The organism is Pseudomonas sp. HD6515 (genome assembly GCF_024971855.1).
Taxonomy (GTDB): domain Bacteria; phylum Pseudomonadota; class Gammaproteobacteria; order Pseudomonadales; family Pseudomonadaceae; genus Aquipseudomonas; species Aquipseudomonas alloputida.
In genome coordinates, this window is sequence record NZ_CP079827.1 from 2,594,942 (window position 1) to 2,651,358 (window position 56,417).

At 62.1% G+C, this 56,417-nt stretch carries 48 protein-coding genes and 2 pseudogenes (2 of these 50 running past the window's edge); 28 read left to right on the plus strand and 22 right to left on the minus strand.

Annotated elements, in window-relative coordinates; all coding sequences use genetic code 11:
• The 4 genes in view from tssF to tssB are tightly spaced (at most 17 nt apart) and all read right to left on the minus strand, a layout consistent with a single transcriptional unit that may run on beyond the window.
• A protein-coding gene (tssF, locus tag KW568_RS11920) for a type VI secretion system baseplate subunit TssF (protein ID WP_004574574.1) crosses the window boundary here: on the minus strand, positions 1–1,604 show its 5' portion. It extends 163 nt beyond the left edge of the window; only the first 1,604 of its 1,767 coding nucleotides appear in the window; the start codon lies at positions 1,602–1,604; its stop codon lies off the left edge, out of view.
• A gap of 3 nt (positions 1,605–1,607) precedes the next feature.
• Complete coding sequence (tssE, locus tag KW568_RS11925) at positions 1,608–2,018, minus strand: type VI secretion system baseplate subunit TssE (protein WP_033726395.1); 411 nt, start codon at positions 2,016–2,018, stop codon at positions 1,608–1,610.
• The gene (tssC, locus tag KW568_RS11930; protein ID WP_003254167.1) at positions 2,015–3,505 is read right to left on the minus strand and encodes a type VI secretion system contractile sheath large subunit; all 1,491 of its coding nucleotides are present in this window, start codon (positions 3,503–3,505) and stop codon (positions 2,015–2,017) included. Before tssC ends, tssE begins: the two co-directional genes overlap by 4 nt.
• A 17-nt stretch (positions 3,506–3,522) precedes the next feature.
• Positions 3,523–4,026, minus strand: coding sequence for a type VI secretion system contractile sheath small subunit (tssB, locus tag KW568_RS11935; RefSeq protein ID WP_033725935.1), 504 nt, complete (start codon positions 4,024–4,026; stop codon positions 3,523–3,525).
• A 326-nt stretch (positions 4,027–4,352) separates the two neighbouring features.
• Between tssB and vasI the strand changes: the two genes are divergently transcribed.
• Genes vasI through tssM form a run of 3 tightly spaced genes read left to right on the plus strand, consistent with a single transcriptional unit; the run spans position 4,353 to position 10,068 of the window.
• Positions 4,353–5,003, plus strand: coding sequence for a type VI secretion system-associated protein VasI (gene vasI, locus KW568_RS11940; protein ID WP_004574232.1), 651 nt, complete (start codon positions 4,353–4,355; stop codon positions 5,001–5,003).
• Entirely contained in the window at positions 4,991–6,454 is a 1,464-nt protein-coding gene (tssA, locus tag KW568_RS11945; RefSeq protein WP_014859253.1) for a type VI secretion system protein TssA, read from the plus strand. Before vasI ends, tssA begins: the two co-directional genes overlap by 13 nt.
• The gene (gene tssM, locus KW568_RS11950; RefSeq protein WP_004574231.1) at positions 6,451–10,068 is read left to right on the plus strand and encodes a type VI secretion system membrane subunit TssM; all 3,618 of its coding nucleotides are present in this window, start codon (positions 6,451–6,453) and stop codon (positions 10,066–10,068) included. Before tssA ends, tssM begins: the two co-directional genes overlap by 4 nt.
• A 77-nt stretch (positions 10,069–10,145) precedes the next feature.
• Here tssM and KW568_RS11955 read toward each other — a convergent pair whose 3' ends face one another.
• Positions 10,146–11,999 (minus strand): ABC transporter ATP-binding protein, encoded by a 1,854-nt coding sequence (locus KW568_RS11955; RefSeq protein WP_004574230.1) that lies wholly within the window; start codon positions 11,997–11,999, stop codon positions 10,146–10,148.
• 301 nt (positions 12,000–12,300) lie between these two features.
• Between KW568_RS11955 and KW568_RS11960 the strand changes: the two are divergent.
• The 3 genes and pseudogenes from KW568_RS11960 (at position 12,301) to dapA (ending at position 15,717) form a co-directional block, all read left to right on the plus strand.
• Positions 12,301–13,764 (plus strand): annotated as a pseudogene (locus tag KW568_RS11960) (BcsE family c-di-GMP-binding protein).
• Positions 13,713–14,513, plus strand: a pseudogene (locus KW568_RS11965) (cellulose synthase subunit BcsC-related outer membrane protein); the annotation flags it as partial. The pseudogenes KW568_RS11960 and KW568_RS11965, both read left to right, overlap by 52 nt.
• 337 nt (positions 14,514–14,850) lie before the next feature.
• Positions 14,851–15,717, plus strand: a complete 867-nt coding sequence (dapA, locus tag KW568_RS11970; protein WP_004574227.1) for a 4-hydroxy-tetrahydrodipicolinate synthase — start codon at positions 14,851–14,853, stop codon at positions 15,715–15,717.
• 153 nt (positions 15,718–15,870) lie between these two features.
• On the opposite strand, the gene KW568_RS11975 is transcribed toward dapA, so the two are convergent.
• On the minus strand, positions 15,871–16,329 hold the full coding sequence (locus KW568_RS11975) for a GNAT family N-acetyltransferase (RefSeq protein ID WP_004574226.1): 459 nt from the start codon (positions 16,327–16,329) through the stop codon (positions 15,871–15,873).
• Between the two features lie 72 nt (positions 16,330–16,401).
• Positions 16,402–18,168 (minus strand): NAD(P)H dependent flavin oxidoreductase family protein, encoded by a 1,767-nt coding sequence (locus tag KW568_RS11980; RefSeq protein WP_003254152.1) that lies wholly within the window; start codon positions 18,166–18,168, stop codon positions 16,402–16,404.
• Here KW568_RS11980 and KW568_RS11985 point away from each other — a divergent pair, their 5' ends adjacent.
• Both KW568_RS11985 and KW568_RS11990 read left to right on the plus strand, forming a co-directional pair.
• Positions 18,169–19,665 (plus strand): PLP-dependent aminotransferase family protein, encoded by a 1,497-nt coding sequence (locus KW568_RS11985; RefSeq protein ID WP_259538457.1) that lies wholly within the window; start codon positions 18,169–18,171, stop codon positions 19,663–19,665. It abuts the gene before it with no gap.
• A 270-nt stretch (positions 19,666–19,935) separates the two neighbouring features.
• Complete coding sequence (locus KW568_RS11990) at positions 19,936–21,561, plus strand: methyl-accepting chemotaxis protein (protein ID WP_004574224.1); 1,626 nt, start codon at positions 19,936–19,938, stop codon at positions 21,559–21,561.
• A 322-nt stretch (positions 21,562–21,883) separates the two neighbouring features.
• Here KW568_RS11990 and KW568_RS11995 read toward each other — a convergent pair whose 3' ends face one another.
• Positions 21,884–22,006: a hypothetical protein gene (locus tag KW568_RS11995; RefSeq protein WP_256212490.1), complete on the minus strand. Its 123-nt coding sequence runs from the start codon at positions 22,004–22,006 to the stop codon at positions 21,884–21,886.
• Between the two features lie 295 nt (positions 22,007–22,301).
• Between KW568_RS11995 and mgtA the strand changes: the two genes are divergently transcribed.
• Both mgtA and KW568_RS12005 read left to right on the plus strand, forming a co-directional pair.
• The gene (gene mgtA, locus KW568_RS12000; RefSeq protein ID WP_004574223.1) at positions 22,302–25,016 is read left to right on the plus strand and encodes a magnesium-translocating P-type ATPase; all 2,715 of its coding nucleotides are present in this window, start codon (positions 22,302–22,304) and stop codon (positions 25,014–25,016) included.
• 21 nt (positions 25,017–25,037) lie between these two features.
• Entirely contained in the window at positions 25,038–25,415 is a 378-nt protein-coding gene (locus KW568_RS12005; RefSeq protein WP_003254146.1) for a DUF2493 domain-containing protein, read from the plus strand.
• A 100-nt stretch (positions 25,416–25,515) separates the two neighbouring features.
• Here KW568_RS12005 and KW568_RS12010 read toward each other — a convergent pair whose 3' ends face one another.
• The 4 genes from KW568_RS12010 to KW568_RS12025 form a co-directional block, all read right to left on the minus strand.
• A complete protein-coding gene (locus KW568_RS12010; protein ID WP_003254145.1) occupies positions 25,516–26,742 on the minus strand; it encodes an MFS transporter in 1,227 nt (408 codons plus the stop codon).
• A gap of 292 nt (positions 26,743–27,034) precedes the next feature.
• Entirely contained in the window at positions 27,035–27,910 is an 876-nt protein-coding gene (locus tag KW568_RS12015) for a universal stress protein (protein WP_004574222.1), read from the minus strand.
• Between the two features lie 159 nt (positions 27,911–28,069).
• Entirely contained in the window at positions 28,070–28,372 is a 303-nt protein-coding gene (locus tag KW568_RS12020; protein WP_004574221.1) for an AzlD family protein, read from the minus strand.
• A complete protein-coding gene (locus KW568_RS12025) occupies positions 28,369–29,088 on the minus strand; it encodes an AzlC family ABC transporter permease (RefSeq protein ID WP_004574220.1) in 720 nt (239 codons plus the stop codon). Before KW568_RS12025 ends, KW568_RS12020 begins: the two co-directional genes overlap by 4 nt.
• 119 nt (positions 29,089–29,207) lie before the next feature.
• On the opposite strand from KW568_RS12025, the gene KW568_RS12030 reads away from it, so the two are divergent.
• Complete coding sequence (locus KW568_RS12030) at positions 29,208–29,672, plus strand: Lrp/AsnC family transcriptional regulator (RefSeq protein WP_004574219.1); 465 nt, start codon at positions 29,208–29,210, stop codon at positions 29,670–29,672.
• Positions 29,673–29,765: 93 nt separating this feature from the next.
• Here the strand turns inward: KW568_RS12030 and KW568_RS12035 are convergent, their stop codons facing one another.
• Complete coding sequence (locus tag KW568_RS12035) at positions 29,766–30,707, minus strand: LysR family transcriptional regulator (RefSeq protein WP_003254134.1); 942 nt, start codon at positions 30,705–30,707, stop codon at positions 29,766–29,768.
• Positions 30,708–30,849: 142 nt separating this feature from the next.
• On the opposite strand from KW568_RS12035, the gene KW568_RS12040 reads away from it, so the two are divergent.
• From KW568_RS12040 to KW568_RS12050, 3 genes are all read left to right on the plus strand, one after another.
• Positions 30,850–31,992, plus strand: coding sequence for an iron-containing alcohol dehydrogenase (locus KW568_RS12040; protein WP_004574218.1), 1,143 nt, complete (start codon positions 30,850–30,852; stop codon positions 31,990–31,992).
• Positions 31,993–32,036: 44 nt separating this feature from the next.
• Positions 32,037–33,380: an MFS transporter gene (locus tag KW568_RS12045; protein ID WP_004574217.1), complete on the plus strand. Its 1,344-nt coding sequence runs from the start codon at positions 32,037–32,039 to the stop codon at positions 33,378–33,380.
• Between the two features lie 138 nt (positions 33,381–33,518).
• Positions 33,519–34,304 carry a 2-keto-4-pentenoate hydratase gene (locus KW568_RS12050; protein ID WP_004574216.1) on the plus strand — a complete coding sequence of 262 codons (786 nt, stop codon included), beginning with the start codon at positions 33,519–33,521 and terminating at the stop codon, positions 34,302–34,304.
• On the opposite strand, the gene KW568_RS12055 is transcribed toward KW568_RS12050, so the two are convergent.
• The gene (locus KW568_RS12055; RefSeq protein WP_004574215.1) at positions 34,294–35,112 is read right to left on the minus strand and encodes a helix-turn-helix domain-containing protein; all 819 of its coding nucleotides are present in this window, start codon (positions 35,110–35,112) and stop codon (positions 34,294–34,296) included. The two genes, KW568_RS12050 and KW568_RS12055, sit on opposite strands and share 11 nt — an antisense overlap.
• Positions 35,113–35,218: 106 nt before the next feature.
• Between KW568_RS12055 and KW568_RS12060 the strand changes: the two genes are divergently transcribed.
• The 12 genes from KW568_RS12060 (at position 35,219) to KW568_RS12115 (ending at position 46,516) form a co-directional block, all read left to right on the plus strand.
• Positions 35,219–35,533, plus strand: coding sequence for a hypothetical protein (locus KW568_RS12060; RefSeq protein ID WP_003254127.1), 315 nt, complete (start codon positions 35,219–35,221; stop codon positions 35,531–35,533).
• Positions 35,530–35,955: an MAPEG family protein gene (locus KW568_RS12065; protein ID WP_004574214.1), complete on the plus strand. Its 426-nt coding sequence runs from the start codon at positions 35,530–35,532 to the stop codon at positions 35,953–35,955. Before KW568_RS12060 ends, KW568_RS12065 begins: the two co-directional genes overlap by 4 nt.
• Positions 35,956–36,026: 71 nt before the next feature.
• Entirely contained in the window at positions 36,027–36,260 is a 234-nt protein-coding gene (locus KW568_RS12070) for a hypothetical protein (RefSeq protein ID WP_004574213.1), read from the plus strand.
• A gap of 316 nt (positions 36,261–36,576) precedes the next feature.
• Positions 36,577–37,608, plus strand: coding sequence for a phosphate ABC transporter substrate-binding protein PstS (gene pstS, locus KW568_RS12075; RefSeq protein ID WP_003254123.1), 1,032 nt, complete (start codon positions 36,577–36,579; stop codon positions 37,606–37,608).
• A 70-nt stretch (positions 37,609–37,678) separates the two neighbouring features.
• Positions 37,679–38,647, plus strand: a complete 969-nt coding sequence (pstC, locus tag KW568_RS12080; protein WP_004574212.1) for a phosphate ABC transporter permease subunit PstC — start codon at positions 37,679–37,681, stop codon at positions 38,645–38,647.
• The gene (gene pstA / locus KW568_RS12085) at positions 38,644–39,537 is read left to right on the plus strand and encodes a phosphate ABC transporter permease PstA (protein WP_003254119.1); all 894 of its coding nucleotides are present in this window, start codon (positions 38,644–38,646) and stop codon (positions 39,535–39,537) included. Before pstC ends, pstA begins: the two co-directional genes overlap by 4 nt.
• Positions 39,538–39,587: 50 nt before the next feature.
• Positions 39,588–40,373, plus strand: coding sequence for a phosphate ABC transporter ATP-binding protein PstB (pstB, locus tag KW568_RS12090; protein WP_003254117.1), 786 nt, complete (start codon positions 39,588–39,590; stop codon positions 40,371–40,373).
• Between the two features lie 94 nt (positions 40,374–40,467).
• A complete protein-coding gene (locus tag KW568_RS12095) occupies positions 40,468–41,166 on the plus strand; it encodes a hypothetical protein (RefSeq protein ID WP_004574211.1) in 699 nt (232 codons plus the stop codon).
• Complete coding sequence (locus KW568_RS12100) at positions 41,166–41,765, plus strand: hypothetical protein (protein WP_003254112.1); 600 nt, start codon at positions 41,166–41,168, stop codon at positions 41,763–41,765. The genes KW568_RS12095 and KW568_RS12100 overlap by 1 nt, the downstream gene beginning before the upstream one ends.
• Positions 41,766–42,157: 392 nt before the next feature.
• Positions 42,158–43,345 (plus strand): porin, encoded by a 1,188-nt coding sequence (locus tag KW568_RS12105; RefSeq protein WP_003254111.1) that lies wholly within the window; start codon positions 42,158–42,160, stop codon positions 43,343–43,345.
• Positions 43,346–43,485: 140 nt separating this feature from the next.
• Positions 43,486–44,649, plus strand: coding sequence for a nitric oxide-sensing protein NosP (gene nosP / locus KW568_RS12110; protein WP_003254110.1), 1,164 nt, complete (start codon positions 43,486–43,488; stop codon positions 44,647–44,649).
• Positions 44,618–46,516: a NahK/ErcS family hybrid sensor histidine kinase/response regulator gene (locus KW568_RS12115; protein WP_003254109.1), complete on the plus strand. Its 1,899-nt coding sequence runs from the start codon at positions 44,618–44,620 to the stop codon at positions 46,514–46,516. The genes nosP and KW568_RS12115 overlap by 32 nt, the downstream gene beginning before the upstream one ends.
• Positions 46,517–46,561: 45 nt before the next feature.
• On the opposite strand, the gene KW568_RS12120 is transcribed toward KW568_RS12115, so the two are convergent.
• From KW568_RS12120 to KW568_RS12145, 6 genes are all read right to left on the minus strand, one after another.
• Positions 46,562–47,227, minus strand: a complete 666-nt coding sequence (locus KW568_RS12120; RefSeq protein WP_003254108.1) for a response regulator transcription factor — start codon at positions 47,225–47,227, stop codon at positions 46,562–46,564.
• Positions 47,228–47,281: 54 nt separating this feature from the next.
• The gene (locus KW568_RS12125) at positions 47,282–47,842 is read right to left on the minus strand and encodes a PQQ-dependent catabolism-associated CXXCW motif protein (RefSeq protein ID WP_003254107.1); all 561 of its coding nucleotides are present in this window, start codon (positions 47,840–47,842) and stop codon (positions 47,282–47,284) included.
• A gap of 267 nt (positions 47,843–48,109) precedes the next feature.
• The gene (locus KW568_RS12130) at positions 48,110–48,901 is read right to left on the minus strand and encodes an ABC transporter permease (RefSeq protein ID WP_004574210.1); all 792 of its coding nucleotides are present in this window, start codon (positions 48,899–48,901) and stop codon (positions 48,110–48,112) included.
• A complete protein-coding gene (locus KW568_RS12135) occupies positions 48,898–49,638 on the minus strand; it encodes an ABC transporter ATP-binding protein (RefSeq protein ID WP_003254104.1) in 741 nt (246 codons plus the stop codon). Before KW568_RS12135 ends, KW568_RS12130 begins: the two co-directional genes overlap by 4 nt.
• Positions 49,635–50,624 (minus strand): YVTN family beta-propeller repeat protein, encoded by a 990-nt coding sequence (locus KW568_RS12140; RefSeq protein WP_003254102.1) that lies wholly within the window; start codon positions 50,622–50,624, stop codon positions 49,635–49,637. The genes KW568_RS12135 and KW568_RS12140 overlap by 4 nt, the downstream gene beginning before the upstream one ends.
• A 30-nt stretch (positions 50,625–50,654) precedes the next feature.
• Positions 50,655–51,848, minus strand: a complete 1,194-nt coding sequence (locus KW568_RS12145; protein ID WP_004574207.1) for an ABC transporter substrate-binding protein — start codon at positions 51,846–51,848, stop codon at positions 50,655–50,657.
• A 150-nt stretch (positions 51,849–51,998) separates the two neighbouring features.
• Here KW568_RS12145 and KW568_RS12150 point away from each other — a divergent pair, with 150 nt between their 5' ends.
• Both KW568_RS12150 and KW568_RS12155 read left to right on the plus strand, forming a co-directional pair.
• Entirely contained in the window at positions 51,999–53,276 is a 1,278-nt protein-coding gene (locus tag KW568_RS12150) for a histidine kinase (RefSeq protein WP_004574205.1), read from the plus strand.
• The gene (locus KW568_RS12155) at positions 53,273–53,911 is read left to right on the plus strand and encodes a response regulator transcription factor (protein WP_003254098.1); all 639 of its coding nucleotides are present in this window, start codon (positions 53,273–53,275) and stop codon (positions 53,909–53,911) included. Before KW568_RS12150 ends, KW568_RS12155 begins: the two co-directional genes overlap by 4 nt.
• 360 nt (positions 53,912–54,271) lie before the next feature.
• Here KW568_RS12155 and KW568_RS12160 read toward each other — a convergent pair whose 3' ends face one another.
• The gene (locus tag KW568_RS12160) at positions 54,272–54,931 is read right to left on the minus strand and encodes a pentapeptide repeat-containing protein (protein WP_003254096.1); all 660 of its coding nucleotides are present in this window, start codon (positions 54,929–54,931) and stop codon (positions 54,272–54,274) included.
• A 66-nt stretch (positions 54,932–54,997) separates the two neighbouring features.
• Positions 54,998–56,417, minus strand: the 3' portion of a protein-coding gene (exaA, locus tag KW568_RS12165) for a quinoprotein ethanol dehydrogenase (protein ID WP_259538500.1). The gene runs 476 nt beyond the window's last position; the window shows 1,420 of its 1,896 coding nt (coding positions 477–1,896); its start codon lies off the right edge, out of view — the gene reads right to left on this strand; the stop codon is at positions 54,998–55,000.

Consider the following 56,417-nt stretch of genomic DNA (forward strand, 5'->3'; position numbering starts at 1 on the left):
GCGGTCTGGTCCAGTTTCAGCCGGGTGTGCAGGCCGCGAATGGGTTGCCCCTTGATCAGCCAATCCATGGGCTGCGTATGAATGTCGCGCATACCCTCCAGGCGTTTACGGGTGGTGCGGGCCTGCTGGATGTCGTGCAGGGCCATGAAGTCGTAGGCGCGGATCACCGCTTTCAGCGGCTCTACCGAGAGCAAGGACAGGTAGTTGAGCGACATGTTGGAGATCAATGCCCACTGCAACTGGCCGTCCAGCACCGGGCGACAGGGGCGGGTGGGTGTACAGAGATTGGTGTAGGTGGCCAGAGGCGGCGTAAGTTCGGTCAGAACGTTGATGTCATCGATGCCCAGCGCCAGCGGGAGGTCCCGATTAGTGCAAGTGAGGTCGATGGACGCGGTTTCCAGCTCGCCTATGTAGCTGTTGGCGTCGGCGCGGACGAAGGCGATTCGATGCATGACGCCATTGCCGTGCAGGCACTCTTCCAGCTGGCAGCGGTAATACAGCGCCGTGCGCCCCTGGACGTGCTCGATTTCATGGGCGAATGACTCGAAGGGACGGAAGGTCCGAAGGTGCTCACCGGTGTTCCCGTCAGTCGTCGTTCGGGTGCTGATCACCTGGTCGACACTGAAGATTTCGTAGCCGTACGGCGCTGTGCCCTTGGGCTTCAGTGGAACGATGGCGTCCTTGCCGGACAGGTCGATGGGCTCGGCGCTGTGCTGGAACAGGTTGACCGCAGGTGCGCAGAACAGGTTGAAATCTGCTTTGCCGACACGCAGCGAGTCGGGTAGCTGGCGCGTGAAGTGAAATTCGAGGTTTACCTGCTGGCTGTCATGAGCTGGCCAGATCTTTTCAAGCCCAGTAACGCTGAAAAAGTGGAAGCGTTGGGGGAATGCGAAGTATTCCTGCAGGATCCGGTAGCCATCGAAGACGTTCTGTGGGTAAGGCAGCAAGGCGTCGTTGGGGCTGAACCCTGGGAATGCGATGCTGTTTGCCGGCAGCCGACGAACCACGTCATTGATGGTCACGCTGACATGCTTGAGGTATTGGGAAACCCACAGGTAAAGCGTGCGGGCGGTACGAGTATCGCCGCTGAGGTAAAAGTCGAGGCTGGTACAGCCCAGGCTGTTCAACGGTCGCTCGGCCAGTGATTGAAGGCCGATGCAGATCACAGAACTGTCGGATGTCTGGGTGGCTGCCACCGTGTCGATCTCGAACGGATGAATGTTGACCGCTGTACAGGTGCGGAACTCGCAGGCCACGCCGTCTACCGGTTTCGAGAACAGCCGCGACCCCTTTGGGATGCGCTGTGACTGGCTGAGGGATTGCCTCACCGGGCTGAACTTGATGATCGTCGCGCTGGGCAGCGGCCGCAGGTAGTTCGGCCAGAGCAACTGCAGCATGGGATGGGTCAGCTCTGGCAAGTCGTCTTCCAGCTTCAGCCGTAGCTTGGCGGTCAGGAACGCAAAGGCTTCCATCAGGCGTTCGACATCGGGGTCGCTGGCACCTTTGCCAAGCAACCGCGCGAGTTGTGGGTTGTCCTTGGCAAAGTCGTTCCCCAGTTCGTGCAGGTAACGCAGTTCTTCGCTGAAACGGTCTCTCAGTGACATGGGTCACCTCACGCGCATGTAGCGGTTGTGCCCATCGACCAGCAGCTCGAGTTGCAGCTGCTCTGCGTGGTTGTTGACCTGTACCAGGCAATCCAGCCTGAAATGCAGCTCCAGCGGGGCATGGGTATCGGGCACTGCGTTGAGCGTGCGTACCTGTATGCGCGGCTCGAAGCGCTGGAGTGTGCGGCGGATATCCGCGCTCACCTGCACAAGCAAGTCGCCGTTGCTCACGTCATGCCCGTTGAAGTCGCGCAGGCCCAACTCAGGGCTGCTCTGGGAGCACCCCTGGCGGGCATTCAGTAGCGTTTCGAGGTGGCGCTTGATGGCGGCGAACTTGTGGGAAGCGCTCTCGCGTCGGGAGGCCTCTCGGCGGGTGCACTGGTCCACCATCAGGCGATCAAAAAGACCACTCATTGCGTATCGAGCCGCCCGACCAGGGAAATCTCGAAGTTCGCGCCCATGTACTTGAAGTGCGGACGTACGGCGAGCGAAACCTGGTACCAGCCCGGGTCACCCGCAACATCCGAGACCTCAATACGGGCGGCACGCAGCGGCCGGCGGCTGCGAACGTCGGCAGACGGGTTCTCCTGGTCGGCGACGTACTGCTTGATCCATTTGTTCAGCTCGGACTCAAGGTCACGGCGCTCTTTCCAACTGCCGATCTGCTCGCGCTGCAGCACCTTGATGTAGTGGGCGAGCCGGTTGACGATGAACAGGTAGGGCAACTGGGTACCCAGCTTGTAGTTGGTCTGTGCCTGAAGCCCCTCAGGGGTTTTCGGGAAGTGCTTGGGCTTTTGTACCGAGTTGGCGGAGAAGAACGCGGCGTTGTCGCTGTCTTTGCGCATGGTCAGGGCGATGAAGCCCTCTTCGGCCAGTTCGAATTCCTTGCGGTCGGATATCAGCACCTCGGTAGGAATCTTGGCCTGCAACTGGCCCAGGGATTCGTACAGGTGGACCGGCAAGTCTTCGACAGCACCGCCGGATTGGGGGCCGATGATATTCGGGCACCAGCGGTAGCGGGCGAAGCTGTCGTTGATGCAACTGGCTAACAGAAAAGCAGAATTGCCCCACAGGTAGTTGTCGTGCTGCCCGGCGATGCCTTCGTTGTAGTTGAAGCTCTCGATCGGTTGTTCCTGCGGGTGGTAAGCGGAGCGAAGCATGAAGCGCGGCCCGGTCAGGGCGACGTGGCGGGCGTCTTCGCTTTCACGAAAAGCGCGCCACTTGGCATGCCGAGGGCCGGCGAAGAGGTCTTTTATTTCCTTGAGGTTAGGCAGCTCCTCGAAGCTGTTCAAATTGAAGAATTCGGGGGCAGGTGCAGCAAGAAAAGGGGCATGGGACATGGCGCCAACGGAGGCCATGTAACTTAGCAACTTGATGTCAGGGGAAGAGGGGCCGAAGTTGTAGTTGCCTACCATGGCCGCAACCGGCTCTCCCCCGAATTGGCCATAACCCGCGGTGTAAACATGCTTGTAGATACCGCTGCAGGTAATGTCAGCAGCATTTTCGAAGTCGTCGAGCAGGTCCTCTTTCGTGACATGCAAGACTTCAAGCTTGATGTTCTCCCTGAAGTCCGTGCGGTCGACCAGAAGTTTAAGGCTGCGCCATGATGATTCAAGCTGCTGGAACTCAGGCTGATGCAGAATGGCATCCATCTGATTGCCGAGCATTCGGTCGATCTCGGCAATCATCTGGTCGGCTCGGTGCTTGTTGATCAGTTGATCTGGGTCATTGCTTTTGAGTATTTCGGTGATGAAGGCAGATACGCCCTGCCTGGCAATCTGGTAGCCCTCCTGGGCAGGTACCAGTTTGGTTTCTGCCATGATCTGGTCGAGCAGGGTGGCATTGCTCAATGTGTCGGCCGTTGCGTCTGTGGTGATGGCGGTGCTGCTTGGCTTGGGCATGGGGACGCTCCGTTGTCTCAATCTTGTTCTGGCGCCTCGAGCACCAGGTCCAGTTCTTGGGCGAGCTGCTTACGCGCCTGCTCGTTGTTAAGCAGGTGCTGCAATTGCTTGCGGAAGGCCGGGACGTTACCCAGCGGGCCTTTCAGGGCGACCAGTGCTTCGCGCAGCGCCAGCAGCTTGTTCAGCTCGGGCACCTGGCGCGCGATCCGGTCCGGCCCGAAATCGTTGATGGACCTGAACTGCAGGTGGACGGCCAGCTCGGTATCCGGGGCGGTGCCAAGCCTGGACGGTACCGTTACGTCCAGGCTCACGTTGGCGTCGTTCAACACGCTGTTGAATGTATGTTTATCGATGCGCATGACCTGACGGTCCTCAAGCGCACGGTTGTCATCCAGGCCGAAGTCGCCCAGCACCAGCATCTTGTGCGGCAGCTCCACCTCAGCCTGCTCATCGCTGGTAGCGGGGACATACTTGATATTGACGCGTTCTTTCGGCGCAACGGATCCCGTATTTTTAGACATCGGTACGCAACTCCCTGTTGGGCTGTAGGATGTTCAGGTGCTAGTTGTGTTTATTGTTGTCTCGGTCTTGTAGGAAGATTCCCACATATGATTAATGGGTTGGGTTGTTTGTCCGTTCCCTATGAAAACGATGCACGGAAGCGTGCTCTTTGGTCGAGCTTTAAGATGTAAAGAAATATTTGTTTGTGTGCATTCGGTACTGTGTAATAGGCTTCTGCTGGATTTGTTTTAATTGGTCGCGCGGGTGCATGGGCATTGCTATCTATTTGTAGGAAAGTTCTTTGCGTCATATAGGCCATTTGTACTATTCAGAGAGTAAATTCAGGATGATTAACCGCTGTGCATATGGCGCTGGTCTCTCGTTGCTGTTTTGTCTGCAGCCGGTGCTGGCAGGCTCCACGCGGGACTGTCCCCGGATCGTGTCCAACGTCGAGCGACTGGCCTGTTTCGATCAGGTTGCTGGCACCCCGGCGTACACGCCAAAACGGCAGTGGTCTGCACCGGAGCAGCAGGCCCCCACGGTGTTGCGTGTGATGGCAAATGAAGCTGAACGGGCACCGGATGACCTGACGTTTCGCATCGGGAGCCAGCCTCAGGACGGGGCAGGCGCACCAGCGCTTGTGATTTCGGCGCCCGCCATCGCATCGGGTGATGAACGTGCCTACATGGCAATCAGTTGCATACAGGCCATCTCCCGGCTGCAACTGATTGCCAGCCGTCCGATCGAAGCAAGCTGGGTCAAGGTACGCCTGAGCGGGGAGGGCTGGTCTACCCGTGAGACGCCCTGGCAAGTGATGGAGAACGGCCAAGTGCTCGATGCCGGGCGGGGCCTGCCCGCCATCGAGCAGATCAGGAAGCTGATCGGTGCCCAGCGTATCGAGGTTGTGAGTGATCACGGCGAGGTCGACGGGCTGACCTTCGATGCGCAAGGCCTGGACCCCTTGATCAGCCGGGCGCGAAGCACATGTCGGTGGTAGCGCAGGTATCCAGGGAAGAGGTCACTCGGTTGCTCGCGCCGATTGATCCGGCAGTTCCGGCTGGCCTGTTCGATGTCGAGGACGAAACCTATCAGGCCATTGATCAGGAGATGGTCAAGCTGGGTGGGCTGCAGGAAGCCTCGATCGACTGGGTCTACATCGAAGACGCGTCCCGTCAGTACCTGAGCCAGCAATGCAAGCACTTGCGGATCGTTGCGCACCTGAGTGCCGCATGGTTGCGTAGCGGCTGCTGGGAGCAGTGGGGATGCACCTTGGCGTTGCTGGCCGGCATGCTCGAGTGCTATTGGGAAGCCGCTCATCCCAAGCCGGGACCGAAAGGCTTCCTGGGCAAACGCAAGCTGGTTGCCCTGGTGATCGATCGCTTGGCCGAGGCGCTACCGCGTCTTGATCGTTTTACCTACACCCCGACCCACGCAGCGGCAGCGCAGGCTGCCTTGAAACGCCTGCAACAACAGGAAACGGTGCAGCTGGACACGGCAGCACTGGGCGAACTTGAGCGCCTGCTAGGCAAGTACTCGGAACTTGCCAACGGTGTTGGCGAGGCTGCTGTGCCCAAAGCGCCGGCTGCAACCGAGAAGCCTGCGCCGTTGGCCGATGTCATCGCCACACCCGTGTCACGCATGTCGATGGGCAATGAGCGTGAGACACGGCGGGCCGTGCTGTCCATGGCCGAGCTCATCAACCAGCAGGACCCTTACGACGCTACCGGCTATCAGTTACGGCGTTTCGGTTTGTGGGCGCACATTCAGATTGCTCCCCAGGTCAGGCAGGGCAACCGTACGGAATTGATGGCGGTGCCGCTGGACATCACGCGGGTCTATGAAGAGGCCATTGCCAGTAAGGCGGTTGATCCCGCCTTGCTGCAGCGTATTGAAAAGAGCCTGACGGCTTGCCCCTTCTGGATTCGTGGCAGCTTTCTGGCTGCGACCGTCGCCACACAGCTGGCGATGTGCGAGGTGGCCGAAGCCATCCGTTGTGCCACCGCCCGGTTTGTACAGCGCATGCCGTCGCTGCAGCAGTTGTGCTTCAGCGACGGGCTGGTATTTGTCGACGACCAGTGCCTGGCCTGGCTCAAGGGCACGCAAGGGCCGTCTGGCCAAGGTGCAACCCCCCAGGAGTTCAGCGGCTTGCGCGAGGAGTTGGTCAGCCAGCTGGAAACCGGTGGCGTAGAACCGCTGCTCCTTCGGCTGCAAGGGCTGCAAGCGGGCTTTCGTGCTCCCCGTGAGCGCTGCCACACCACCGTGATTGCAGCTGATCTGCTGGCCGCGCGGGGTGTGTCCTGGCTGGCCCAGGACCTGTGCGCCAACGTTGCCCGAACCATGCAGCAAACCACCGCCAGTGCGTGGGAGCCCGAGGTGTTTCAGCGGCTTCAGCAGTATGCGGCATCCCCAGTGCTGGCAGTTCAAGACAAGGATCAGGAGCCTCGATGAATCAAATATGGACGCAACTCAAACGTTGGGGCTGGCCGTGGGTAACGCGCATTGGCCTGGCGCTGCCGCTGCTGCTAGGGCTTGGCGCCTTGCTGATGCTGGTCGCTATCTGGTGGCTTGGCCCGCAATGGACGTGGCGGGAGCAGCAGCCGCTGGCAAGTGTGGCTCATCGCAGCGTGGCAAGCCTGGTGCTCGTGCTGGTGCCGCTTCTGTGCTGGCTTGGGGTGCTGCGCACGCGCTTTCGCCGCCTGCAAGCGGAGCGCCGGCAGGCACTGGCCGCCGAACAGGATGTCGCGCTACCGTTCGTGCAGGCGCAAGAGCGGGCCTTGAGCCAGGGGCTTGAGCGGTATCTCGACAATGCCGGTGGGCGACGCGCGTTGTACCGGCTGCCTTGGTACCTGGTGTTGGGCGACGAACAGGCCGGTAAAAGCAGCTTCATCGACCGCACCGATCAGCGCTTTACCCTGACGCGTATCGACCAGGCCCAGGCACGGGGCCGACAGGCTGAAGCACTGGCCTATCCGGTAGGCTGGTGGGTCAGCGACGATGCCGTGATCATCGACCCGCCCGGCGTTTTCATCAGTCAAAAACCACCGGTGGGCTCGGCGGCCAACGACCCCACCAATGCCTCCGCGCCGCCCGGCATCCAGGCCCGGTTATGGGAGCACCTGTTGGGCTGGCTGCAGCGTAAGCGAAGCCAGCGGGCGCTCAATGGTGTGTTGCTGGTGGTCGACCTGCCGGCGCTGCTGCATGGCAAGCCCGAGCAGCGCGTCGCGCTGGCCCATGGGTTGCGCACACGCCTGTACGAAGTGAGCAGTCAATTGGGCGCGCGCCTGCCGCTGTACGTGGTACTGACCAAATTCGATCTGCTGGACGGCTTCGACCAGTTCTACAGCCAGCTTCCGGCCGCCAAGCGTGAAAGCCTGTTGGGGTTCACCTTCAAGCTGGATGCGGTTGACGCGTTCGACGCTTGGCTGGATGAGTATGACGAGCACTACGGGCGGCTTCTCACCCAATTGCATGAGCAGGTCATCGATCGGCTGGATGTACTGGGCAAGACAGCACCGTGCGGACGCCTGTTCTCACTGCATGCACAGCTGATCGGGTTGCGCCCCATACTGCAGGCATTCTTGCGCGAAACCCTGGCGAGTGACCGGTTCACCACGCCACCCTTGGTGCGTGGTGTGTACTGGTCGTCAGTGGTACAGCAAGGCGACATGCGCAATGCCTTTGTCCGTGAAGCGGCTCAGCCCTACACGACGAAGCTACCCCTGCGTGAAGGTAAAGCACAGGGGAAGGCGTTGGTCTATTTCATCCAACAAGCATTCAGGCGGGTTATTTACCAGGAAGCCGGGCTGGCGGGCGACAATGTTCGGGTAGCGCGCAGCAAGCGCCACTTGTTGTGGGTGGGCTCTGGTGTGGGCATCCTGGCGTTCAGTATCGCCATTGCCAGCTGGCAGCGTTACGCCGAGATCAATGGCGCCAAGGCTGCCAGTGTGCTCGCCAAAAGCCAGGAGTACGGCGGTCACGAAGTCGATATGCGTCTTGATCCGACCGGGCGCAACCTGCTGGCGCCACTGGACCAGATTCGCGATGCGGTGGCGGTGTTTGGCGACTATCGTGCGGCCTGGCCGGTGGTTGCCGATTTTGGCTTGTATCAAGGGCGCAACATTGGTCCCTTGGTTGATGAGGCGTACCTCAGCTTGTTGTCGAAACGTTTCTTGCCGGCCTTGGCCAGTGGTGTGATCGATGCCATGAACGCTGCACCACCTGGCAGTGAGCAACAAATGGCCGCGCTCAGGGTTTACCGGATGATCGAGGACCGCAATAGCCGCCGGCCAGAATGGGTCGAGGACTGGATGGCCCGTCAGTGGCAACGGGCCTTTCCTGGCCAGGGTCAGTTGCAGCGTGACCTCATGCAGCATCTGAAGTACGCCTTGGCCTATGCCGATACCGATTTGCCGCAGTACCGCCAGCGGGTCAGCGAAGTGCAGCAGGCGTTGCGCAAATTGCCGTTGCCACAGCGGGTCTACGCTGGGCTGAAACAACAATCGTACGAGCAGGTGCACGCCGGGCTGGACCTGCGCCACCAGGTAGGGCCTGCGTTCGATGTGGTGTACCAGCCGTCTTCCGGGTCAAGGCAAGGGGGGGAGGATGTAAGGCTGGCCGGCATGCTCACCGCCAAGGGCTTCAGGGATTACTTCGAGCCGCACAGCCAACGCTTCGCTGAAATGGCGATGGTTGATCAATGGGCATTGGGGGAGCGCAGTCAACTCGACTATTCGGACGTCGACCGCGATGCATTGACCGAGCGGCTGTATAACCTCTACAGCGCCGATTACATTGACAGCTGGCGGCGCGCCCTGAACGCGTTTACGGTGGCTGACTTCCGTGATCTGGACCATGGTGTCGCGATCCTGGAGCAGTTGACCGGCCCCGCAGCACCGTTGCAACGGCTGCTGGATACGGTCAGGGATAACACCTCGCTTGCGTCTCCAGCAGTTGTTGAATCACCGGGTGAGCTGAGTACGCTGCGGGTAGCAACCGGAAAACCCGAGCAACAAGCGTTGGCTATCCAGCGGGCGTTTGCAGGCCTGGGCGCCATGCTGCAGGCGACAGGAGAAAAGCCGAGCTACTACGATGAAACCCTCGGCGCTGTTGCGGCCGTGCTGGACTACGCCAAGGCCGTACAGGAAAGCCCGGACCGCGGCAAGGCCGCATTGCAAGCCGTGCATCAGCGCTTTGCGATGACAGGGCAGGACCCGATCGGCACCCTGCAACGTGTTGCCACAGGTTTACCGGAGCCTATCAGCCACCAGATCAGAAAGCTCGCCGACCAGACTGCCCAGGTGCTGAACGTCGAAGCACTGCGCGAACTGGAGCGACGTTGGGATGCTGACGTGTACAGTTTTTTCCAGCAACGCCTGGCAGGCCGCTACCCCTTTGTGGTGAAGGCACCCGATGCTTCTTTGGATGACTTCGAGGCGTTCTTCGGGCCGAAAGGGCGCCTGCAGCAGTTTAATGATCGGTATCTCAAGGTTTTCCTGAAGGACAACCTTGAGGCTTTGCAGTCCGCTCAGCACGGGCAATCCCTGATTCGTGCCGACGTGATCGAGCAGCTCGAGCTGGCGGAGCGCATCCGCGAAACCTTCTTCGATCAGCGTGGCCAGCTGAGTGTGCAGTTCAGCATCGAGCCCTTGGGGCTCAGTGCGAACCAGCGTACCAGCCTGCTGGACCTGGATGGCCAGTTGATTGCCTACACCCATGGCCCAAGCCATATCACGGGTATTGTCTGGCCCAATACCCTGGGGCAGCAGGTCCGTAGCAATCTCACCTTGCTAAGGCAAAATGGCAACAGCAGCAGCCTGGAGTACCGTGGCCCGTGGTCGATGTTCCGCTTGCTCAGCCGCGGCGCGCTCAATGGCCGGACGGCGACCAGCGTGGACCTGAGCTTCCGGACCGGAGATGGCGTGATGCGCTATCGGCTTAACGCTGAAAAAGCCTTCAATCCTATTACCCAGCAACCGTTCAAAGGCTTCCGCTTGCCCCGAGGCTTATTGCAACAGCCAGCCAATGGGGTGCAGGCGGCGCTATCGGATGAGCAGCGACTATGAACATCGTCAGGGGCGCAATGCATTGACTGGGCAGGCTTTCGAAGCCTGGGTATGCGCTGGCTGCCCCCGGCCTCTGATTACTCCACAGCCTCGGCCACGCCCCGATCCTCACCCAGGAACCCGCCACTCTGGTGCTGCCACAACCGTGCATAGGTACCCTGTTTTGCCAACAGTTCGGCATGGGTGCCTTGCTCGATGATGCGCCCTTCATCCATCACGATCAGCCGGTCCATGGCGGCGATCGTCGACAACCGGTGGGCGATGGCGATAACGGTCTTGCCCTGCATCATCTCATCCAGGCTCTCCTGAATGGCCACTTCCACCTCCGAGTCCAGCGCGCTGGTGGCTTCGTCAAGCAGCAGGATCGGTGCGTTCTTCAGCATCACCCGGGCAATTGCAATGCGCTGGCGTTGGCCGCCAGACAGCTTGATACCGCGTTCACCCACCAGGGTGTCATAACCGCTGTTGCCCTGGCGGTCACTGAGCTGGCTGATGAAACCGTCGGCCTGGGCATTGGCCGCAGCAGCACGGATCTGTGCTTCGGTAGCATCGGGGCGGCCATAGGCAATGTTGTCGCGAATCGAACGGTGCAACAGCGAGGTGTCCTGAGTGACCATGCCGATGGCGCTGCGCAGGCTGTCTTGCGTGACCTTGGCGACGTTCTGCCCGTCGATGCGTATTTCCCCCTTATCCACGTCGTAGAAGCGCAGCAGCAGGTTGATCAAGGTGGATTTACCGGCGCCGGAGCGGCCGACCAAGCCGACTTTTTCGCCTGGACGAATGTGCAGCGTCAGCTCATTGAGCACCTGGCGCTCGCCGTTGTAGTTGAAGCTGACCTTGTCGAAACTCACCGCGCCACCCGTGGTGACCAGCTCTGCAGCACCCGGCGCATCCTGTACCTTGGGGCCGCGGGTGAGGGTGGCCATACCGTCCTGCACGGTGCCGATGTTTTCGAACAGCGAGGTAATTTCCCACATGATCCAGTGCGACATGCCGTTGACGCGCAAGGCCATGGCGGTGATTGCCGCCACGGCCCCGGTGCCGACCTGGCCCTGGTGCCACAGCCACAGTGCATAGCCACCGGCACCAAAGATCAAGCCCACCACCAGCGCCTGGTTGACGATTTCGAACTGGCTCACCAGGCGCATCTGGCGAAAACCGGTCTGCTTGAAGTCTTCCATGGCTGCGCGCGCAAAGTGCGCTTCGCGGTTGGAGTGCGAAAACAGTTTCACCGTGGTGATGTTGGTGTAAGCGTCAGAAACCCGGCCGGTCATCGACGATCGGGCATTGGCCTGCTCCTGCCCGACTTTGCCCAGCCGGGGTACGAAGTACAGCATGGCCAAGCCGAACAGCACGACCCAGGCAATGAAGGGCAGCATCAGTTTCAGGGCAAAGCCGCCGGCCAGGGCAATGATCGCGATGAAATACACGCCAATCCCCGGCAGGATTTCGATAAGGGTGAACAGCACATCGCGCACTGCCAGTGCCGTCTGCATCACCTTGGTTGTGACCCGGCCAGAAAACTCGTCAGAAAAGAACGACAAGCTTTGGCGCAACATCAGGCGGTGAAAGTCCCAACGCAGCCGCAGCGGCAGGTTGATCGCCAGCACCTGGTGCTGAACCATGGTGCGCAGCGCCACCAGCCCGATGCTGACCAGCAGGACGATGCCGATACCCCACAGCACACGGCTCTCCTCGGGGCCAACAGTACCGCCTGCCTGCCAGGACGCGAGCAGGTCGACCACCTGGCCGAGGAACGCGAACAGCCAGGCTTCGTATATCGACACCCCGGCACTGAGCAGTGCCAGCGCCAGAATGTAGCCACGGGCGCCGCGGGTACAAGCCCACATGAAGCGCAACAGGCCAACGGGCGGCGGTGGTACTTCGTCGGGTGGGAAGGGGTCGAGCCGACGTTCAAAGATACGCAGCATGCTTGTCTCCGGAAAACGGTTTTTGCCTGGCCAATGCCCTGCCGGCTTGCCTTTGCCGACTTTGTTTTTAACCCGGAAAAGGTCGGCCTTGGGGTGTTTGTTAACAAACCTTTGCAACTCATTACATTTCAGATTGATTTCATGCTGCCCTGATGCTGTATAATTGACGCGACTTTGTGCTCGGTATCCTTTTCGTCGTTTTTTTGACATGAGTCATAAGGCGTCAGCAGAGGATGTGACACATTCCGCCTTCAAACCGTTTCAATTTACCTTTTGTAGAGCCAGTGTTTTGACTAATGGAATGCAGTTGTTGGCGATTTCCGGCCTGAGCGTCGAGAGCAGCCAGCTTCATCAACAAGGACTGTACTGGTTAGCCTGTGACGCCGCCGAAGGCGCCTCCTTGCTATGCCGCCAGGTGGTCGAAGGCATGCCCGATAATGCCAGGGCAGCCCTGATCGCCGATGCGCAAGCCATGGATGACGTGCTGGGTGCGCTCAACGCAACGCGCGGCCCGGCCGAGCTCGCGTTGTATGAGGCCAACTCGCAAGCCATCCGTTATCTGGTTGAAGACCTGCCTCGTCTTGATGCCCGTGGGCGTGTGCTGGTGCTGCTGGCACCGGCACACGCCTAGGCGGATACCGAAGTCGAGCACTGGTGCAATGCGCTGCGCCCGGCGTTGTTGGCTGAAGCGGCGTTGCTGCTGGTCGTCAGTGGGGGACAGAGCACCGCCTTGGTCGAGCGCCTGCGCGTTTTCAACCAGTGCCTCGACGGCCTGGGGCAGGTGTACCGCGGCAAAGGTGGGGTGCGCTACCTGCAGCATTTCTGGAGCAACCCGCTTGGCAAAGCAGCCACCCGGGACATGGAGCTGACTCGGCTGAGCGCGGGGTTTGCCGTTGCTGCCACGCCTCAGGCACCCAGCGACACCGGTGGCGACGAGTTGCTGTGCCTGGCCCAGCGCCCAGTACTGGAAGGCGCGCCAGCCTTTTCTGAACACTGGCAGGTCTGCGAAAGCTTTGAGGAACTGGGGGGCAAAGCCAGCCGGGCGGTGTCTGCCACGGTGATCTTTGCCATGGACGGTGGGCAGCGTCTGGATAGCCTGGCGCGCCAACTGCACCACCTGCGGCAGTCGCGTGGCAACGCCTTGAAGCTGGTGGTGCGCGAAATGGCGCCGACCCTGCGTTATCAAGACGAACAGTTGCTGCTGGCTTGTGGTGCCAGCCAGATCGTGCCGTTCGGTGCCAGCTTGTCACGCTTCCTGACCATGGTCGAGAGCATCCAGGGTTACGTCTGGCGTCGACACCTGCCAACCGACTTCGATGCCTTGCTGGCACGCCTGCGGCCGCTGGCCATCTGCGGGTTGGTAGCGCCACGGGCGTTCGCCGAGGCTGTGCAAAGCATGTGGCATGGGGTGCGCAACGGCGAAATCGTCCACCAGTTGCTGGTGTTGCGTCCGGCGCCCGGCCTGACCCCGCTGCAGGCTTGCTCGCGTACGGTATTCCGCCGTGATGGCGACATTGCCTGCGTGGTTGGCGAGGTGCTGTTCCTGTTCCTGTTCGCTTGCCGCTCGGAAGGGGTCGAGCAGGCGCTTGACCACATCTTCCAGCTGTCATGGAAAGAGCTGTTCATCAGCCAGGAGGTGCTTGCCGGTGTCGACAGCCTGACCACTCCGGCCTTCCTCGACAGCTACCTACCGCAGCCACCCCGCAGCGACACGGCGGCGCAACTGCCTGCACAGGTGACCTCGGGCAGGTTGGCTGGTCGCTGACCGCCTCGCGCCGGCCGATGAGCAATTCATTGCTGTCGTTCGCCGGCGCACGCGACCGCCCGACGGGCGTGCGCTGGGGCGGGGTCACTGCCAATGGCGCCACGCTCGGCCTGAGCTGGGACCAAGGTGGCGACAACGGGGTGTGGGCCAGCCTGGGGCACCATTGGCTGTACGGCGAAAACGTGGCCGACAACCAGCGGACCCGGGCCATGGCCGGCTTTTACCACCGCGTGGTGGAAAAGGCCGACGAGCGTGTCCGTGTTGGCGTGACGCTGATGCACTGGCGCCATGACAAGGACCTGGGCGGCTACAGCCTGGGGCAGGGCGGTTACTACAGCCCGCAGCGCTACAGTTCGGTGGGCGTGCCGGTCAGTTATGCCTGGCGCAACTACGACTGGTCGCTGCTGCTGGAAGGTTCCGTCAGCTGGTCTCAGGCTCATAGTGGCAGTAGCCGCTTGTACCCGGACGCACACATCAACCGCAAGGTACTGGCGAATTATGGCGTCGATTCCAACATCGATGCGATGACCGAAGCCAGCGACAGCAGCGGGTTGGGCTACCGCCTGCGCGGTCTGTTCGAACGGCGCCTGAGTGACCAGTGGGTACTGGGCGGCGGCTTCGACTGGCAGCACAGCGATGACTATGCGCCTAGCCATGGCATGCTCTACCTGCGCTACCTGTTCGAACCGTGGCGAGGCAACCTGGCCCTGCCGGTGACACCGCTGGAGCCTTACAGCGAGTGGCGGTGACGGCAATCGCTGCGTTGCAAGGGGTGCGCCTGCACGGGGCGATGCGGGCCAAGGGTTGACACCAGGCACGCCGCCCCACCATTATCCAGCCATACCTAAGCAACGGGCTTGCCAGCATGTCCACATCCAACCACGCCATTTCCGCTTCGGGCTTCATCGCTCAGGCAGACGCGTGCGTTGCCGTTGCCAAGAAATCCAAGAAACAGCCGCTCATCTGACCGAGGCGCGCTGTCTCGTCAGGTGGGCTGACGAGACAGAAGGCGCCAGGTATCCCTGCCACCACTTCCACTCTTCGCCCTGCTGACGCTGACTTTCGGTCAACATCAGGAGTTTTTGCATGTCGAATTTCCGTGGTATCTGGATCGCCCTCGTCACGCCAATGCGCGCCAATGAAATCGACTTCCCAGGCCTGGAAAAGCTGGTGAAGAAGCTGCTCGAAGACGGTGTGGCCGGTTTTGTGGTGTGCGGTACCACGGGTGAGGCAGCGGCGTTGTCCAAGGCCGAGCAACTGGCAGTGCTGGATGCCGTGCTGGCCTGGGTGGAGCCTGGCAGGGTGGTGATGGGCCTGTCAGGTTACAACCTGGGTGAGTTGCTGGCCTTCCAGGCTGAAATCCAGCAACGTGACATTGGCGGACTGCTGGTTCCCGCACCTTGCTATATCCGCCCTTCGCAGGCTGGCATCGAAGCCTTCTTCGCCACCGTGGCCGATGCCGCCAGCGTGCCAGTGATCGTCTACGACATTCCCTACCGCACTGGCGTACGCATCGAACGTGAAACCCTGCGCCGTATCGTGCGCCATCCACGCATTGCAGCGGTGAAAGACTGTGGTGGTGACAGCGAGACGACCATGGCCCTGATCGAGGACGGCCACGCCCAGGTGCTGGCCGGTGAAGACCTGCAGATCTTCAATAACCTGTGCCTGGGTGGGGCAGGGGCCATTTCAGCCTCCGCACATGTGCGCGCCGACCTTTACGTACGCATGGTGGAGCAGGTTGACAGCGGTGATTGGGCCGCCGCGCGTGGTACGTTCTACCAGTTGCTGCCCTGGATCAAAGTGGCCTTTGCCGAGCCCAACCCGGCCGTGGTCAAGGCGGCGTTGCAGCTGCAAAGCCTGATTGCAGACGAGCTGCGCGAGCCCATGCAGGCGTGCACAAATACCACCCGAGACAAGCTGCAAAGCGTGCTGTGTTCGCTCGGCGCCTGAAGCGGCAACGGTTGATGGCGGGTTGACAAGCCGCCACACCCTTGGTCGGTTCGGGGTCGGCGGGTGCCTCGCGAGCGGATTTCTGCCAGCTACGCGCTGAGACAGAGTATTGCCAGGGCCGCTTTGCGGCCCTGTCGCGACTCCAGGTTGCTCCTACGCTGGCTGGGTCGGCAGGCGCTTTTCCATCGGCTGATACACCAGCCCGGCAAACTCACCCACGTCGCCTGCCAGGGTGAAGCCGTAGCGTTGGTAGGCGGGTACAGAAGACAGTGATGCCTTTACCGTCACCACCTCAGCGCTGGCATGCTCCAGTGCTGCGTTCATCAGGCGCTTGCCTATACCCTGACGTTGCAGGCCTGGTGCAATGAACAGCATCGCAACGTGGCGGCCTTCCTTGAGCTCGATCAGCCCCGCGATAGCACCTTCGACAAAACACGCCAGCATAAGGTTGCCACCTTGCATACGCTCGGCAAACGCCTGGGGTGCTGACACCTGGGTAAAGGTCTCGATACCTTGCGCCGACAGCGTGGGCGCAACTGCCTGCATGAAGGTATCCATGCACAAGGCGCAGGCCTGGGGGAGGTCGTCAGGGGTGAGCGTGCGTACTTGCATGGTAATCGTCCTTGTCGGGTGTCCTTCTGCTGCCCACTTTAACCTGTTACGGGTTCAAGGGCTGATGCGGTATCAAGCTGCCCTGGCAGCGCCCGGCTTGCGTTCGCCAATCAGGATGTCTTCGAAGAATGCCCCGACAGGTTCGGTAGGGTGGCACAGTTGTATCTCCAGCACCCACACCACCTCGCTCGGGACAATCTCCACCTCGGCCAGCTTGTCCTGGCTATACAACACATGCGGGAAGTCAGCGATGCGATGCCCGGCCAAGTTGCGCTCCAGCTGCCAACCTTTGGCCTGGGCACTGCGCTCGGCGAAGTCATACAGTTCACGTCCGGTCAACCCGCGGCCCCAGGCCTGGCGGGTCTCGTCGAACACTTCATGCAGTGCCTTCACGCAGGCGTGGTGCAGGGCGTGCTGGCCAAACACGAAGGTATCGCCATAGTCACCTTCATAGCCATCCCAAACCGGGCCAACGTCGACAACGACGATGTCCGTGGTACGTAACACGCGTTGAAGGTCAATGCCTTGCCGTGGCGTACGCACGGTATCGTCACCAAAACGGATGTAGGTGGGGTGCCAGGTGTGTGAGGCGCCCATCGCCTGCAGGGTATGCGCGGCCATCTCCAGTGCCTGGGCGGTGGTCATGCCGACTTGCAGTTGGCTGGCAATGGCGGCCACGGCCCGCACCGACTGCTCGCGGGCAGCGAGCATGCCGTCCAGCGAATAACGCGGGCCGACCTTTTCCAGCTCAGGGTGCAGCGGGTTGGCTGAGGAAGCCTGCGTTGTCAGTGCGCCGCTGGCGACAAAGGCCTCGGCGACAAAGCGATGGGGCTTTACCCCTGCTGCAAGGCATTGTTCGCGGGCCTGGGTGATCATCGTGGCATTGCCACAGGCATAGACTTGGGCTTCGTGCCAGCGATGTGTCTGGCTGAGCGCCACCTGCTGTATACGTGCCTGGGCCGAGAGCACCGGTTGCCAGCGAAAGTGCGGGTGCACACGGCTGGACACGTCGAGAAATTCGCGATCATAAAAATCCGCCGGCGAAGAGCCGCCCCAATACAGCGTGACGTCGGCATCGCCGGCCAAGGCTGTCAGCAACAGCGGCTTGATGCCGGCGTAACCTGTGCCGGTGGCGAAAAGGATCAGCGGGCGTTGGTCATCGTGCTGCCAGGTACAGGCGCCCAGCGGGCCTTCGAGCTTTACCGTTGCACCTGCTTGCAGGGTGGGCAGCAAACCTTCAGTGAACAGGCCGCCGCTGACCTTGCGGATGTGAAACACCAGTTGCCCTTGTGCCTGGGCAGGCAGGTTGGCAATGGAGAAACAGCGGCTGTCGCCGTTGTCCAACTGAAACCGCATGTACTGGCCCGCCCGCACCTCCAGCGGCTGAGCAGGTTGCAACACCAGCTCGACGATATCTGCGCTCAGCGCGCGCTTGCCAACCACCTGTGCCTGGGTTTCCAGTGCGGGTGCGTCCAGTGACCAGCCGGGTATTTCCAGGCGCATGTCGCTGCAGGCGTGGCTCTGGCACAGCAACATCTCGTCGGCGGCCAAGGGGTAGGAAGGCGGCGGCGTGTCCGCATCCCGCTGCTTGTCCTGATGCTGCCCCGACACCACCTTGACCTTGCACGAGCCGCAGGCGCCGCGGCGGCAGGAGAAGGGTACCGGCAGGCCGCTGGCGAGCATGGCGTCGAGCAGCAGCTCCTGGCTGGCTTCGAAGGTTTTGCCCGAGGGCGAAATTTCAATGACGTGGCGGCTTTGCATGAGCACCTCGGGGCAAATGGAGGTTCGATTGTTGCTATAGTCCAGGACCAGCAGAACCTCCAGTTTTGGATATTTCATATGGTCCAGCTTCGTAAATGGCAGCCACTGCTCAAACTCGATGGGGCACAAGCTTCGTACCGGCAGATCGTCGAAGGGTTGGTGGCCGCAATCAGCGAGGGTCGCCTGCGCCCTGGCACGCCGTTGCCGGGCACGCGGGAGATGGCGCAACTGCTGAACGTCAATCGCAAGACCGTGATCCTTGCTTATGAGGAAGCCGAAACCAAAGGCTGGCTGCAAAGCGTGCAACGCCGGGGCACCTTTGTCAGCCAACAGCTGGCGCCTGGCACAGCGGCCGTTTGCGGTGCCGTGCGGCCTTTTGCCCTGGCGCTGCCAGAGGAACCTGCCGTTGCCTACTTCAAGGCGAACGAACAGGCTGTAGCCCAACAAGGCCGGCCAGGGGCCTTGTTCTTCGACAACGGCGCCTGTGACCACCGCCTGCTACCGCAGGCTGTACTGCACCGCTATTACCGCAATGCCTTGCGCAGCAGCTTCAGCAGCAATAGCGTGCGCCACGGCAGCGAGTGCAGCAGCCGCTACCTGCGCAGCGCCCTGGCCGACATGCTGCGGCACAATCGCAGCCTGAACGTGGGCGCCGAGCATATCTGCCTGACCCAGGGGGTGCAGATGTCGCTGTCCCTGGTGGCCAGTGTGTTGCTCAAGCCGGGTGACGTTGTGCTGGTCGAGCGCCTGAGTTACCCCCCTGCCTGGGAGATCTTCCGTCAGCTGGGTGCCCGCCTGGTGACCGTGGAGCTGGACCATGAGGGCTGCCGGGTCGATCAGCTCGAGGCCCTGTGCCGGCAGCACAAGGTGCGGATGATGTACATAACACCCCATCACCAGTTCCCGACCACGGTCAGCCTGCCAGCCGGGCGCAGGCAACAGTTGCTGGAGCTGGCGCGCCAGCATGCCTTTTGCGTGGTCGAAGAAGATTACGACTACGAACACCACTTTGCCGGGCGGCCTTATCTGCCGTTGGCCAGCGACCGCCAGCAGCGGCACGTGATTTACATTGGCTCACTGTCCAAGCCTTTGGGCAGCACGTTCCGTTGCAGCTATATCGTGGCACCGGTGGAAGTGACAACCGTGCTGGAACGCAGGGCGATGTTGACCCTGGGGCAGGGCGATGCAGTCATGCAGCAGATGTTGGCGGACCTGATCAATGATGGCGAACTGAAGAAGCACCTGCGCCGGGTCAACCGCGAGTACCGGCGCCGGCGCGAGACTTTGTTGGGGTGTTTGCGCGATGCGTTCGGCGAACAGATCAGCGTGCAGGCGCCAGAAGGTGGCCTGGCGCTGTGGGTGAGGTTTGCCGATGAGATCAACGTGGATCAGTTGGTCGACAAAGCGCTGGAACGGGACCTGGTGGTGCGCAGTGGGCGACAGTTTTCACCGTTTGGCCATGCCGAGAATGCCTTGCGCCTGGGGTTTGCTTCGCTGGATGCGGATGAGATCCGGCAGGCGACCCAACGCCTGGCAGACGCCGCGAAAGCGATTGGCAAGGCGCGGTGGCTGTAGGCACGGCCTTCTGTCGCGACAGGGGATGGCACGGGCTTCGGCCGTGTTCGCGGGCAAGCCCGCTCCCACAGTGATCGCGCTGGCCTCAGGACTTGTGCAAGAGGGTTCCGCCCCCGAGGGTCGCGAAGCCTCTGGGTCTCAACGCATTCCGTTCGGTTACCGCACATAACCGCATCACGGCGCCTCAAGCCTGCGCCAGCACCTCCGATAGCAGCACACCCACCCTCGAATCTTCGATCAGAAGTGGTGCCAACAAGGAGTACTGCCCGCATGCTTGCCAACCTGAAAATTCGCACCGGAATGTTCTGGGTGTTGTCGCTGTTCAGCCTGACCCTGCTGTTTTCGACGGCCAGTGCCTGGTGGGCTGCCGTGGGTAGCGACCAGCAGATCACTGAACTGGACCAGACTGCGCACCAGTCGGACCGGTTGAACAATGCGTTGCTGATGGCGATTCGCTCCAGCGCCAACGTGTCTTCGGGCTTTATCGAGCAGTTGGGTGGCCATGACGAGAGTGCAGGCAAGCGCATGGCGCTGTCGGTGGAGCTGAACAACAAGAGCCAGGCGCTGGTCGACGAATTTGTCGAAAACGCCCGTGAACCCGCCCTTCGCGTGCTGGCAACCGAGCTGCAGGCTACCTTTGCCGAATACGCCAAGGCGGTGGCGGGGCAGCGTGAAGCGACCCGCCAGCGTTCGCTGGAGCAGTACTTCAAGGTCAACAGCGATGCCGGTAATGCCATGGGGCGTTTGCAAACCCTGCGCCAGCAGCTGGTGACCACACTGAGCGAACGTGGCCAGCAAATCATGCTCGAGTCCGACCGGCGTCTGGCCCGGGCGCAATTGCTGAGCCTGTGCCTGCTGGGCATGACCGTGGTGCTGGCGGTGCTGTGCTGGGCGTTCATTGCCCAGCGTGTGTTGCACCCCCTGCGTGAAGCCGGTGGGCATTTCCAGCGCATTGCCAGTGGTGACCTGAGTGTGCCGGTGCAAGGGCAGGGTAACAACGAAATCGGCCAACTGTTCCATGAGCTCCAGCGCATGCAGCAGAGCCAGCGCGACACCCTTGGGCAGATCAACAACTGTGCCCGGCAGCTGGACGCCGCCGCCTCGGCGTTGAACGCGGTCACCGAGGAAAGCGCCAACAACCTGCGTCAGCAGGGGCAGGAGCTGGAGCAGGCCGCGACTGCCGTGACCGAAATGACCACGGCAGTGGAGGAGGTGGCGCGCAACGCGATCACCACCTCGCAAACCACCAGTGAATCCAACCAGCTGGCCGCGCAAAGCCGCCGGCAAGTCAGCGAAAACATCGACGGCACCGAAGCCATGACCCGCGAGATCCAGACCAGCAGTGCGCACCTGCAGCAGTTGGTGGGGCAGGTGCGGGACATCGGCAAGGTGCTGGAAGTGATCCGCTCGGTGTCCGAGCAGACCAACCTGCTGGCGCTCAATGCTGCCATCGAGGCGGCCCGTGCCGGTGAGGCCGGGCGCGGCTTTGCGGTGGTGGCGGATGAGGTGCGCACACTGGCCTATCGCACGCAACAATCGACCCAGGAAATCGAGCAGATGATCGGCAGCGTGCAGGCGGGGACCGAAGCTGCGGTGGCATCCATGCAGGCCAGCACCAACCGCGCCCAGTCGACACTGGACGTGACCCTGGCCTCGGGGCAAGTGCTGGAGGGCATCTACAGTGCGATCGGCGAAATCAACGAGCGCAATCTGGTCATTGCCAGTGCGGCCGAAGAGCAGGCTCAGGTGGCGCGGGAAGTAGACCGCAACTTGCTTAACATCCGCGAACTGTCGAACCATTCCGCGGCGGGTGCGCAGCAGACCAGCGAGGCGAGCAAGGCGTTGTCGGGGCTGGTGGGGGAGATGACGGCGTTGGTGGGGCGGTTCAAGGTTTGAGGCGCTGCGCCTGCGTGGAACATTAAGATAAGGTTAAACTTATTTAAAGTTCCCCTTGCGGGTTGACTTCGATACTACGCTTGAATAAAGTTCGACCGCCCCGAGCGCGGGGCCTTTTTTCCCTTCACTGAAGAATTCAATGGACACAGTATCTCGTCGCTGCCTGACCTTTGCCAAATGGCCTGGTCAGGCACTTGAACCGGAACACCGGTCCCGACACCCTGGTCGGGCAAGCCGCGCCAGAGCCTGATGCTCCGCCGTGACTTGCCGCCGCCGGTGTTGGCCGGTTGGAGGCAAGCTCATGAACCTCACGTCATTCGTTTCACATCGCCAGCCTGCGTGCCTTGCGCCGCAACAGGCCGGCGCCTGGCCGCGGCGTCTGCACGGCTACCTTGACCACCACCAGCACCCCCCAAGTAGTTGCGGGGTGCTGGCGCGTCTTCATGCACGCTTGAGCCCCGCACTTCTCACTGAATAAAAGATATTGAACGGTATCTTTGTGCTCGAACTTTTCACGTTAAAAGTTCGCGGGATAACTATTGCCCTGTGTTTATGAAAAGGAATCAAACCATGGATTGCGCGAGTAGAAAGTTCGCTGCCGACACAACTTCCGACTCTCGGCAGCGGACAGACAACTGTCGGAAAGAACCAGCATTATTCAGCGACCCGACATGCCTTCGTTCACCGCCTGAGTGAAACGTCTGTGTGTCGTGCCGCCGCAGCGGCAGGAGCACAGCAACATGACTGTCAAACACCGTAACACCTCATCGGCCAAGGCCGAACGCGAAACCCGCCTGTCCACCCGCGCCGCCCGTGAAGCGCGCAATGGCCTGGCGGTCACCCTCGCCAACCTCGATGCCAGCGAACAGGGCCTGACCGAGCACGAAGCCGCCAAGCGCCTGGCGCGCGATGGGGCCAACCAGGTTGCCCACGACCCGCAACCCCACGCCCTGGTGCAGCTGCTCAAGGCCCTGAACAACCCGTTCATCTATGTACTGCTGACCCTGGCCGGGATCAGCTTTGTCACCGACTACTGGCTGCCGGTCAGCGCAGGCGAAGCAGACGATGCCGACCTGACCAAGGTCATCATCATCATGACCATGGTCAACCTCAGCAGCCTGCTGCGCTTCTGGCAGGAGTACCGCTCGAACAAGGCTGCCGACGCGCTCAAGGCAATGGTGCGCAGTACTGCCACGGTGTTGCGCCGCGAGCAGATCGGGCAAGCCCCGCGCCTGCGCGAAGTGCCCATGGACGAACTGGTGGCCGGCGACATCGTGCAGCTTTCTGCAGGTGACATGATTCCCGCCGATATCCGCCTGCTCGAAGCGCGTGACCTGTTTATCAGCCAGGCCGTGCTCACTGGCGAGGCGTTGCCGGTCGAAAAGTACGACACCTTGGGTAATGTCGCGCAGAAGTCCGCCGCCGAGCATGGCGTACATCAGGACAACCTGCTCGAGTTGCCGAACATCTGCTTCATGGGGACCAATGTGGTCAGTGGCCGCGCCCGCGCCGTGGTGGTCGCCACCGGCCGACGCACCTATTTTGGCTCGCTGGCCAAGGCCATTGCCGGTTCGCGCAGCCAGACCGCTTTTGACCGCGGCGTGAACAGCGTCAGCAGCCTGCTGATCCGCTTCATGCTGGTGATGGTGCCGGTGGTGTTCATGATCAACGGTGTGGTGAAAGGCGACTGGGGTGATGCCTTCCTCTTCGCGCTTGCCGTGGCAGTGGGGCTGACCCCGGAAATGCTGCCGATGATCGTCAGCGCCAACCTGGCCAAGGGCGCCGTGGCCATGGCCCGGCGCAAGGTGGTGGTCAAACGCCTGAACGCCATCCAGAACCTGGGCTCCATGGACGTGCTGTGCACCGACAAGACCGGCACGCTCACCCAGGATCGGATCATCCTCGAGCACTCTGTGCGCTTCGACGGCCAAACCGACAAGCGCATCCTTGAGCTGGCCTGGCTCAACAGCCATCACCAAAGCGGCATCCGCAACCTGATGGACCAGGCCGTGCTGCATTTCGCCGGCCAGGACCGCCAGTTCCAGGCGCCTTACGCCTACGCAAAGGTCGACGAACTGCCGTTCGACTTCATCCGCCGCCGCCTGTCAGTGGTGGTGAAGAATGCCTTGGGCGATCACCTGCTGGTAAGCAAAGGGGCGGTCGAGGAAATGCTCGCCATCGCCACCCATGTGCAGGAAGGCGACAAGGTGGTTGCCCTCGATCCGTGCCGCCGCCAGCAGCTGATGGCCAGTGTCGATGCCTTCAACCAGGACGGCTTCCGCGTGCTGGTGGTTGCCACCCGGCAGATCCCGGCGGCCGAAGGCAAGGCGCAGTATCACACCGAAGATGAGCGCGATCTGGTCATCCAGGGCTTGCTGACCTTCCTCGACCCGCCCAAGGAAACGGCCGGCCCGGCCATTGCCGCCTTGCGCGACATGGGCGTGCAGGTAAAGGTACTGACCGGCGACAACCCGGTGGTCACGTCCAAGGTCTGCCGTGAAGTGGGCCTGGCGCCAGGCCAGCCGTTGCTCGGCCAGGACATCGAGGGCATGGACGACACCACCCTGAAGCTTCAGGTGGAGGAGCGCACCGTCTTCGCCAAGCTCACCCCGTTGCAGAAATCACGGGTGCTCAAGGCCCTGCAGGCCAATGGTCACACCGTGGGCTTCCTTGGCGACGGCATCAACGATGCCGCCGCCCTGCGCGATGCTGACGTCGGTATCTCGGTGGACAGCGGCACCGACATCGCCAAGGAATCGGCCGACATCATTTTGCTGGAAAAGAGCCTGATGGTGCTCGAGGAGGGCGTGCTCAAAGGCCGCGAAACCTTCGGCAACATCATGAAGTACCTGTGCATGACCGCCAGTTCCAATTTCGGCAACGTGTTCTCGGTCCTGGTGGCCAGTGCGTTCATTCCGTTCCTGCCGATGCTGGCGATCCACTTGTTGCTGCAAAACCTGATGTATGACTTTTCCCAGCTGTCGCTGCCCTGGGACCGCATGGACAAGGCGTTCCTCAGCAAGCCACGCAAATGGGATGCCCGCAACATCGGCCGCTTCATGTTGTGGATAGGTCCTACGTCGTCGATCTTCGACATCACCACGTTCGCCCTGATGTGGTACGTGTTCGCCGCCAACAGCGTCGAAATGCAGGCGTTGTTCCAGTCTGGCTGGTTCATCGAGGGCTTGCTGTCACAGACGCTGGTAGTGCACATGCTGCGCACTCGCAAGGTACCGTTCTTCCAGAGCACCGCTGCATTGCCGGTGGTATTGGCAACGGGGCTGGTCATGGCATTGGGTATCTACATCCCGTTCTCCCCGGTGGGCGCGATGGTTGGCCTGGTGCCGCTGCCGTGGGAGTACTTCCCTTGGCTGGCCGCCACCCTGCTGAGCTACTGCGTGGTCGCCCAGGCCATGAAGACCCTCTATATCCGCCGTTTCGGCCAGTGGTTCTGAGCGATGCAAGGAGAGCAGACCATGCGAGTACTGATTTGTGCAGGACGCAACTACGCCGACACCCGACGCTGCCGCCAGGCCTTGGACGACGTCCAGCGCCAGCGGCCGATCCGGGTGTTGATCCACGGTGGCAGCCAGTTTCTTGGAGGGGAAATCGAAAGCTGGGCGCGCGAGCATGGCGCCGATCTGGTGCGTTACCCGCCAAACTGGCAGCTGCACGGCAAGCAGGCCGAACGCTTGCGCAACCTGTTCATGCTCAATGACAGCCGCCCTGACCTGTTGCTTGCCTTGCCCGGTGGCGATGACACCGAGGAGCTGCTGGCCAGGGCCCGTGGCGCCGAGGTTCAGGTGATGTGCGCCAGGCAACCACGCCAGCCCGAGCGGGGCGATTGCAGCTAATGCAAGCGCCTGGGGCCGTACGGTACCTGCGGGCTTGTCCGCGAAGCAGGCGCCTCGGTTTCACGGCCTCAAGCTTTGCGCAGCCGCCCTGGGCGGCTGCTTAACCTGGCTGCGCCGCCAGATCGTTACTGACGTTGCGCCCCAGCACCAGCACGGTCACAAAGCCACAGCCCACCAGCGCCGTGGCCAGGCTCAGCAGTACCGCAGTGCCCATATGGTCTACGACTTGCCCGCCGAAGAACGAGCCCACGGCAATGATCACCTGGAACAGGGCCACGAACAGCGGCATGCCACGTTCGACATCCTTGGGCGCCACGACAAACATCCAGATATTGGCACAGGCCGGGAACGCACCGAAGGCAAAGCCCCACAGCGCGATCAGCATGGCGGCGCCCGTCATGCCGGTGGCGAAGTGCGGGAACAGGGCGGTGCTGACTGCGATCATGAGCGCGACCAGCATCAGGGTATGCCGCACGCTGCGGTTGGCCGCAAAGCCGGCGAAGATGTTGCCCATGAAGCCGGCCACGCCATACAGCAGCAACAATGAACCGATCGTAGGCCCGTCAAAGCCGGCATTCTGTTTGAAGAACGGTGCGACGTAGGTATACGCCGCAAAGTGCGCCAGGCCGATCAGCAACACGGCGATCAAACCGACCCGTGCTTGCGGGTTGATGAACAACGCCGGCAGGTCGCGGATGCGGATGGCCTTTTCCGGCATCAGCCGCGGCAGCAGGAACACCTGTGCCAGCAGCACCGGTACGCCTACCAGTGCAGTGACCAGGAACGTCATGCGCCAGCCCATCAGGCCACTCAGCCAGGTGCCGACAGGCACGCCCACGACCGTCGCCAGGGTTACGCCCGCCATGATGATGGAGTTGGCTTTGGCTACGCCCATCCCGTCAGGTGCCAGGCGGCCGCTGAGGGCGATGGCTGTCGCCCAGAAGCCGCCGATACTGATACCCAGTAGCACACGGCCGACCAACAGCAGGTTGAAGTCGCCGGCGTAGGCCACGATGGCGTTGGCGATGATCATGATCAGCGTCAGGCCGATCAGCAGGTAGCGCCGGTCCAGCGCGCCGACGCCTACGGAAATCAACGGGGCGGCTAACGCAGCCATGATCCCTGGCAGGGTCACCATCAGGCCGGCAAGGCCTGCACTGATGCCAAGGTCGCTGGCCACATCGTTCAGCACCCCCACCGGGAGGAACTCACTGGTGACCAGGGCGAAAGCACCCACGGCTACCGAGAGGATTGCCAGCCATTGCTGGGTCACGCTTTGTTGGCTATGTTCGGGAAGGCCGCGAGGGGCCTGGCTGTTGCTTGGCATGGGTTAGGTTCCATGAGGGATCTCGCCTGTAGCAGGCGCAGGAGCGGGGGGATTTGCAGGGGATTGTAGAGGCGGCCTTGCCTGGCCGACAGGCAGGCCGCTCGATAGTCATCATCAGTGCAATCGATGAAACGTCTTGCGTAGAGCCGCTGCTCTCAGCAATGACGCCCCACTCGCGAATGCTGTGGGCGGGAGGAGCTCTTCCCAAGCCCGCACGTCAGCAGGCAAGGCCAGCCATGGTGGTTTGACCCAGATAGGCGCAACAGGCGGCAGTGCAGAACATTCATGCAGCCTAGGGTGTTACCAGCACATCACACTGCGATTCGTTCAATACATGCTTGGTGACGCTGCCCACCAGCAGTTCCTCCAGCGCGCTTGCCCCCTGCTTGCCGACCACGATCAGGTCGCACTCCAGCTCCTGTTCCTGCTCGGCAATGCGCCAGCCAGGGTCGCCGTGCACGAGGATCTGCCGTGCATCGGCCAGGCCGGCAGCCTCACTCAGCGCCGCGAGCTGTACTTGTGCATCCTTGCGGATGACATTGCGGTAGTGGGTGAGGGTGTCGTGGTCGAGATGGGCGAAGCGCACGCTGGCTTCGAACGGGGCTTCGTACACATGCAGCAGAATGATCTCTGCTTGCGGGGCAATGGCCTTGGCCAATTCGAGGGTGCGCAGTGAAACGGACGAAAAGTCGACTGGCACCAGCACGGTGCGGTAGGCATCACGAGGGGCCGGCTTGACCACTAGCAAAGGGCAGGGCATGCGGTTGAGCAGTTTCTGCACGGTCGAACCCAGCAGCAGGCGCCGCGCCACGCTCTGGCCCCTGGCCCCACACACCAGCAGGTCGCTGTGCTTGTCCTGCACCACCCGGTTGATCTCCGTGATCACCGAGCCGCTGGCGACCTGCACGCCAGCGGAGATACCGTAACGCTGGAACAGCAGCGCTGCCAGTGCATGGGTTTTCTCGCCTGCGCTATCCAGTACGCGTTTCAACAGATCGTCATCAGGCGTCACCAACTGTTTGAGGCGCTCGAAGGGTGCCGGGTTGGCAACGTAGAGCAGGTCCAGCGAGGCCTGTTGCGCATCGCTCAGGTAGGCAGCGCGCTCAGCGGCGTTGCGGGCATGTGGGGAAAGGTCGGTGGCAACCAGTATGTGTTTCATCGGGTTCATGTGGGGCTCCTTGGTCAAGGCGCGCACTGCGATCAAGCGGTAAACCTTGCGCGCTGTGCACCTGTCGGTACTTGAGTCATTCCTTGCGTGCAGCCATCGTCGCGCGAACCCGGCGCGAGGGCTTGATCTGGGTCAATGGCGTGTAGGTGTAGCGGCAGGTCATGCCGGCAACAGCACGCGCAGCAACCCCGTCACGACAATGGCAAATACCACCACCGGCAACAGGGAAAACCGCGCAGCGGCGTACACGGTAAGCCCCAGAGCAATCAGGTCGGCCGGGTGCCCGGAAACGAACTTGGGCGCGATCACGGCAATCAGCACGCAGCCGGGCGCGGCGTTCAGCACCTGGGTCAGTTGCGGGCCCAGGGGGCGGTTGCGCAGCAGTAAAAAACCCAGCGCACGGGTCAGGTAGGTGACCACGGCCATGCCCACGATGGTGACCAGCGTAGCAACGTCAATCATGGCTTGGCCCACAAATAGGCGGTCACCAGGCCGGCTACAGTGCCCGCGAGCACGTACCAGCCACCGGGGATCAGCAGGTAGAACAGCGCTGCGGTGAACAGGCTGAATAACCATGGCAGGGCAGCGTGTACACCTTTCCACAGGCCTTTGAGCAGTACCAGAAAGACCGCGGCGAAGGCCATGTCGAAGCCATAGCTGCGCAGGTCCCCGAGCAATGGCCCGATCTGCGTGCCAAGGCTGGTGAAGGTGACCCAGGTGATCCAAAGGGATAGCGACACGCCCATGAAATAGCACAGGCTGAAGCCACCACGCTGGCGTGCATCGGCCAGGCCCATGGCCCAACTCTCGTCACACATGAAGAACAGCGCTCCTAATGCCTTGGGCAACGGCAGGTGGCTCAAGCAAGGCGCCAGCGTCGCGCCCATCAGCAGGTGGCGGCTGTTGATCAGCAGGGTCATGGCAACAATCACAAGGATTGCTGGCGGTGAGGTCCACAGCTCGATTGCGGCCAACTCCGAGCCGCCACCGAAGTTGAGGCCAGTCATCAGTGCCACTGCGCCGGCTGTCAATTGCTGCTGGGAAGCTTGCGCACCGAGTACCAGGGCAAAGGGGATGAACCCAAGCAATACCGGCAGGGCGGCAACGGCGCCACGGCGCAGTTCGGTGTGCGGCGTGGTGGCGGGTGGGTCGTTCAGTACAGGTTCAAGGGCATTCATGGTCACCTCCAATGGAGGCAAATTATTCCAATTAACGACTGAAATTGGCTTGCGCAGTTGCGCTGATGGGCAGAGCATTTGGCATTTGCTACCGACAATATCGAAAAATAGGTTTTTCAATGCCAATCAAGCTAGATGCCATCGACCGCCGTATCCTCCGGGCGCTGCAGCGCGACGGCAGGTTGCAGAACCAGGAGCTGGCCAAACAGGTTGGCTTGTCTGCCTCGCCGTGCCTGCGCCGGGTACGCCTGTTGGAGGAGGCTGGGGTGATCGAGCGTTATGTGGCGCTGCTGGACCCGGCCAAGGTCTCGCTAGGCCTGACCCTGTTCGTGAGGGTATGGCTCAAGCGTCAGGACCAGGAAACCACGGACGCATTTGTCGAGGCTGTGCGCCAGTTGCCCGAAGTGGTGGAGTGCCATGTGATGGCGGGCGATTGTGATTTGATGCTACGGGTGGTGGCAGCAGACCTGGAGGCCTATCGACGCTTCCAGGTGGCGCACCTGACCAGCCTGAGCGTGGTCCAGAACGTGAAGACCGAAGTCCCGATGGAAAAAATCAAGCTGACCACCGAACTGCCGGTGTAGCTGCAAGGCTGATGACTCAGGGCTGCCTCATCACCGTCTTGACCCTTAGCCTTTCGGCCTGGACTTCCCAGTGGCTTCTGCCAGGAAACCGCATTAACTGTCGCAGCGCTGTCGGCCCTGCAACAGCAGCAGTTCGGTGAGCGTGTCCATGGCCGGTGTTGCCTGGCTGCCTTTACGGGTTACCAACTCGTAGGGGTCGCTGACCGAGCCCATGCTCAAGGGCAGTATGCTGACCTGTTGATTCATTGCACATTGCTGGGCCACGTCGATCGACACCAGTGCAACGAAGTCAGGACGGTTTTGCAACAGCGACAAGGTCGCCAGGATCGAAGTGGTTTCAACCAGGTGCAGCGGGAAGCGCAGCCCGGCATCGTGAAATTCGCGCTCCAGTTGCACGCGCATGGGCATGTTGGCCCGGTAGACGATCCAGCGGCTCTCGGCCAGGTCGGCAAGGCTCAGGCTTGGCGCATGCTTGAGCGGGTGGTCGATGTTGGCGATGACCGCCAGTGTCTCATCCTGGACAAAGGTGCTGGCGAACAGCTGCGGCGTATTGCTGACACTGGTGCGGCACAGGGCGATGTCCAGGCGGCCGCTCTCGATCTGCGTCAGCAGCGACTGGCTGGTGTCTTCGATGATTTCGAACGACATCTGCGGCTGGATGCTGGCCAGCTGTGACACCGCCTTCATCAGCAACGGCACCGCGCCCATGATCGCCCCCACAGCCAGCCGGCCGCCGACCCCACGCAGGATCGCATCCAGATCGTGCCGCAGGTTGGCGATATCGGTCTGCAACAGGCGTGCGTAGCGGATGGCGCAGTGTCCGGCGGCCGTGGGCTCCAGGCCTCGGTTGGTGCGGTTGAACAGCACAGTGCCGAAGGTGGTTTCGATTTCCTGCAAGGCCTTGCTGGCACCAGGCTGGGTAAGCCCGACGCTGCTTGCTGCACCGAGCAGCGAGCGGTGCTCGTCCAACTCGATCAACAAGCGCAGGTGGCGGGCGTGCAGGCGGGACATGATCGAATTGAGCGATGGGGTCATCTGGTATTCGTCCTGGTTATACCGATATGGATTGTTCTCAATACCATGGCCAGCCGCGCATTCCTATACTGGCGCTGCACAGTGTCGCATCCAGTGCGGCTGAAACGCCCAGAACAATAAAGCCAGGAGCCTGCCAAGCCTTATGTCCCTGATCAACTACATCACCCAGATCCAATTCGATATCGGTGCCATTGCCTGCCTGCCCGCCGAATGTGAGCGCATTGGTATAACCAGGCCTTTGATCGTGACCGACCGTGGCGTGCGTGCCGCCGGTATCGTCGATACGGCGTTGAACACCTTCGCCAGCGACACCGCACAACTGCCGATCTACGACGGTACGCCACCCAATCCCAACGAGCATGCCGTGCGTGAGGCCGTGGCCATGTTCAAGGCATATGGCTGTGATGGCATCATCGCCATTGGCGGTGGCTCGGCAATCGACCTGGCCAAGGGGGTGGCTGTGTGTGCCCGGCACGACGGCCCGTTGAAGGGCTTTGCGGTGATCGAGGGCGGCCTGGCCCGGATCACCCCGGCAACTGCGCCGGTGATTGCCGTGCCGACCACCGCCGGCACGGGGAGCGAAGTCGGGCGCGGTGCCATCCTTATACTCGATGACGGGCGCAAGGTGGGGGTGATCTCGCCCCATGTGGTGCCCAAGGCCGCCATCTGTGACCCGGCACTGACCCTCGGGTTGCCGGCACAACTCACGGCTGCCACCGGCATGGACGCGATTGCCCACTGCCTGGAAACTTTCATGGCACCTGCCTTCAACCCGCCTGCCGACGGCATTGCCCTGGACGGCCTGTGGCGGGCCTGGCGCTTCATCGAACGAGCCACCCGCGCGCCGGGCGACCTGGACGGGCGCATCAACATGATGAGCGCATCGCTGCAAGGTGCGCTGGCCTTCCAGAAAGGCCTGGGCTGCGTGCACAGCCTTAGCCACGCGCTGGGCGGGATCAACCCGCGCCTGCACCACGGCACCCTCAATGCGATCTTCCTGCCTGCCGTCATTCGCTTCAACCGCACGGCCGAAACGGTGGTGAGTGAACACAAGATGCAACGCATCGCCCAGGCGATGGGGCTGGCCGATGACAGCCAGATCGAAGATGCCATTCGCCACATGACCCGTACGCTAGGCCTGCCGACCGGCCTTGGCGAACTGGATGTCAACCCGGACCTGTTCCCGCGCATCGTCCAGGGTGCGTTGGCCGATCACAGCCACCGCACCAACCCACGTGAGGCATCTGCCGAGGACTACCAGTGGCTGCTTGAAGCGTCCATGTAAGCCGTTACCTGCTGTTTAACCAATAACAACAAAAGTGAACGCCCATGAATACCAAATATGCGCAACCCGGGCTTGCCCGCGAACCTGAAGCGGTCGCCAGCTCGAACCCGTTCAGAAAGTACCAGGTCATCACCGTCAGCCTGTTGCTGGTGATCGGCATCATCAACTACGTCGACCGCAGTGCGCTGTCGATTGCCAATACGTCCATCCAGCGCGACATGGGCATCACGCCGTCACAGATGGGCATTCTGCTGTCGGCGTTTTCCCTGGCGTATGCCTTTTCGCAACTGCCCTTGGGCATGATCATCGACCGCCTGGGCAGCAAGATTTCGCTGGGGGCGGCCCTGCTGGGCTGGTCGGTGGCACAGACGGCTTCTGGCCTGATCAACAGTTTTTCTGCATTCATCGGGCTCAGGGTGGTGCTGGGGATCGGCGAGGCGCCGATGTTCCCGTCGGCGGCCAAGGCGCTGGCGGAGTGGTTCGAGGCCGAGAAGCGGGGGACGCCGACCGGCATCGTGCTGTCATCGACCTGCATCGGGCCGTGTCTGGCGCCGCCGTTGCTGACGCTGCTGATGGTCACCTGGGGCTGGCGCGGCATGTTCATCGTCACCGGAGTGTTCGGCATTCTGGTTGCCGCCTGCTGGTTCGCCTTCTACAAAAGCAAGGCGCGGTACCTGGCTGAACTGCCTGCCGAGGCGCGTGAGCAACTGCTGGCGGCCCAGGCGCATAAACAGGCGGTGCCAAGCGCCAGGCCCAGTGTGCAGGCACAACTGGCGGCGTGGGCCGAACTGTTCCGCCACAAGAGCACCTGGGGCGCAGTATTGGGCTTCATGGGGGTGATCTACATGCTGTGGCTGCACCTGACCTGGCTGCCAGGCTACTTCGAGCGCGAGCATGGCTTGAGCCTGTACCAGACCGCCTGGGTGGTTTCACTGGCCTATGTGTTCGGCGCGTTGGGCACCATTGTTGCGGGCCGCATCTGCGACCGCCTGGTGAAGAACGGTGCCAGTGTGCTGGGTAGCCGCAAGCGGGTTGTCGTGACTGCGTTGTTCGCGGCGGCCGCATTCACCGTTCCCCTGTCGTTCGGTAGCGGCTTTCTGCTCAGCGTGGCGCTGCTGTGTTGCGCGCTGTTCAGCGTGAACATGGCCAGCTCTACCGCATGGATGATCGCCAACACCGTGGTCGATAGCCAGCGCGTGGCCTCGTTTGGCTCGATCCAGAACTTCGGCGGCTACCTGGCAGGCTCTGTGGCGCCCATCGTGACCGGGTTCAGCATTCAGCAGACCGGGTCCTTCGCTTCGGCATTCCTGATCAGTGCCGCCGTGGCCGCGGTTGCTGCGATGGCTTATGTGTTGTTGTTGAAGCAGCCGGTTTCCACTGATTGCTGAGCATGCACCTGCAGGTGGATTTCATAAGGTAGTTCAATAACAATTTGTGAAGATTGGCATCATGACAATATATTTATCATTATCAATTTCAGGTCATAGCATCTGTTGCCTGCCATCGCCTATCTCAATGAGGTCTTGATGAACCGTTCGCTTTTCGTACACCAACGCACTGCAGCCTTGCTACTGCAACACTGGCGCAGCGGTGACCTGCTGACGGAACTGCCCGCCAGCCTCAAGCCCGAGACATTGAAACAAGGCTATGACAGCCAGGACCAGTTGTTTGCTGCTGCCGCAGGCCAGCGCGCCGGGTGGAAGCTGGGCGTCGGCAGCCCGGCTGGCATGCGTGCAGGCAAGTTGTCGCGGCCCTTGATTGGCCAACTGGAAGCGGGGCGTTGCCATGCCGATGGCGCACATATCCCGCTGCCAGCGGTTACGCCGGTGACCATCGAATGCGAAATTGCCTTCGTGCTGGACCGGGATATTCCTCCGCAAGCCGGGCGCGTACCGGTGAGTGAGGATATTCGCGCCACGTGCGTCACCTTTGAAGTGGTGCGTTCGCGCTTTGTCGACCGCAAGGCTGTCGGCTGGCCAAGTTTTGTGGCTGACAACGTGGGGTTTGAAGCATTGGTGGTCGGCAATAGCCTGGGCGCCGGTATCAATGTGCCGTTGCTCGCCGACCTGGCCGAAACCACCGAGGTGCATGTGGATGGTCAATGGCGCGCCGGTGGCTTGTCTGGCGATGCGGCCACCGACCCGCTGGTGTCGCTGGCTCACCTGTACGCGCACGCTGCCGAGCGTGGCCAGACCTTGAAGGCCGGGGATATCGTGACCACCGGGGCCATGTGCCAGCCGTTCGACCTGCATGAAACAGGCCACCAGGTCAGCGCCAGGTTCCTTGGCCAGACCCTGACGTTCACGCTGTAACGGCCGACCATTGCTCGAACGCTGCCAGCATTCTTTGCCGGGTCTGTGGGTCGGCGGGGATCAGGTGTTCGATGCGCAGTGACTGCACGGTGACATCCTGCGGCATGCCAAAGGTGGTGAACGTGGACAGGAACCGCAACTCGCCATACGGGGTGTTCACGCGGGTCAGCAGCAGAGGGGGGGCTGTCGTCATCTGGCACGGACTTGCCGGTGCCGGCAAGTCGCGCAAGCGCGCTGCCAGTGCCGAATTGCCTGCGGCCTCCCTGGAGGCACGTTGCCAGGCTGCAGCGCGGATTTCCGGCGCGTTGGCCAAGTGATCACCCAGACCACCGGGGCACAGCAATGTCTGCAGCAGGTTGAGGCCGGTTGCCGGCTGTGCGCTGACACCGGCCATCGCCAGCAGCAGCCCGGTACTGGCGTTGGCGGCGATGACGTCCCAGTGGCTGTCGATGACGATCGCCGGAGCGGGGTTGTTCACCTGCAGAATATGCTCGATGGCAGTATTCACCAAGGCCAGTTCAGGCGCATCGAGTGGCGTGGCGGCGTAGCGGGGCGCGTATCCTGCAGCAACGAACACTTCGTTGCACCGCTGCAGCGGCGCATCCAGGGCCGAGAGGAGGGCATGCAATGTGCCTGGGCTGGCTTTGGCGCGTCCTGTTTCCACACAGCTCAGATGACGCTGCGACAGCCCCGTCAGCAGCGCCAGCTCCAGCTGGCTGAGGTTGGCCTGACGGCGCAGTTCGCGAAGATGCTGGCCCGCTGAGATGTGCGGGGCAGGGGTGCTGCGATGGAACAGATGCTGATTCATGCGTTGCCCTGATCGTCCTTGAGTGCAATGTCCATGACCTCACGGGTCATTGAGTGCAAGCAACCCTATCACTACTGTGCCGGCAAACCCTATCAAGGAGAGCTATATGGGCTTGCGTATCTGCGCGCTGGCAATACTGGTGCTGTTTTCGCTGTATACCGGCTGGACCATGCTGATTGCCGAGCAATCGCTGCTGGCATTCGGGCTGGCACTGCTGGCGCAGCCGGACACGGCCCAGGTGGTCATCGACCTGTACCTGATGGCCGGGCTGGCCGGTTGCTGGATGGTGAGAGACAACCGCATGCGCGGCAGCGCCGGGATCGCGGTGCTGCCTTACCTGCTGCTGACCGTCGTGTTCGTTTCGCTGGGGCCGTTGCTGTACCTGGTGATCAGAGGCGTTGCCGAGGGGCGCCAGCCATGAGCAGTGCCTTGCAGGCCTATGCGCTGTGTGTGGTGGTGCTGTTCCTCAAGATGTTCCTGGTTTCCTGCTATCAGGGCTATCACCGCTTGCGCTTCGTCGCGTTCACCAACCCGGAGGACGCTGCCGTGTTCGGGCGCGTCGCCCAGGCCGCAGAACGCCCGCAGGTGATACGGGCTGCCAAGGTATGGGCCAACGACCTGGAGAACATTCCCCTGTTCTTTGCCCTCGGCGGGCTGGCTGTTGCGCTGGAAGCCGCCACGCTACCGGTGTTGTGGCTGAGTGTGGTGTTCACGGTTGCCAGGGTCCTGCACACGCTGGCCTACCTGCGCGGTTTGCAGCCCTGGAGAACGTTGTTCTATGGCATCGGGGTCATTTGCCTGCTGGGATTCTGCTTACTCATCACCGCGAGAATAGGCGGCTGAACCAAAATATTGCATGAGTCATCTTGATGCTTTCACATAGCAGTACTAATACTTAAGCACTGCCGAAGGGGATGATCATGCAGACACGCTTCGTTGTGGTTCCCGCAGTGCCACTCAAGAAAGAGCCTTATCCTCGGCGGCTTGGCTTTCCCGCCGCACTGGGGGAGGGTTACGACCTCTACGATACCCAGGACAAGATGCGTCTGAGCCTGAACTTTTCCACCCGTGCCCAAGCCGAGTTCGAATGTGCATGCCGCAACCGCTGTGCGGATGCCGGTGATGCAGGTCTTGCCGGCATCGGTTGATCGCCTGCAGTGGCCAGGTTCTTGTTCCTGGTGCTGCGTTACAGGGTCTTCGCGCTTGCCGGTTTGCCTGAACGGTTGAAACCCTGCGCGTCTAAAAAGTGCCGGCTAATGGGCGAGCGGTGCTTTGGCCTCGTACGGCCGTCATCCAATCGGCACATTCAAGCGTTAGCGTTGAGGCCGGAGCCGTTTCAGGGTTCCAGCTCGGCGCCTGATGGCACAGTCAATAAGCTCTACCGCGCGGCCTGCCATTCAATAGTCACAAAGTTGTAACACAGCTGATGCAAAGTGTGCCGGCCATCACATGGAGCACATTTTGATGAAACGCCTGATGAAGTCTGCTGCACTCGCCGTTGCCGTTTCCCTTTGCGCCACCTCGGCAGCCTTTGCTGCAGAAAACGTTCGGTTGACCGGTTCGGGCGCCAGCTTCCCTGCACCGATCTACCTGACCTGGTTCAAGGACTTCAGCAAGAACACGGCTGGCGTCACCGTCGATTACCAGTCCAAGGGCAGCGGCGCGGGCGTTCAGGACTTCCTGAACAAGACCGTCGACTTCGCCGCCAGCGACTCGGCCATGAGCGAAGCAGACATTGCCAAGGTTGGCGAAGGCGTGCAGTTGCTGCCAATGACCGCCGGTGAAATCGTCCTGGCTTACAACCTGCCGGGTAACCCTAAAGGGCTGAAGCTGCCGCGCGACGTCTACTCCAATATCTTCCTCGGCAAGATCACCCAGTGGAACGACCCGCAAATCGCGGCGGCCAACCCTGACCTGAAGCTGCCTGCCACCCCGATCACCGTGGTCGTGCGTGCCGACTCCAGCGGCACCACTGCCGTCTTCACCAAGCACCTGTCGGCCATCAACGCTGACTTCAAGCAAGGGCTGGGCGAAGGCAACACCGTCAACTGGCCGGCCACCGACAAGTTCATCAAGTCGCCGAAGAACGACGGCGTAACCGCCACCGTCCGCCAGACCCCGGGCGCCATCGGCTACATCGAGTACGGCTTCGCCAAGCTGGCCAAGGTCGACTTCGCCATGTTGCAGAACAAGGCTGGCCAATACGTCGTGCCGAATGCCGAGAGCGGTGCCGAAGCACTGGCTGCGGTGAACATGCCGGAAAACCTGGTGGCCTGGCTGCCTGACCCGGACGGTGCCAAGTCCTACCCGATCACTTCCTATACCTGGATGATTTTCCGCAAGGACAACGGCAACCCGGAAAAAGCCAAGGCCATGCGTGAAATGGTCGAGTACAGCCTGACCAAAGGCCAGACCATCGCCGACTCGATGGGGTACATCCCGCTGCCGCCGTCGGTAGTCGACCAGGTGCGTAAAGCGTCCGCCAACATCCAGTAATACCCAGGCGCTCCCGGTATCGGCATGAAGCCATGCCGGGGGTGTTTGTCCCTTGTCCCGGAACTCGCCAATGAACACTCCTTTTGCCATACCGGATAACCCCGACTCCGCGTGCCAGCCACCGTCTGCGAAAGACTTTCTGGTCGATCGCACCTTCCGTGCGCTTGCGCGCATTGGCGTGGTGCTGGTGCTGGCGCTGGTCTTCGCGCTGGTCTACGAAGTGGGCCGCAAGGCACTGCCCGGCATTGAAAAGCACGGTTTTGACGTGTTGTTCGGCAGCGTCTGGGACGTTAACCAAGGCAAGTACGGTATTCTGCCAGCGATCTGGGGGACGCTGTACAGCGCCTTGATCGCCCTGTTGATCGCCGGTTTCTTCGGCGTCAGCATGGCCATTTTCCTGACCCAGGATTTCCTTCCGGCCAAGCTTGCCGCGGTGTTTCGCACCATCGTCGAGTTGCTCGCCGCCATCCCCAGCGTGGTGTACGGCCTGTGGGGCATCTATGTGGTCATCCCGGCGATTCGCCCGCTGACCGCCTGGCTGAACAGCGAGCTGGGCTGGATCCCGTTTTTCGGCACTTCCCTGAGTGGCCCAGGCCTGCTGCCTGCGGCGTTGGTACTGGCGATCATGATCCTGCCGACCATCGCGGCGGTTTCCCAGGATGCGCTGACCAGCGTACCGATGAAAACCAAGCAGGCTGCCTACGGCATGGGTACCACCCACTGGGAAGCCATCCTCAAGGTGATGGTGCCCTCGGCGGCTACCGGCATCTTCGGCTCGTTGGTGCTCGGCCTGGGCCGTGCACTCGGCGAAACCATGGCGCTGGCCATGCTGGTCGGCAACGCCAACACCATTTCCCTGTCCTTGTTCGCACCGGCCAACACCCTGGCGGCGCTGCTGGCGCTGAACTTCCCGGAAGCCGGCCCGAACGAGGTCGAAGTGCTGATGTACGCGGCACTGGTACTGATGTTCATCACCCTGCTGGTGAACGTCCTCGGCTCGATGATCATGCTCTACGCCCAGCGGGGTAACAAACAATGACTGACCTGACGACCCCTGTTGCCGCGCTGCCCAGCCTGCAGCGCAAGCTGGAAGGCCGCGCCCTGCGCAGCCTGGTATTGACCACCCTGGCATGGTTCGCGGCACTGGTGGCCAGCGTGCCGCTGATTTCCGTGCTGTACATGCTGATCACTCGCGGCGGGGCACGCCTTAACCTGGAAGTGTTCACCGAGCTGCCGCCGACCGGCTTCGAGATGGGCGGTGGTTTCGGTAACGCCATGGCCGGTACCTTCGTCATGGTCGGCATTGCCGCCGCCATCGCTGTGCCGGTCGGTATCCTGGCAGCGGTGTTCCTGGCCGAGCTCGGCCCGGACAGCAAGCTGGCCAATGCCGCGCGCTTTGCCGCCAAGATGCTCACTGGCCTGCCATCGATCCTGGCCGGGGTGTTTGCCTACGCCCTGGTGGTGATGACCACCGGTACCTACTCGGCACCGGCAGGCGGCGTGGCGCTGGCGGTATTGATGCTGCCGATCGTGGTGCTCACCGCTGAAGAGTCGATGAAGATGGTGCCCAAGATCATGAAGGATGCTGCCTACGGCATGGGCTGCACCCGTGCCCAGGTGATCTGGAAGATCGTGCTGCCTACCGGCCTGCCGGCCATCCTCACCGGCGTCATGCTGGCCGTGGCTCGCGCCGCTGGCGAAACCGCGCCACTGCTGTTCACCGCGTTGTTCAGCAACTACTGGATCTACCACGACGGCGACCTGGCGGTGATGAACCCCACAGCCTCGCTTGCGGTACTGATCTACAACTTCTCCGGCATGCCGTTCGACAACCAGCTGGAGCTCGCCTGGGCGGCCTCGCTGGTACTGGTAATGATCGTGCTGGTCATCAACATTTTGAGCCGAGTCTTCGGCAAGCCCAAGTATTGAGAAAGGGAGCATCCAACTTGAACGTATCCACTGCGCAAAGAGCCGCTCCCATGGTCAGCGAAGCCCCCATCGTCATGGACTGCAAGCTCGACAAGATTTTCTACGGTAACTTCATGGCCGTGCGTGACAGCCATGTGCCGATCAGGAAAAACGAGATCACCGGTTTCATCGGCCCTTCGGGCTGCGGCAAAAGTACCGTGCTGCGTAGCTTGAACCGTATGAATGACCTGGTGAAGGGCTTCCGCTTCGAAGGCCATGTGCACTTTCTTGGGCAAGATGTCTACGGCAAGGGCGTCGACCCTGTTGTAGTACGCCGCTATATCGGCATGGTGTTCCAGCAGCCCAACCCGTTCTCGATGAGCATCTTCGACAATGTGGCCTTCGGCCTGCGCCTGAACCGCTACAAAGGCGACTTGGGCGATCGCGTGAAGCACGCCTTGCAAGGCGCCGCGCTGTGGGACGAAGTGAAGGACAAGCTCAAGGTCAGCGGGCTGTCACTTTCCGGTGGCCAGCAGCAGCGCCTGTGCATCGCCCGTGCCATCGCCACCGAGCCGGAAGTGCTGTTGCTGGACGAGCCCTGCTCGGCACTCGACCCGATTGCCACCCGCCGCGTGGAGGAGCTGATGGTCGAGTTGAAAAAGGACTACACCATCGCCCTGGTGACCCATAACATGCAGCAGGCGATTCGTGTGGCCGACACCACCGCGTTCTTCTCGGTGGATATTTCCCAGGGCACCCGCACCGGCTACCTGGTCGAGATGGGCCCGACCGCGCAGATTTTCCAGAACCCGCGTGAGCAGCTGACCAGCGACTACATCAGCGGCAAGTTCAGCTAAGCCATACAAGCTCAAGGTGGGCGGGTGTTGCAGCCAGGAAGGTTGCAACACCCGGCCGCGTTACCTTCCGTTAAAGTGTTACCCGGGATTACCAATGCGAGCGACGCGTCGTCTTGATCTGTCAGCGGTAGAGCGCGCACTGCGCGAGGTGCAGGGCCGTTTTGCCGAACTCAGCCAGCATTTCACCGAACCGCGGGACCCGTTTACCGACGAGGTGCTGCTGAATGTGGTTGAAGGCTATGCGCTGATTGACGACTATGTCGCTCGCGGTATCGACCTGTTCGACCTGCAACAGCTGAACCTGATGCTGGAAATCAATGCCACCGTGCTATGCGGCAGCGATCCGGCCCGTCGCCTGGAATTCGCCCCGCACCTTGCGGCAACCGAAGCGCACTTTTTCAACAACGTGGAAGGTGGCATCAAGGATTTGTACAACTGGTACTGCGCGTACCGCAGCGATTCCATCTGGAAGCGGGCAGCGGGTGTGTATGTACGGATCCTCAGCAAGCCGCAGCTGTTCATCGAAGGCAACAACCGCACGGGTTCGCTTATTGTCAGCTATCTGCTGATGCGTGCCGGGCTGCCGCCATTCGTGCTGTCGCTGGACAACGCCGAGGGTTACTTCAACCCGTCCTCGGTCATACGCAACTCCGCCAAACACGGTGTCAAGGCTTTGTACGAACTCCCCAAGATCAAGAAAAAGTACGCCGCGTTCCTGGAAGCGAAGGCCCCTGAGCCCGGCAAGTTCTTCCTGAACGGCACGCCCGTGCCTGCCTGTGAGGGGAGCCGCTGATGCAAGGTTCATCCCTGTTCGCACGAGGGCGGCAAGCCATCGAACGCAAGCTCAAGCGTGGCCAGGTACGCATTTCGTTCGATATCGACGACACGCTGGCCTGCCTGCCCGAACACGCCGCCGCCGAGGACAGCAAGCTGCCGGGTTTCGTCCATCGCTGGCTGGGTGAGCCCCTGCGCAGCGGCACCCGCGAGCTGATCCGCGACCTGCGCCGCCAGGGCTGCAGCATCTGGATCTACACCTCCTCGGGGCGTACCCCGGCTTACATCCGCCGCTGGCTGATGCTTTACGGCATTCATGTCGATGGCGTGGTCAACAGCGATCGGCACCAGCACATCCTGGCCCAGAACGGGCTGGAAAACTCACCCTCCAAGCTGCCTTCGGCTTTTGATATCGATCTGCACGTAGATGATTCCGAAGGTGTGCGCCTGGAAGGTGTCGACCACGGTTTCCGCGTGGTGGTGGTGTGCCCGAAGGATGAGCACTGGGCGCAGAAGGTGAAGGACGCGGTGGTGGATGTGCAGGCACGGCTGGCCTGGCAGCAACCGCATCGCTATGAGATGCCCGCTTGCCAGCGTTCGCAGGCACTGGCTTCCTGAACGGACGCAATGCCAGCGACCGCGTAGCATCCTTCGCGGGTAAACCCGCTCCCACAGGACGCTCGCAACCTTCGGGTCTTGCACGGCATCTGTAGGAGCGGCTTTAGCCGCGAACACCGGCAATGCCGGTGCCATCCCCCGCGCATCTTCAACACAGCCACGCCTGCAATTGACCGTACTAACCCGCTCATGCAGTGGTACTGATACCTACCTGCCACTCATGTCTAAGTCCTAAGTCTCGAACCCAGACCCAAGCAGGTACCGGGACCAAATCACCGGGCCACACCCTCCCGCCCCAAAGCACTCGCCACCCCACGCCAAAGCAGCGTTTCTGGCAATTTGCCCACTTCTGATAATCGCCTCCGACATCCCGTCCCCGTTTGGAGCGCGCCATGCACAACAACAATAAGCACCTGCCGCCTCGTTTTCTCGCAGCCGCCATCGCCAGCTTTTCTGCGCTTGGCCTGAGCAGCGTCGCCGAAGCCGAGATCATGCTGTACGACAAGGACCAGACGACGTTTTCCACCGATGGCTATATCAACGCCTTCTACGTCAACAGCAAGGTCGACCGCGAGGGCGAGCAGTTTGACCGCCGCCAGTCGCGGGTGAAGATGGGCTTCTTGCCCAATTACCTCGGCTTCAACATGGGCAAGCAGGTGGATGACCTGAAGCTCGGCGCGCGTGCCTCGTTCTGGGTAACCATCAACGACAGTGAAACCAACGGCACCGACACCGCCATCGACGTGCGCCAGTTTTACGGCACGGTGGCCAACCCCGAGTGGGGCGAGGTGCTGATCGGCAAGGACTTCGGGCTGTTCGCCCGCTCCAACATCCTGCTCGACGAACTGCTGGCCGGCTATGGCCAGGTCAGCGACACCCTGGGGCTGGTGGACGGCGGCGGGGTGTCGTTCGGCAACATTGGCAGCGGTTACCCATACCCGTTCCCTACCTCACAGATCACCTACCGTACGCCCGTGATGGAGGGCCTGCGGGTGGCGGTGGGCATCATGGACCCGGTGGACACCAACGACAGCAGCCCGACCGGAAAGGCCTACCAGGAAAACCCACGCACCGAGAGCGAGATCACCTACCAGTTCGACCTGGGTGGGGCGCAGATCTACAGCTGGGTCAACGGCAGTTACCAGACCTCGGACAATACTGACTCCACGGTAGAAACGATCACTTCCAAGGGGGTGGGTTACGGGGTGCAGGCAAAGATGGGCGGCTGGTCGCTGACCGGCTCGGGGTTCCAGGCCAAAGGCATCAACCCGTTCTTCACCAACAATGCCGGCGAACCGGTTTTGCGCAATGTCGACAGTGATGGCTACCTGCTGCAGGGCTCGTACAAGTTCGGCAAGAACCGCGTGGCGCTGTCCTATGGCAAGACTAAGGACGATGGCAACGGTGCGGTTGGCAGTGGCGCGGACTACGAGACCCGGGGTGTAGCGCTGTTCCATGACATTAACGACAACCTGAAACTGGTGGCCGAGTACAACCAGTTTTCCATCGACGGGCATGACACCAGTGCGCAGAACGAAGACACCGATACCTTTGCGGTGGGCGCGGTGTTGACCTGGTAAGCGGCCGGGGCCGCAAGGCGGCCCCGAATGACACGGTCTTTTACGCCCATGGAACCGCCCACCCGCTACCCAAGTAGCATTCGTCACCCACCACCACCTCCTTAAACTGATCATTCAGCCACCCCGTGCCGGAGACCACGATGCAGCAGGCTCATAACGACGGTGTGGTCAGTGCCATGTCGCAGGCTACCGACGCACGGCTGGCCGCTCAGGACCTGGCGCGGCAGTTGCTGCACCCGCACCTGGGGTTCGTGCTGTTCTTCTGCTCCGCCGAATACGACTTGCAGGCTTTGGGCGAAGCGTTGGAACAAGACTTTGGCGGCATACGCCTGGTCGGCTGCACCAGCGCCGGTGAAATCACCCCGCTGGGCTACGGCCGCAATTGCGTGACGGCGGTGGGCTTCGATCACCGGCACTTTTCGATCGCCACCGCGTTGATCGATGAGATGGAGCGCTTCAGCCTGATCGACGCGCAGCAGATGGTCGAGCGGCTGGTCGGCACCTGCCGCAGCAATACCCTGGCGCCAATCAAGGGCCACAGCTTTGCACTCACGCTGCTCGATGGCTTGTCCAGCCGCGAGGAGATGGTGCTTGCCGCACTCAGCGCAGCCCTGGGGGATATCCCGCACTTCGGCGGCTCGGCCGGTGACGACAACTACCTGAACCGCACCCATGTGTATTACGGCGGTACATTCCACAACGGTGCAGCCGTGGTGGTGCTGGTCAACACCTGGCTCGACTTCGAAGTGTTCACCACGCATCACATCCTGCCGCGCCAGGAAAAGCTGGTGGTCACCGGTGCCGACAGCGCCCAGCGCCGGGTTTTCGAACTGAATGCCGAGCCGGCGGCCGAGGAATATGCCCGCCACATCGGTGTACCCGTGGCTGCGCTCGATCACCGGGTGTTCGCCGCCCACCCGCTGGCCGTGCGCATTCATGATCAGTACTACGTGCGGGCGATCCAGCAAATGCACCCTGACCTCAGCTTGAGCTTCTACTGCGCGGTGGAGAACGGCATCGTGCTCACGGCCATGACCCCGGGCCCGCTGTTGCCGAACCTGCACCAGCTGTTCGATGGCCTGCACCAGCGTCTCGGACCGTTGTTGCTGACCATCGGTTGTGATTGTTTCCTGCGGCGGCTGGAACTGGAGGCCCACCACGGCCTGGAGCCGGTCGGCGCGTTCCTGCGCGAGCAACGGGTGATCGGCTTCAACACCTACGGAGAACAGTTCAATGGCATGCACATCAACCAGACCTTCACCGGGGTCGCCATTGCCCGCAACCGGCCTCCTGTCGGTCGCTGAACTGCAGGCCGAGCTGACCCGGCTGCAGCACCAGAACCACAAGCTGCAGCGCATCAATGACGCACTGATCGAGCGCATCGAATCGGGCGTGACCCGGGGCAACGACCCATACGCCGCGTTCCAGCATTCAGTGGTGCTGGCCGAGCAGGTGCGCGAACGCACCGATGCGTTGAACCAGGCCATGGCCGAGCTCAAGGCCGTCAACCGCCTGCTCAGCGAGGCCCGGCAGCGGGCTGAGACGGCCCATCAGCACCAGATTCGCCTGATTACCGACAACGTCCCGGCGCTGATCGCCTACCTGAACGCCGATCTGGTCTACGAATTCACCAACAAGGTTTACGAGGAGTGGTATTGCTGGCCGCATGGCGTGATGCTGGGCCAGAGCCTGCGCGAGGCCCACAGCGAGCAGCATTACCAGCGCCTGGAAGGCTACGTGGCGCGGGCGCTGGCGGGGGAGAGCGTAACGTTCGAGTTTGCCGAGACCAATGTCAACGGCCAGGAACGCTACATGCTGCGTTCCTACGTGCCGAACCGCCTGGCCAGTGGCGAAGTGGTGGGTATCTTCGTGCTGATCCGCGACATCACCGAGCGCCGCAACACCGCACAGGCGTTGCACCAGGCGTATCAGCACCTGGAGCAACGGGTGCGCGAGCGCACTGCCGAACTGACCAGCCTCAACGACCAGTTGCTGCGCGAAATCGAAGAGCGCAGCCAGGCCGAGTCGCGTCTGCGCGAGGCCAAGCGCGAGGCCGAGCAGGCCAACCTGTCGAAAACCAAGTTCCTTGCTGCGGTCAGCCATGACCTGCTGCAACCGCTGAACGCGGCGCGGCTGTTCACCAGTGCATTGCTTGAGCGCGACGAGCCGCAAAACGCTGCCCACCTGGTGCGAAATGTCAGCAATTCGCTGGAGGATGTGGAAAACCTGTTGGGTACCCTGGTGGATATTTCCAAGCTCGATGCCGGGGTGATCAAGGCCGATGTCGTCCCGTTTGCCCTCCACGAACTGATGGACAACCTGGCTGCCGAATACGCCCAGGTGGCGCGTAGCGAAGGGTTAGAGCTGCATTTTGTGGGGTGTTCTGCCGTCGTGCGCAGTGACATCCAGCTGCTGGCGCGCATCCTGCGCAACCTGCTCAGCAATGCTATCCGCTACACCCGCAGCGGGCGCGTGGTGCTGGGGTGTCGGCGCCAGCGCGGTGGCGTGCGGATTGAAGTGTGGGACAGCGGCATCGGCATTGCCGAAGAACACCTGGAAGACATGTTCCTGGAGTTCAAACGGGGTGATGTGCAGCGCCCGGACCAGGACCGTGGGCTGGGCCTGGGCCTGGCAATCGTGGAGAAGATCGCCGGCATCCTCGGCCACCGGATCCGCGTGCGGTCATGGCTGGGCAAAGGCTCGGTGTTCGCTGTCGAGGTGCCGCTGAGCGCCACTGCACCCAAGGCCCAGCCGAGCCAGGCGATCTGCGAGCCAATGCTCGAACGCCTGCGCGGGGCGCGGGTGTGGGTGCTGGATAACGATGCGGCGATTTGCGCGGGCATGCGCACCTTGCTGGAAGGTTGGGGCTGCCGGGTGGTCACTGCGCTGTCGGAGGAAGACCTGGCGCGCCAGGTGGACAACTACCACGCCGAGGCCGACCTGCTGATTGCCGACTACCACCTGGACAATGACTGCAATGGTGTCGACGCCGTAGCGCGGATCAATGCCCGCCGCGCCCAGCCGCTACCGGCGCTGATGATCACGGCCAACTACAGCAACGATCTCAAGCAGCAGATCCGCGAGCTGGGTCACACGCTGATGCACAAGCCCGTAAGGCCGATGAAACTCAAGACGGCGATGAGCCATCTGTTGGCCAGTGGCGTGGCATAGCGGTTGGCCGCTTCGCGGGTTTACCCGCGAAGCGGCCGGAACAGGTCAACGGCGCAGATAATCAGCAAAATCGATATCGCCAGCACTGAGGATGGCTTGTACCCGGTTGTGCACATTGAGTTTGCGCAAGATCGCCGAAACGTGGGCCTTGACGGTGGTTTCGGCGATGTCCAGCGTGTAGGCGATCTGCTTGTTCGATTCGCCTTTGGTCATGCGCTCGAGCACCAGCAGTTGCTTGCGGGTCAGGGCCTGGAGCATTTCCGGCGGGAAGCTCGGGGCATCGTTATGGCGCCGGCTGGTACTGCTTTTTTGCGCGCGGATGATGTCTGGCGGCAGGTAGACATTGCCATTGAGGATCTGCTCGATCGCTTCGATCATCTGTGAGCGTGGCGACGACTTGGTGATGAAGCCCACGGCACCGTAGGTAATGGCCTGCAGCACGATCTGCTTTTCCTGCTCGGCCGAAACGATGACCACCGGCGTGGTCGGCGCCTCGTTGCGCAGGGTGATCAGGCCATTAAGGCCGTGCATGCCGGGCATGTTCAGGTCGAGCAGGATCAGGTCGAGGTCGTCATGCGCCTGGGTCAGGGCCAGGGCGCTTTCAAGGTCGGCGGTCTCCATGACCTCGCTGCCCTGGAAACCATCACTGATGACATTGTGGATGGCTTCGCGAAACAGGGGGTGATCGTCGGCAATCAGAATTTTGTACATGGCCTTTTCACCTTGTTTTTATTGGATGGAGCGGGGCACGCATACACAGGCATTTCAGGGGAACGGCACCGGTTGTGCCGGCTGCAATGGCAGGTTGGCTTGCTGCCATGCATCCAGGCCGTCGCGGTACCAATACAGGTTGTTATAGCCCAAGGCTTTCGCGCGTTTTACCGCGTTCCAGCTTAACCAGCAATCGGAGCGGCAGTAAAAGACCAGTGGTTGGTCCGGGTGCCCGGCCGTGGCTTTTTGCAGGTTACGCACGAAGTAGTCCTGCCATGCCGGGCTCAGTTCGCCGTCGCCAGTGTTGGCCAGCCACAGGCTGCCGGGGAGGTTGCTGTGTGGTTCGTCTTCGATGAAACGACCTTGCAGCCATTGGCGGCGATAGACGTCGATCAGCACCGGCCTGGGCGTCTGGCCCAGCAGGCTTTGCAAAGTGGCGGTGTCGACGACCTGGCCGCCTTCGACCTGTTGCGGGGTCGGGCTGCGATAGTGCGTGCTGCGATAGCCGTCGGCGGAGAACAGCGGCGCCGTGTCAGCCTGGGCGATGCCTAGCGTCAGGCTCAGCGAAAGTACCGCCAGCAAAGGGCGTGGCAGCCGGGGCAGGGCACGTGGCATGGAGGTTTTTCCTTTTTGTTATGGACTCATTACATGCCAGTGGCGGTGCTTTGTGAATGCGACGATAGACAGTAAATGCAGTACTAAAGTAGTAGATGGCCGGGCGCCTGAAGGCAGGGAGACGCCCAAGGTGTGGGAGCGGCCTTGTGTCGCGAAAGGGCTGCGCAGCAGCCCCGGCAATGTGTGCGGTGCAGCTGAAATCTAGGGGCCGCTTTGCGGCCCAATCGCGACACAAGGCCGCTCCCACACGCGTTACACGCCAGGTTTTCAGCGCGGCTTGCGCAGCGCTGCATGCTGGGGGTTGAAGGTGAGGATCGCCAGCAGCGTGAACAGCCCGGTCAAGCCCAGGCACACCGCCAGCGCCAGCAGGTTCAGCCGCTCATAAAGTGCAAACCGCACCAGCTCTACGGCATGGGTGAACGGGTTCACAGCACACAGCCAGTACAACCACTGGCTGGCCTCGCGCATTTTCCACAACGGGTACAGCGCCGACGACAGGAAGAACAGCGGGAAGATCACGAAGTTCATCACCCCGGCGAAGTTCTCCAGCTGGCGGATGGCGTTCGACAGCAATAGCCCCAAGGCACTGAGCATGAAGGCCACCAGCAGCAACGCTGGCAGCGCCATCAGCAAGCCCGCTGCCGGTGGTTGTACCCCGTATAACCAGGCGATGGCGAGGAAGGCATAGACTTGCAGCAGGGAAATCAATGAAGTTGCCAGCAGTTTGCTGCCCAGCAGGAACGGGCGTGGCAGCGGGCTGGTCAGCAACACGCGCATGCTGCCCATCTCGCGGTCGTAGACCATCGACAATGAGCCCTGCATGCCGTTGAACAGCAGAATCATGCAGGCCAGGCCGGGGATGATGTACACCTCGTAGGGAATGTAGGTGTCGTAGGGTTCGATGATGGCAATGCCCAGCGCTGCGCGAAAGCCGGCAGCGAATACCAGCAACCACAGCAGCGGGCGCACCAGCGCGCTGAGCAGGCGTGTACGCTGCAGCACGAAGCGCAGCCATTCGCGCAGCATGATGCCGTTGAAACATTGCCAGTAAGCGTTCATCGGGCGTTGGCTCCTGAGGGGGCGTTGGTCAAGCGGGCAAAGGCGTGATCGAGGTCACCGCCGTGCTCAAGGCTCAGCGCATCGGCGGTGCCACTGGCCACCAGGCGCCCCTGATGCAGAATCAACAGGTCATCGCTGGGCTGCACTTCGTCCAGCAGGTGAGTGGCCCACAGCACACTGAGCTGCTGCTCGCGGCACAACCGGCGCAGGTGCTGGTTAAGCGCCAGGCGGCTGGCCGGATCAAGGCCGACGCTGGCTTCGTCCAGCAGCAGCAGGCGCGGTTCATGCAGCAGCGCGCGGGCAATTTCCACCCGTCGCCGATGGCCGATGTTCAGTTCACGCACACGATCGCGCCGGCGTTCGCCAAGGCCTTGGCGGGCCAGTTCGGCTTCGACCCGCAGGTGGCTCTGACGCCGCGACAGGCCATGCAAGGCGGCGTGGTAGCGCAGGTTCTGCTCAACGCTCAGGTCCAGGTCCAGGGTGCTTTGCTGAAATACCACGCCCAGCTGGCGCAAGGCCGGGCGTGCAGCGTTGCGTAGCGAGCAGCCGCACACGCGGATGTCGCCATGCTGCAGGTCGTACAGGCGCGTGAGCAGGGCGATCAAGGTCGACTTACCGGCACCATTGGGGCCCAGCAATGCGGCGAAGCGCCCAGGTGCCAGGCTGAAACCGACTTGCCTGAGTGCCTCGCGCTGGCCATAGGCGAAGCTCACGTCACTGACGTCGAGGGCATTCATGGTGTCACCACCACGCCCCAGGGGTAGCGCCCGACCTTCACCGACTTGAGCACTTTGAGCTGCTTCACATCAATGACCGAAACGTCACCGCTGACACCGTTGGTGGCCAGCAACTGGCGCTGATCCGGGGTGAATGCCAGCTGCCAGACCCGCCGCCCGACCAGCAGGTAGTCGAGCACATCAAAGGTCTTGGCATCGATCACCGCCACGTGGTTGGCCGGGCCCAAGGCGACGAAGGCGTACTTGCCATCGGCGCTGAGCTTGATGCCCACTGGCTGGACTTTGTCCGGGTGCACGCCCTTGATCTGGAAGTTGAGGGTTTTCAGCACCTGGCGCGTGGCCACGTCGAGTATGGTCACCGTGCCGCCGATTTCTGCCGAGGCCCACAGGCGCGAACCGTCTTTGCTGAACTCGACGAAGCGCGGGCGCTGGTCGACCAGCGTGCTGTCGGCCAGGGTCTGGGTGCTGGTGTCGATCCAGTGCAGCATGTTGGTGGTTTCACTGGTGTTGACCGCCCACTTGCCGTCAGGGCTGACCGCCATGCCTTCGGGTTCGATGCCGACTTCGATCTGCCCGAGCACCTTGTCGGTGACGGTGTCGATCACCGTCACCAGCGCATCGTCCTCGTTGGACACATACAGCCAGCGGTCGTTGGGGTGCAGGGCGAACTGCTCGGGGTCCTTGCCGGAAGGCAACTCCTTGATGATCTTGCGTGTGGCCACGTCCATCACCTGCACCCGGTCCGAATCGCTGGCGCAGATGTACAGCAGCTTGCTGTCGTGTGACAGCAGCAAGCCACGCGGACGCTGGCCCACCGGCAGGGTTTCGGTGACTTCCAGCGTTTGCAGGTCGATCAGGCTGAGGCTGTTGTCCTTCTCGTTGGAGACCCAGGCGGTGGCAGCCATGGCGTGACTGCTGGCCAGCGCCAGGGCGCCCGACAGCAGGCTGGGGTAAAGCAGGGCCCGGTGGAAGAGGGGGCGGCGCATGGCGGATTCCTTATTGTTGTGGTTGTCGGGTCAGGGGTAGCTACACGTCACTTCGGGCTTGTCATAGCCCAGGCTGTCCATTTCGTTGAAGGGATGCAGGAAGCCCTCCTGCGGCGAGGTGCTGACCAGGGCGCGGGGCTGAACCAACGGGATCGGCTGGCGCAGTTCGCCGTTCCACGGGCGGTAACTGAGCTTGCGCCCCTTGAAACCGTCCAGCGGCAACTGCTCGCTGAGCAGCAGTTGCTGCAGCGCGCGAGGTTCGGCCAGGCGCAGCTTGCTGGCCGCACTGGCGACACTGCGCACAGCCATCCAGGCGGCGAAGTCACGGTCATTCATCCAGCGCCCGGCCTGGGCCTCGAAGCGTTTTTGCAACTGCGCCGCCCCGAAGGTTTCCACCGTCTTGTGCCAGCCCGTGGGGGTCAGGCCCTGGGTACCGGCCACCGGGCGTGGATACCACGTCTGGTAGGGCAGGTACTCGCCGAAGTCACCGCGTTCGTCGGCCACCAGTACCACGTCGTACTCGGCAGTCTGGGTGAACAGCGGCATGTCGGCCTGGGCGCTGCGGCGCTGGTCGTTATCGAAGGTCCAGGTTTTTTCCGCGACCAGTTGCACGCCAAAGCGCTTCACCGACCGCCGCAGGGCAGCGGCGTAAGCCTGGTCGTCCGGGGTCTGGCCGACCACCAGCAATGCCCGTTGCCATTTGCGCAGTACCAGGAACTGCGCCAAGGCATCGGCCAGCATGGCCCGGCTCGGCAGGCTGTGCAGGACATTGCCCAGGCACTGGCTGCTGCGCAGGCTGTCGTCGGGGCTGCCGGCGTTGAACAGCAGGCTGTCGGGCAGGGCGGTAGACAGCGCGCGCAGGCTGGCGGCCGGGGCATTCACCACGAACAGGCGCAGGCCTTGTTCATGCTGGGCCCTGGCGGCTTGCAGCAGGGCCTCGGGGCTGTCGACATTGGCGCTGGTCAGCTGAAATTGCTGCTTCAGGAAGCGCCCGGTGCTGTTGCTGTCGACAATGGCCAGTTCGGCACCTTGGAGCCCGGCATCGCCGGGTTCGGGGATGACATTGGACAGCAGCGGGCCAGCGGCGGGGCGATAGCCCAGGTAGCCGATGCGTATGTGCAGCGGGGCTGCGGCCTGGCCCTGAGCAGCGGGCGCCAGGGGCGTAGCCAGCGTTGCGGCCAAGGCCAGCAGGCAGGTCAAGGCAAGGTGGGCAGGCTGGCGCATAACACACTCCACGGCAGATGGCGCCAGCATAGGAAGCCCGCCGGGAGGGGGGAATATGCAGAAAGTAGCGCTCGGCCGGTACCAAGGTAGTAATTCAGTGCGGGGGCCGCAGTTTTACGATGGTCCACAACGGCCTGAGGAGAACCGCTTGTGCGCCTTGTCAACTTGTCGGCCCTGTGGCGAGTCAACCTCTGGGTCACGTTATGCTTTGCCTTGGTGACGCTGGCTTGTGCCGGGGTGCTGTTGCACCAGGCGGTGGCCGACGTCGAGCGTGAGTTGCAGTCAGCCGAAGCCGTGGTGGCGTACCTGGGCGACACCGCCGAACGCGACCCGGCAAACCTGCAGCCCGGCTTGACCAAGAACCTGCGCCATGTGCGGGTGCATTGGCTGGCAGCGGGTGAGGTGCCAAGGCTGCCGCAAGAGGCCGGTATCGATGCCTGGCTCGGCCGCCAGTTGTTCGGCGAGCGCTACCACAGCAGCCGGCTGCTGGACTTGAGTGATGGCCGCCGCGTGTTGATTGCCGTGGATGCGCGGGATGAAATCGATGAAGTCTGGGACTCCCTGCAACAACTGCTTGTCGTTTGTGGCCTGGCGTTGTTGCTGAGCTTGTTGACCATCCGCTGGGCGGTACGGCGGGCCATGGGCCTGCTGGATGAGCTGCTGGGCGCCTTGCATCAGGTCTCAGGCGGGCAATTGACGGCACGCCTGCGCGAAGCCGGCCTGCCGGAAGCGCGCCAGCTGGCCAAACACTTCAACCGCATGGCCGCAACCCTGGAGCAGGCTCAGGCCGACAATGCCCACCTGACCCAGGCCCTGCTGGCGGTGCAGGAGCAGGAACGTACCCAGCTGGCGCAGACCCTGCACGATGATCTGGGGCAGTACCTGGCAGGCATGCGTGCCCAGCTATGCCTGCTGCGTATGGTGGCCGAACAGCCTGAAGTGGTGACGCAGACGGCGCAGGCCCTTGAATTCAATTGCGAGCGCCTGCAGCAGGGTTTTCGCGCGCTGGTGCACAACTTGTATCCGGTGGCGCTGCACTACATGCCGTTGGCCGAGGCCTTCGGGCTGTTGGTGAGCCAGTGGCAGGCCAGCCAGGGCATCGAATGCCGGCTGCGGGTTGGCGAGCACTTGCCGGCGCTGCCTGGGGCGAGCAGAACGCATTTGTACCGCTTGCTGCAGGAGGCGTTGACCAACGTTGCCCGGCATGCCGGTGCCAGCCAGGTGCGGGTGCGCCTGCAGCGCAGTACCAAGGGCTTGCGCCTGTTCATTCGCGACAACGGCTGCGGCGGGTGCCAGCCCCAGCGCCCAGGGGTAGGCCTGCACTCGATGGCCGAGCGCGCCCGCAGCCTTGGGGGGGAGTTACGCATTTTCAGCCGCCCGGGCGGTGGCTGGGCGCTGGCCCTTAACATTCCCGAGGAGGTGCGATGAATATCGTGTTGGTCGATGACCACGCCGTGGTCCGCCAAGGCTACGCCAGCTTGCTGCGGGCGGTGCTGCCATTGGTGCAGGTGCGTGAGGCCGCCAGTGGTGAAGAGGCGCTGGCCAGGGTACAGGAGCAGGTGCCCAACCTGGTGATCATGGACTTTGGCCTGCCCGGTATCAGTGGCCTGGAAACCACCCGCCGCCTGCGCCAGCGCCTGCCGCAATTGCGGGTGCTGTTTTTCAGCATGCACGATGAGCTGCCGCTGGTGCGCCAGGCGCTGGATGCGGGTGCCTCGGGCTACCTGACCAAGAACTCGGCGCCTGAGGTGCTGATCGAGGCGGTGCAGCGGGTGTTGGCCGGGCATGCCTACATCGAGCAGCCCCTGGCCACCCAGCTGGCTTGCCTGTCACAGCAAAGCACCAGTGACCCCCGGTTGCAGCGCATGACCCAGCGCGAACTGGAGATATTCACGATGCTGGCCAAGGGCACCCCGGCGCGGGTGATTGCCGAGCAGTTGTGTATCAGTGCCAAGACCGTGTCCAACCACCTGACCTTGCTCAAGAGCAAGTTGCAGGTGAGCTCGCATGCCGAACTGGTGCATCTGGGGATTGACCTGGGGGTGGTGCGGGTGGCGGGGTGAGGTATTTCATTGCACCTGTTGGGGCTGCGTCGCAGCCCACCGCGCACAACGGAATGTGTCCACCCCCCGACATGTGTCCACCCCCGATCTGTGTGTGTAGGAGCGGGTTTACCCGCGAATACGGTGGCGGCGGCAACAGTGAACGGCGGGTGGAAATTGGCCAGCAGGCCCGGCCCTTTCACGGGTGAACCCGCGCCTACGACGGAATGTGTTCAACCCCCGATGCGTGTCCACCCCCGATCTGTGTGTGTAGGAGCGGGTTTACCCGCGAATACGGTGGCGGCAGCAACAGTGAACGGCGGGTGGAAATTGGCTAGCAGGCCCGGCCCTTTCGCGGGTGAACCCGCGCCTACAGGCCGCTCATTTGTCCCAGGTTTCAGGGCACCCCTTGCACCCCTCCATGTTGGCCTCCTGAAAATTCCCGTAATGCTGCCGCGCCCCGCGCAAATCGGCGTGTGCCAGGTTGCTCTGGCCAAACTTGGCCTCCTGCAGGTTGGCATCGCCCAGGTTGGCCGCTTGCAGGTCGGCCTTGCTCAACCAGGCCATCTCCAGGTCCGCCGCCTGCAAGTTGGCCTGCTGCAGCTTTGCCCCGGACAGCCTGGCGAACTGCAGGTAGGCTGCGCGCAGGTCCGCCTTTTCAAACTGTGCACCCTGGGCGAACAAGCCCCAGCCTTGAATGGCCACCAGCCTGCTGTTGCTCAGGTCAGCCAGGCGCAGATTGCTCTGTTGCAGGCTGGCGCGGGTCAGGTTGGCACCTTGCAGGCGGGCTTTTTCCAGATTTGCCAGGTCCAGTTGGGCATGACGCAGGTCGGCATCGCGCAGGTCGGCACCGGCCAGGTTCATCTTGCGCAGGTCCTGGTTGGCCAGGTTGGCGCCGCGCAGGTTGGCCCCCGGGCACTGGCTGGCTTCGGCAATCACACAGCCGTTGATGGTCAAGGGGGTATCGTTGCCGGCGTCGTCGGCGCTCACTGCCAAGGCAGGGGATAGCGCCAGCAGCAAGGTAAAGGGCAGGTAATTCATGGCAAAAGCCTCTGGGCAGGAGAAGGGCAGAAACGGGGAGGGGCGCAGGCCGCTCCCCGCTGCAGGTCAACGCTGTGCAGTCTTGTTGTCCCAGCTCGGGATCTTGAACACCCAGAATGAACCATCCTGAGCCACCGGTTTGGTCAGCTCGGCCATGTCGCCGCCCCACAGCGGTACTGCACCGCCGTAGCCCACGGTCACGCCGATGTACTGCTCGCCGTCCTGTTCCCAGGTGATGGGCGGCGAGACGATGCCGCTGCCGGTCTGGAACTTCCACAGCTCTTTGCCCGTTTTGGCGTCGAAGGCCTTGAAGAAGCCGTCGCCGGTACCGGTGAACACCAGGTTGCCCTTGGTTGCCAGCACCCCGGCCCACAGCGGCAGGTGCTCCTTGTGTTCCCACACCAGTTTGCCGGTGGACGGGTCCATGGCGCGCAACGTGCCGACGTGGTCGTCGTACATGCGCTTGATACGGAAGCCCATGCCCAGATAAGCCGAGCCCTTCTTGTAGTTCACTTCCTCGGTCCAGTATTCCTCTTTCCACTGGTTGCCGGGGATGTAGAACAGCCCGGTGTCCTGGCTGTAGGCCATGGGGTTCCAGTTCTTGCCGCCCAGGAACGGTGGCGAGACTTCCACCGGCTTGCCCTTGGTTTCACCCGGCAGCGGCTTGGCCGGGCGTTGGCCGGGGTTTTCCACCGGGCGGCCGGTCTTCAGGTCGATATGGCTGGCCCAGGTGATGTTGTCGACGAAGGGGAAGGCGTTCTGCAGCTTGCCGTTGTTGCGGTCGACCACATAGAAGAAGCCGTTGCGGTCGGCGTGGGCGGTGGCCTTGACCACGTTGCCGTTCTTGTCCTTGTAGTCGAACAGCACCAGCTCGTTGTTGCCGGAGAAGTCCCAGGCATCGTTGGGGGTGTGCTGGTAGAACCACTTGACCTCGCCGGTACTCGGGTCGACGCCGACCTGGCCGGAGGTGTACAGGCTGTCGAAGTCATGCGGGTTGCCGTCTTTCGACGTGCGCGCCCAGGTATTCCAAGGGCCGGGGTTGCCAGCGCCGACAATGATGGTGTTGGTTTCGGGGTCGAAGCTCGCGCTTTGCCAAGGGGCACCGCCGCCGTGGCTCCAGGCTTCGACCTTGCCGGTTTCGGTGGTAGGGTCGTCCGGCCAGGACGGCGCCTTGACGTCACCGGTCGGGGTGCTGTCCTTGCCGTTCAGGCGGCCCATGTGGCCCTCGACGAAGGGCCGCATCCACACTTCTTCACCGGTGTCCGGGTCGCGCGCGAACAGCTGGCCGACCACGCCGAATTCATCGCCGGAGCTGCCGTGGATCAGCAGCACCTTGCCGCTGGTCTTGTCCTTGATCAGCACTGGCGCACCGGTCATGGTGTAGCCGGCGCTGTGGTCGCCGAACTTCTTGTTCCACACCACTTTGCCGGTGCGCTTGTCGAGGGCGATGACACGCGCATCGAGGGTGCCAAAGTAGATCTTGTCG

Bases quoted from the DNA above. Each gene is read 5' to 3' on its own strand.
- tssE (WP_033726395.1), bottom strand. From the start codon at position 2,018: ATGAGTGGTCTTTTTGATCGCCTGATGGTGGACCAGTGCACCCGCCGA.
- tssC (WP_003254167.1), bottom strand. From the start codon at position 3,505: ATGCCCAAGCCAAGCAGCACCGCCATCACCACAGACGCAACGGCCGAC.
- tssB (WP_033725935.1), bottom strand. From the start codon at position 4,026: ATGTCTAAAAATACGGGATCCGTTGCGCCGAAAGAACGCGTCAATATC.
- vasI (WP_004574232.1), top strand. From the start codon at position 4,353: ATGATTAACCGCTGTGCATATGGCGCTGGTCTCTCGTTGCTGTTTTGT.
- tssA (WP_014859253.1), top strand. From the start codon at position 4,991: ATGTCGGTGGTAGCGCAGGTATCCAGGGAAGAGGTCACTCGGTTGCTC.
- tssM (WP_004574231.1), top strand. From the start codon at position 6,451: ATGAATCAAATATGGACGCAACTCAAACGTTGGGGCTGGCCGTGGGTA.
- KW568_RS11955 (WP_004574230.1), bottom strand. From the start codon at position 11,999: ATGCTGCGTATCTTTGAACGTCGGCTCGACCCCTTCCCACCCGACGAA.
- dapA (WP_004574227.1), top strand. From the start codon at position 14,851: ATGTCGAATTTCCGTGGTATCTGGATCGCCCTCGTCACGCCAATGCGC.
- KW568_RS11975 (WP_004574226.1), bottom strand. From the start codon at position 16,329: ATGCAAGTACGCACGCTCACCCCTGACGACCTCCCCCAGGCCTGCGCC.
- KW568_RS11980 (WP_003254152.1), bottom strand. From the start codon at position 18,168: ATGAAATATCCAAAACTGGAGGTTCTGCTGGTCCTGGACTATAGCAAC.
- KW568_RS11985 (WP_259538457.1), top strand. From the start codon at position 18,169: ATGGTCCAGCTTCGTAAATGGCAGCCACTGCTCAAACTCGATGGGGCA.
- KW568_RS11990 (WP_004574224.1), top strand. From the start codon at position 19,936: ATGCTTGCCAACCTGAAAATTCGCACCGGAATGTTCTGGGTGTTGTCG.
- KW568_RS11995 (WP_256212490.1), bottom strand. From the start codon at position 22,006: ATGAAGACGCGCCAGCACCCCGCAACTACTTGGGGGGTGCTGGTGGTG.
- mgtA (WP_004574223.1), top strand. From the start codon at position 22,302: ATGACTGTCAAACACCGTAACACCTCATCGGCCAAGGCCGAACGCGAA.
- KW568_RS12005 (WP_003254146.1), top strand. From the start codon at position 25,038: ATGCGAGTACTGATTTGTGCAGGACGCAACTACGCCGACACCCGACGC.
- KW568_RS12010 (WP_003254145.1), bottom strand. From the start codon at position 26,742: ATGCCAAGCAACAGCCAGGCCCCTCGCGGCCTTCCCGAACATAGCCAA.
- KW568_RS12015 (WP_004574222.1), bottom strand. From the start codon at position 27,910: ATGAACCCGATGAAACACATACTGGTTGCCACCGACCTTTCCCCACAT.
- KW568_RS12020 (WP_004574221.1), bottom strand. From the start codon at position 28,372: ATGATTGACGTTGCTACGCTGGTCACCATCGTGGGCATGGCCGTGGTC.
- KW568_RS12025 (WP_004574220.1), bottom strand. From the start codon at position 29,088: ATGAATGCCCTTGAACCTGTACTGAACGACCCACCCGCCACCACGCCG.
- KW568_RS12030 (WP_004574219.1), top strand. From the start codon at position 29,208: ATGCCAATCAAGCTAGATGCCATCGACCGCCGTATCCTCCGGGCGCTG.
- KW568_RS12035 (WP_003254134.1), bottom strand. From the start codon at position 30,707: ATGACCCCATCGCTCAATTCGATCATGTCCCGCCTGCACGCCCGCCAC.
- KW568_RS12040 (WP_004574218.1), top strand. From the start codon at position 30,850: ATGTCCCTGATCAACTACATCACCCAGATCCAATTCGATATCGGTGCC.
- KW568_RS12045 (WP_004574217.1), top strand. From the start codon at position 32,037: ATGAATACCAAATATGCGCAACCCGGGCTTGCCCGCGAACCTGAAGCG.
- KW568_RS12050 (WP_004574216.1), top strand. From the start codon at position 33,519: ATGAACCGTTCGCTTTTCGTACACCAACGCACTGCAGCCTTGCTACTG.
- KW568_RS12055 (WP_004574215.1), bottom strand. From the start codon at position 35,112: ATGAATCAGCATCTGTTCCATCGCAGCACCCCTGCCCCGCACATCTCA.
- KW568_RS12060 (WP_003254127.1), top strand. From the start codon at position 35,219: ATGGGCTTGCGTATCTGCGCGCTGGCAATACTGGTGCTGTTTTCGCTG.
- KW568_RS12065 (WP_004574214.1), top strand. From the start codon at position 35,530: ATGAGCAGTGCCTTGCAGGCCTATGCGCTGTGTGTGGTGGTGCTGTTC.
- KW568_RS12070 (WP_004574213.1), top strand. From the start codon at position 36,027: ATGATCATGCAGACACGCTTCGTTGTGGTTCCCGCAGTGCCACTCAAG.
- pstS (WP_003254123.1), top strand. From the start codon at position 36,577: ATGAAACGCCTGATGAAGTCTGCTGCACTCGCCGTTGCCGTTTCCCTT.
- pstC (WP_004574212.1), top strand. From the start codon at position 37,679: ATGAACACTCCTTTTGCCATACCGGATAACCCCGACTCCGCGTGCCAG.
- pstA (WP_003254119.1), top strand. From the start codon at position 38,644: ATGACTGACCTGACGACCCCTGTTGCCGCGCTGCCCAGCCTGCAGCGC.
- pstB (WP_003254117.1), top strand. From the start codon at position 39,588: ATGGTCAGCGAAGCCCCCATCGTCATGGACTGCAAGCTCGACAAGATT.
- KW568_RS12095 (WP_004574211.1), top strand. From the start codon at position 40,468: ATGCGAGCGACGCGTCGTCTTGATCTGTCAGCGGTAGAGCGCGCACTG.
- KW568_RS12100 (WP_003254112.1), top strand. From the start codon at position 41,166: ATGCAAGGTTCATCCCTGTTCGCACGAGGGCGGCAAGCCATCGAACGC.
- KW568_RS12105 (WP_003254111.1), top strand. From the start codon at position 42,158: ATGCACAACAACAATAAGCACCTGCCGCCTCGTTTTCTCGCAGCCGCC.
- nosP (WP_003254110.1), top strand. From the start codon at position 43,486: ATGCAGCAGGCTCATAACGACGGTGTGGTCAGTGCCATGTCGCAGGCT.
- KW568_RS12120 (WP_003254108.1), bottom strand. From the start codon at position 47,227: ATGTACAAAATTCTGATTGCCGACGATCACCCCCTGTTTCGCGAAGCC.
- KW568_RS12125 (WP_003254107.1), bottom strand. From the start codon at position 47,842: ATGCCACGTGCCCTGCCCCGGCTGCCACGCCCTTTGCTGGCGGTACTT.
- KW568_RS12130 (WP_004574210.1), bottom strand. From the start codon at position 48,901: ATGAACGCTTACTGGCAATGTTTCAACGGCATCATGCTGCGCGAATGG.
- KW568_RS12135 (WP_003254104.1), bottom strand. From the start codon at position 49,638: ATGAATGCCCTCGACGTCAGTGACGTGAGCTTCGCCTATGGCCAGCGC.
- KW568_RS12140 (WP_003254102.1), bottom strand. From the start codon at position 50,624: ATGCGCCGCCCCCTCTTCCACCGGGCCCTGCTTTACCCCAGCCTGCTG.
- KW568_RS12145 (WP_004574207.1), bottom strand. From the start codon at position 51,848: ATGCGCCAGCCTGCCCACCTTGCCTTGACCTGCCTGCTGGCCTTGGCC.
- KW568_RS12155 (WP_003254098.1), top strand. From the start codon at position 53,273: ATGAATATCGTGTTGGTCGATGACCACGCCGTGGTCCGCCAAGGCTAC.
- KW568_RS12160 (WP_003254096.1), bottom strand. From the start codon at position 54,931: ATGAATTACCTGCCCTTTACCTTGCTGCTGGCGCTATCCCCTGCCTTG.